The organism is Pseudomonas sp. Z2-11 (genome assembly GCF_054161305.1).
Genome location: NZ_CP096395.1, coordinates 1,815,001 through 1,872,671 on the forward strand (window position 1 = coordinate 1,815,001; position 57,671 = coordinate 1,872,671).

A 57,671-nucleotide genomic window follows, 5' to 3' on the forward strand; every position below is an offset into this window, starting at 1 on the left:
GCAACTCGACTGCGTGAAGTCGGAATCGCTAGTAATCGCGAATCAGAATGTCGCGGTGAATACGTTCCCGGGCCTTGTACACACCGCCCGTCACACCATGGGAGTGGGTTGCACCAGAAGTAGCTAGTCTAACCTTCGGGAGGACGGTTACCACGGTGTGATTCATGACTGGGGTGAAGTCGTAACAAGGTAGCCGTAGGGGAACCTGCGGCTGGATCACCTCCTTAATCGACGACCGCAGCGGCTCCATGAGCTCCCACACGAATTGCTTGATTCATTGAAGAAGACGATAGAAGCAGCTTTAAGCTCCAAGCTGATAGCTCACAGCTAACAGTTACAAGCTCGAAATTGGGTCTGTAGCTCAGTTGGTTAGAGCGCACCCCTGATAAGGGTGAGGTCGGCAGTTCGAATCTGCCCAGACCCACCAATTTTGTAATGGGGCCATAGCTCAGCTGGGAGAGCGCCTGCCTTGCACGCAGGAGGTCAGCGGTTCGATCCCGCTTGGCTCCACCATAAACTGCTTCTGAAAGCTTAGAAATGAGCGTTCCATCCGTTGGATGATGAATGTTGATTTCTAGTCTTTTGATTAGATCGTTCTTTAAAAATTTGGGTATGTGATAGAAAGATAGACTGAACGTTACTTTCACTGGTAACGGCTCAGGCTAAGGTAAAATTTGTGAGTTCTCTTAGTTGAGAAATTCGAATTTTCGGCGAATGTCGTCTTCACAGTATAACCAGATTGCTTGGGGTTATATGGTCAAGTGAAGAAGCGCATACGGTGGATGCCTTGGCAGTCAGAGGCGATGAAAGACGTGGTAGCCTGCGAAAAGCTTCGGGGAGTCGGCAAACAGACTTTGATCCGGAGATGTCTGAATGGGGGAACCCAGCCATCATAAGATGGTTATCTTGTACTGAATACATAGGTGCAAGAGGCGAACCAGGGGAACTGAAACATCTAAGTACCCTGAGGAAAAGAAATCAACCGAGATTCCCTTAGTAGTGGCGAGCGAACGGGGACTAGCCCTTAAGCTTCTTTGATTTTAGCGGAACGCTCTGGAAAGTGCGGCCATAGTGGGTGATAGCCCTGTACGCGAAAGGATCTTAGAAGTGAAATCGAGTAGGACGGAGCACGAGAAACTTTGTCTGAATATGGGGGGACCATCCTCCAAGGCTAAATACTACTGACTGACCGATAGTGAACTAGTACCGTGAGGGAAAGGCGAAAAGAACCCCGGAGAGGGGAGTGAAATAGATCCTGAAACCGTATGCGTACAAGCAGTGGGAGCCCACTTTGTTGGGTGACTGCGTACCTTTTGTATAATGGGTCAGCGACTTATTTTCAGTGGCGAGCTTAACCGAATAGGGGAGGCGTAGCGAAAGCGAGTCTTAATAGGGCGTCTAGTCGCTGGGAATAGACCCGAAACCGGGCGATCTATCCATGGGCAGGTTGAAGGTTAGGTAACACTGACTGGAGGACCGAACCGACTACCGTTGAAAAGTTAGCGGATGACCTGTGGATCGGAGTGAAAGGCTAATCAAGCTCGGAGATAGCTGGTTCTCCTCGAAAGCTATTTAGGTAGCGCCTCATGTATCACTGTAGGGGGTAGAGCACTGTTTCGGCTAGGGGGTCATCCCGACTTACCAAACCGATGCAAACTCCGAATACCTACAAGTGCCGAGCATGGGAGACACACGGCGGGTGCTAACGTCCGTCGTGAAAAGGGAAACAACCCAGACCGTCAGCTAAGGTCCCAAAGTTATGGTTAAGTGGGAAACGATGTGGGAAGGCTTAGACAGCTAGGAGGTTGGCTTAGAAGCAGCCACCCTTTAAAGAAAGCGTAATAGCTCACTAGTCGAGTCGGCCTGCGCGGAAGATGTAACGGGGCTCAAACCATACACCGAAGCTACGGGTATCACGTAAGTGATGCGGTAGAGGAGCGTTCTGTAAGCCTGTGAAGGTGAGTTGAGAAGCTTGCTGGAGGTATCAGAAGTGCGAATGCTGACATGAGTAACGACAATGGGTGTGAAAAACACCCACGCCGAAAGACCAAGGTTTCCTGCGCAACGTTAATCGACGCAGGGTTAGTCGGTCCCTAAGGCGAGGCTGAAAAGCGTAGTCGATGGAAAACAGGTTAATATTCCTGTACTTCTGGTTATTGCGATGGAGGGACGGAGAAGGCTAGGCCAGCTTGGCGTTGGTTGTCCAAGTTTAAGGTGGTAGGCTGGAATCTTAGGTAAATCCGGGATTCCAAGGCCGAGAGCTGATGACGAGTTACCCTTTGGGTGACGAAGTGGTTGATGCCATGCTTCCAAGAAAAGCTTCTAAGCTTCAGGTAACCAGGAACCGTACCCCAAACCGACACAGGTGGTTGGGTAGAGAATACCAAGGCGCTTGAGAGAACTCGGGTGAAGGAACTAGGCAAAATGGCACCGTAACTTCGGGAGAAGGTGCGCCGGTGAGGGTGAAGCACTTGCTGCGTAAGCCCACGCCGGTCGAAGATACCAGGCCGCTGCGACTGTTTATTAAAAACACAGCACTCTGCAAACACGAAAGTGGACGTATAGGGTGTGACGCCTGCCCGGTGCCGGAAGGTTAATTGATGGGGTTAGCTAACGCGAAGCTCTTGATCGAAGCCCCGGTAAACGGCGGCCGTAACTATAACGGTCCTAAGGTAGCGAAATTCCTTGTCGGGTAAGTTCCGACCTGCACGAATGGCGTAACGATGGCGGCGCTGTCTCCACCCGAGACTCAGTGAAATTGAAATCGCTGTGAAGATGCAGTGTATCCGCGGCTAGACGGAAAGACCCCGTGAACCTTTACTATAGCTTTGCACTGGACTTTGAATTTGCTTGTGTAGGATAGGTGGGAGGCTTTGAAGCGTGGACGCCAGTCTGCGTGGAGCCAACCTTGAAATACCACCCTGGCAACTTTGAGGTTCTAACTCAGGTCCGTTATCCGGATCGAGGACAGTGTATGGTGGGTAGTTTGACTGGGGCGGTCTCCTCCTAAAGAGTAACGGAGGAGTACGAAGGTGCGCTCAGACCGGTCGGAAATCGGTCGTAGAGTATAAAGGCAAAAGCGCGCTTGACTGCGAGACAGACACGTCGAGCAGGTACGAAAGTAGGTCTTAGTGATCCGGTGGTTCTGTATGGAAGGGCCATCGCTCAACGGATAAAAGGTACTCCGGGGATAACAGGCTGATACCGCCCAAGAGTTCATATCGACGGCGGTGTTTGGCACCTCGATGTCGGCTCATCACATCCTGGGGCTGAAGCCGGTCCCAAGGGTATGGCTGTTCGCCATTTAAAGTGGTACGCGAGCTGGGTTTAGAACGTCGTGAGACAGTTCGGTCCCTATCTGCCGTGGACGTTTGAGATTTGAGAGGGGCTGCTCCTAGTACGAGAGGACCGGAGTGGACGAACCTCTGGTGTTCCGGTTGTCACGCCAGTGGCATTGCCGGGTAGCTATGTTCGGAAAAGATAACCGCTGAAAGCATCTAAGCGGGAAACTTGCCTCAAGATGAGATCTCACTGGGACCTTGAGTCCCCTGAAGGGCCGTCGAAGACTACGACGTTGATAGGCAGGGTGTGTAAGCGCTGTGAGGCGTTGAGCTAACCTGTACTAATTGCCCGTGAGGCTTGACCATATAACACCCAAGCAATTTGCTGATCCTGCTCTGGAAACGGAGAAAGGCGCCAGATTGCGGTGTGTGAAGACGAAATGAACCGAAAGTTCGAGTCAAAACCCACAAACTATCACATACCCATTCGCTGGAACGTGACCGCAAGGCACGCGCTGGCTACCGAATTTCTTGACGACCATAGAGCATTGGAACCACCTGATCCCATCCCGAACTCAGAAGTGAAACGATGCATCGCCGATGGTAGTGTGGGGTTTCCCCATGTGAGAGTAGGTCATCGTCAAGATTAAATTCCGAAACCCCTATCTGCTGACGCAGGTAGGGGTTTTGTTTTGCCCGCAAGAAAATTGACCTGAGGACATCCTCTTCGACACCATCAATCAAGCCCCAGGTACCGGGCAGCTCAGGTCTCCTTCTTCGCAGTTGAGGTACGTCTTGAACGCCTCTACTCGCGCCTTCGTCAGGGCTGTAATGCAGTCATTCTGAATCATCGGATAGACGCTCCCCCCTTCGGCACCAGAAGCAGAAAAGCTGCATTCGGCGTCACGGAAGTCAATCCAGGCTCGCTGTGCCTTGACCAGCAATTGCTTGGCCTCGGCATTGTCTTTCAAACGCGCTGTGATCTGTTTGTACAGACTGTTCAGTTCCTTGTCGGCAGCCTTGGTCTCTTGGGCTGCACACTGGTTTATGTCGCCTTGGGTCGTGGCGTTGGTACAAACGTCAGCCTGGACAGCGCCAATGAACAACAGCGGAATCAGGGGCAGCAACAAACGGGTGTACATCATCAATCTCTCCATGAGGGGTAAAAACTGCTGGAGGAGTGTAACCAAACAAGGCGTTGATACAACTTTACGGTTGGCCTTGTGGTCTTACAGGCCTAATGTTGAACACAGGAGGTGACGACCCATGCATCTATCTGATCGTATCGAAAGAAAGATCTTGCTGAAGGCGCCGCGTTCGCAGGTCTGGCGAGCCATGGCCAATGCTGAAGCCTTCGGCCAATGGTTTGGCGTGGATCTCGCGGGCAAGCGGTTTGTTGCCGGTGAGCGCGCTTTATGAGCGCTATAATAGACACATATGGTTCTGTTTAGAGTAGCGAAAAATGACTGTACATATATACAGCTATAAGCGCATATCTTCACGTACACAGCGTGAAGGCACAGGCATTGATAGACAAGAAGCGCTGATTCAAGAGCACTTGGCACGTCATAAGCTTGAACTGACAAGAGAGTTTGTAGATTTAGGCATATCGGGGTTTCGTGGCAAGAACGCACGTATAGGAGCTTTGAAAGAGTTTTTAGATTTAATTTCGCAAGGCGTGATTAAAGCAAATGACATTCTATTGGTTGAGAATTTCGACCGTCTAACAAGAATGAACGGCATTGACGCAACAAAACTTGTCGTTGATATTCTTTCTTCAAAAATCATAATCATTACTCTGGGAGATAATCAAGTATATGATTATCGACAAGAAGACCATTCGAGTATTTTATTTAAAATAAACTTTGTATTAAGTCGAGCGAATGAAGAGAGTAGAATTAAAAAAAATAGGTCGCTGGGAGCGTGGAAAAAGAAGCACAACGAAGCAAAATCTTCAAATAAAGTAATGACAAAAAAACTTCCATACTGGGTGTCTTATGACGAAGAAAGTGAAAAACTTAATCTAATTAAGAATAGAGCAAATGAAGTTAAGCGAATTTTCGAACTGTTAGAGCTATTCGGGTGTGCAAGAACAGCCATAGAAATTAATAAAACTGAAACTGATAAAAAATGGACATTAATAGCAATTCGCCATTTGTCTCGCGCAAAATCCGTTTATGGGTGTCTAGAAATTTACAAAACAAAGACAGAAAATGGTGAAAGTGCGGATTATGAAGAGCTGGAAAATTACTATCCTGCGGTGATTTCAAAAGAAAAATTTTTTAATATCCAAACGAAACTAAACATCAGAGCAGAGACTCACGAAAAGAAAGGTCGAGAAGCGAAAGGGTTTAGGAATGTTTTTAAAGGTGTGATTTTTTGCGAGCATTGCGACACTGCTCTTCATCAGCACTTTACAAAGCGAAAAAACAAAGAGTATATGTATCTACTTTGCGCGAAAAGTTTGGTAAATGCATGCCCTGCGGCTCGTAAAATATTCATACCATATAACTATATTTATGAACCGTTTATGCTTTATTACAAGAATTTTGGTTTGGAGAAAATCATTAGAAAATCTGGCGACGCTCAAAGCCTTATCGAAAGTCGCAACGCATGTAATGCTGAACTTGAAGACAAGCAAAAAACTATTGAGAAAATATTAGAAAGTATTGAGTTGAGTGGCGGTGATATTCCAAAGGTTCTTTTGAGTAGAATTAGGAAAATTGAGACTGATATTAACGGACTGACGAGCAGGGTAGATAACATTGATTTAGAAATTTCAAGGATGAATTTATACGTTGAAGCTGAACAAGCGATTAGCCGTTCTGATATTGATTCGCTACTAGATAATGAAGAGGGAAGAATCAGATTTAATCTGCTTTTGAAAGAGAGTCAAGTACAAATCAGAGTGTTGAAGCGCTTTGAGGACAGTGAGCCCTTTGATGGTCAGGACTTTAAAGACGAACATAAAATGAGCGAGGTTGTAATTAACAATAAATCAAAAGGTTTCGGCGTGAGTTATTACTTTGATAGAAAACACGCTATGCTCGCAGGTGGTACTTACTACTTCTATACCAAAAAGTTGGTTGGAGGATGGAAGACGGATTTTGTACTTCCATTAGGTTCAAGAGCAGATTTTAATTAAGAAGACTCGCCCGAAACGCCGCATAGGCGCGGGCGCTATCTGGACGTGGGTAATTCACCTTGACCCAAAGGGTCAATGTTATGAATGAATCATTAAGAGAGAATAGCCAAATCGCTTTTAATGCTTTTCTGCTTTATTGCTTTCACAAAAAACAAAGTAAATAACGGCAGTTTATGCCGTGTATTTTTTAATTCTTTCTTACGGGTCTTATTAAACCTTAAAAGCCTTACCTCATTACCATCTTAAGCAACCCTCAAAGCCACGTTATACGTGGCTTACAGCCCTTCGATATTGACTAAAAAATCAATGTCCATGTACTTTTTCATCAATGCTCATATACTTTATCATCAATAGTCATTGATTTTTTAATCAATGCTTATGACTTTTTTATCAATACACTTTTACTTTTTAGTCAAGCTCGTTGACTTTTTCGTCAATGACTATTTCGACAATACAATTAACTTCATAATCAATAAATAAACCTCTTGTACTCATTCCAATAAAATAAAATTGCTCATATAGAAATTTTAATTTCAAAAAAGCTAATTATTTTGTCGTTTAAGTCTTTATTTCTAAAATCTAAATGCTACGCTATGGTTATAACTAGCAAAATGAGGAAATAAATGAATGAGTTTATAGATGTTAATAGTGCAAATACTGAACAAGATGATAATTTTAGACCGGCAAATTCTGACAATGCAAAATCTATTGCTGAGCAAGTTAATAGCGCTGTTGAATTAGCAATGTCTGTATTACATAGCAGATATGTAAATGACAAGAAAAACGCAAATGACGATGATAAACAAATCAATGCAAAAGTAACGACTAAAATAGAATTAGATAAAGAAAATTCGTTAAAGAAGGATGTTAAATATTTTTATGGCTTTTCAGAAAATTTATTAAAGCTAGAATTAACACCAACCGAATTTAAGATAATCGTGCACATTTTAGATACGTTAAAATGGGGCAATGTTGTGTCAATGACACAAGCGTCAATTGCAGCAAAAACAAAAATCAGTGCTTCTGTTATAAACAGAAATTGGAAAACACTCATAACTAAAAAAGTATTAATTATTGACGAAAACAATAGCATTTATCTCAATACGAATTTCTTTTTTATCGGACTTTATCAGAAAATGGATAAAGAGCGTCGAGCAGATTTTGAAAAAGCATCGGTTTTTGATGATGTTCAAATTAAGCATATGCATAATTCGAAAGGCATTAAACATGAATGATTTTTTTAAATTCTCGTTTGTGCTGCTTGCATTGTGTATCGCTGTAAATGCGGGATATTTTGAAACGACAAGCAATGTTCCTGCTGGGACTGTAATTGAAAACAAAGTTCCATCAAAGGACAGAATGACAGATAAAGAACGACAAGAGTCTGTAAGAGCTTATCAAGCGGCTGCTCGTGATTGTAAAAACAAAGACACTATTAATGAGCGAGGAAGTACGGCGCTGGAAATAAGCCACAGTTTTAACTTTAAAACAGGAAGTTGTGAAGAGTCAAAAACACTCTGGACAATGCAGGATGGAGATTTTTGGAGAAATCCCGAATATTTAAGTAAAGCCGTTGTTATTAAGACTTATACTTTGCCGACAAATCCATATTACTAAAGTTTTCTATGCCGCAGGTACTGCGGTATTTACTCCCTCCCCCCTTCCCCCCGCTGGGGGGTTAATAATTGTATAATGATAGAAAATACAATTATTATGAATGAGATGGAAATTAGAAAAAAAGCAGAAAATCTTGTTAGTTTGATAAGAGACTTGAAAGTCATCAGTGCATTTCAGATATTATTGAGTAATGCGAATAACATTCAGCAATTACTTTTGTTGATTGAACTTGTCGAGTTGTATCAATCAAGTTCAAAAAATAAAGAGCGAGAAATAATTAATAAAGTGATTTTTCTGGGGCAAGAACGTAGCAATATGACAGAACGTCTTGCGTTGATTTTTATTGTGAACGACCTTGTGCGTCTATTTTTTAAATCTCGTAAAGTGTGTCCAAAATCGACTGTTGATAAACAGCAGATTTTGAACACACGCAGAAATAAATCTTTTAGACGATTTTGATTCTTTGCCTTTGCCTTTGCTTTTGCTTTTGATGTTGGGTTCGAAGGGGTATCCCCTCGCAAATAGGAAGGCGAAGCCGTCAACTCGCAGAGTTGTCCTATCTTGAACACAACCTTTTCGGATGAACAACTATGAAATTTCGTTGTTACGATATGCTACTATAAAAGCATAACAACTTTAAATGCAATGAATAATTTATATTTACTATGCACGAACTGCAAGAAGAAAACACAACATGGTTTGCTTTGGCATACAAACACAGAGTTTGATTTACCAAGATTTTCAATAGTTTGTAAGACCTGTCGAACAAAGTTCGAGGGTTCGATATGAGCATAAAAAATTGGACTGTAACAACAGAGCGTGTCAAAAATAAAGATGTTGGGTTGTCTGAATATGTAAGTTATTTAGTAAGTGAAAAGCACAAAAATCATAAAAACACGACTATCTATACTCTGTTTAACTCTGATGCAAATACGTTTCTTAATAGTACTATTCAAGAAACGATTTCATTTGACGCAAAAAATAAAAAAGGGGGAAGAAAAGTTGAGTCTTTTGCTCAATCTTTTAACTTCATACTACCCCCGCCACATAAACCAACACCTGACGAGTGGAAAAAAATAGCAAGGGATTTGGTCAATACAGTTCACAAAGAGCTAGAGATAGAATCGGACATTAATCAATTTGGCCGGGCGTGTTTTCTGAACATACACGACCAAGCAAATCCGCATTTAAACCTTCTTGTTCCTAGGATTTTTTCAGGGCAGAGATTGGCTGATTTGGATAGAAAGAACGTTCTATCGAAATTGAAATTACAGTTCAATCAATCAGTGTTAAAGCACTGCAATATCGATCATACACATCACAAGCCGTTAAGAACAAACGTGGGCAGGCGCAAGACTGCACAGCGTTACGAGTATGACAAAGCAAAAGAAGAAGCTCAAAACGCTTCAGAACTCATTTTAGAAGCGCAGAACGTAACGACTGTGGCGGTTCTTGCACAGAAAGAAGCAGAGACAAAGCTGAAAGAATTAGAGGTTAAAGAAATTGAGTTAGACAATAAAAAGTCTGAAATAATGCTTGAAAGAGAGAAACTAAGCTTCATCGTAAAAGCATTTAATGATTTTAAGTCGAGTTTGATTCGCTGGGTGAACAGCATAAGAAACGATTCGACGCTTGATGCTTTGATTAACAGGCAAGACGTTGAAGCGAAAGCGAATGAAATTATTGAGAATGATAAGTTCGATGATGATGATGCAAGTCTTGTTGAAAATATGATTAAAGAACAATCAGACAAGTTAGAAAAAGATGAGTATGAGTTTTCTCGACCAACAATTTCATCGAGAAAACCCGAACTGAAAATGTAAGTCCTTTTGCTTGCTTGATTTTCAATCAAGCGAGAAAAAGGGCTCCATAAAGCTTTGTTTGTTAAACCGCTAGTAAAGCGCACCCAAGGGCAGATTACCTATCGGGGTTATGAGCATCTTGTGTGGGATGTCTTGGTGGAGCGTGTCGAACCCGAGCGAGTGTTCTCGTTTCGCTGGCATCCTTACGCTGTGGAGCCGCAGACCGACTATTCCCAAGAGTCCGAGACGCGTGTGCAATTCGAGCTTGAAGACATGGGCGGTGGCACTCTGCTGAAGGTAGTGGAGTCGGGGTTCAATGACATTCCCGAGGCGCGTCGACTCAAGGCTTTCCGAATGGACAGTCGTGGTTGGGATGAACAGATGGCCAATATTGAAGAGTATCTGAACAAGCCGTGATGGATCCCAAGGACCGAAAGCAGGCTTTGAAACGCCGGTTACCTGACCGGCTAAGGGTTTCCGGAAGGGGTGATATGGCGAATGTCTTACACGGCTTGGTAGCTATGTCCTCTGTTTCACTTTGGATCCGACGCGTAATCTAGCCTCATCCACTGAAGCACAGGAAGTGCTCAGGATCAGGGACGATCGACCTTGCAAGGATGGCTACCGACAGGGAGTCGTAATGGTCTTGGAAAAACCCGCTTCGGCGGGTTTTTTTTCGCCTGTAGAAAAGTAGCAGTGGCGCATAGCGAAACGCTTACGTTGCGACGCTGCTTTCTCGTCTTTTTCTGCCTATTGATCCCCTCTAATCTACATCCATCCACTGAGTACAGGGAGTGCTTGGGGTCATGGATGATGGGACCCGGCATGGAGTGCCTGACAGGAAGTCAATCTGGTCCTTGAAAAACCCGCCTAGGCGGGTTTTTTTTCGTCCAAAGAATAGCCCCATCATGCCAGGCGCCGTCCCATGGTGCGGTCAGCACCATCAGCAGCGAGAGTCTGGCCACCGGGAGTACGGTTAGCGCCATCAGCGGCGAGAGTCTGGCCACCAGGAGTGCGATCCGCGCCGTCTGCTGCCACTGACTGCGAAGGCTCTGGCGACTGGGTAAAGAATCGATCCTGTTGCTGGCTTGGCAATGCGAAAACGCTGGCGCTCAGGACAAGGCTGGTAACGGCGATCAAGGAATTGAAAGTTTTCATGGCAATGACTCCGGTCGTATCAAAGGGTTGAGTGCCGGGTCGTTCAGATGTCGAAATCTGCTGAACCCGTTGCAGCCCGGACGGTTGTCTTGCTGCATGGGTTCAGAGTAGGGGCGAGGTGGCTAGGGTCGTTAGTCGGATACTGCCCTCGGTTTGCCTGATCCTGTTTGTATGCAGAATCAGGCGCTGCTCGCTTGCAACGCCTGGGCGCGAAGGCGAGCGATGTCCTTGCTCGGTGAGGCACCGAATAGACGGCTGTATTCACGGCTGAACTGCGAGGGGCTCTCGTAGCCCATCTTGTAGCCGATTGACGAAACATCGCTGTTCTCCGCCAGCAGCAGTCGTCGGGCTTCCTGCAGGCGTAACTGCTTCTGGTATTGCAGCGGGCTCATGGCGGTCACGGCCTTGAAGCGATGATGCAGTGCCGAGGGACTCAGATTGATCATCTGCGCCAGGCTGTCGATGCTCAATGGTTCGGCGTAATGGGTGTTAAGCCACTCGATGGCGCGGCTGATGCGGTGGGTCTGGGTGTCAGGAATAGCGATTTCGTGCAGCCGCCTGCCCTGGGCGCCCCGCAACAGTCGATAGAAAATCTCTTTCTGGGCCAGTGGCGCGAGGGTGGCGATGTCGTCCGGGCTGTCGAGCAGTCGCAGCAAACGCAGCATTGCGTCGAGCAGCGGCTCGTCGATGCGGTCCAGGAACAATCCGCGATCGGCTCTTTCGCTCGGTACGCCAATTGGGCTGGCATCGGCGATCAACTGGCAGATCTGTGCCGGGTCGATGTCCAGGCGTATGCACAGGTACGGTTGCTCGGGGCTGGCCTCGATCACCTGGCCGGCCAGCGGCAGCGTCACAGAGACCACCAGGTAATTGAGCGGATCGTAAACGTAGCGCTCGTCAGACAGCGTGACTTCCTTGCGCCCCTGGACAATCACGCACAGCCCGGGCTTGTGCACAACGTGCAAGGCCTCGGTGGGTTGATCGCTGCGGATCAGGTGCAAGGCCTCGATGGCCGTTGCGTGGACACCATATTCCGGTGCGAAGCGCTTCATCAGGTTCGCCAGCTCGGCGCGACGCTGATCTACGCCGTTAATGGGCGTGATGGTGATGGACGTGGATACCGACATGCGGATCAATCTCCCTGGCCAATTTAATGGATCGCGCTAGTAAAGCTGATCGCAGCCGTAACGACCAGAGGCGTTATCGTTACAGGATCGTGCAAATGCGCAGGAGAATCCGGCTAACCGAAGCGCCTGACACCCTCCTAATCTGGACCTGTCAAAACGCTCCCACCGGGGGCCAACGCATCCAGACGAGGAAACCATCATGTCCGATATTCAAAACAAAGTAGTGGTCATCACTGGCGCCAGCAGCGGGATTGGTGAGGCGGCAGCACGGTTGTTGGCGGCCCGCGGGGCTTGCGTGGTGCTTGGCGCCCGGCGCGTGGAGCGCTTGCAAGCGCTGGTGCAGGAACTTGAAGCCGCCGGTCACCGGGCTGCCTGCAAAGTCGTGGACGTGACCCGTCGCGACGATGTCCAGGGCCTGATCGATTTCGCCGTCGAGAAATTCGGCGGGCTTGACGTGATCATCAATAACGCCGGCGTCATGCCGCTCTCCAAGCTTGAGGCGCTGAAGGTCGAGGAATGGGACCGCATGATCGACGTCAACATCCGTGGCGTGCTCCACGGCATCGCCGCCGGCCTGCCGTTGATGCAGCGCCAGCGCAGCGGACAGTTCATCAATATTGCCTCCATCGGTGCGTACACCGTCAGCCCGACTGCCGCTGTGTACTGCGCGACCAAATTTGCCGTACGGGCGATTTCCGAAGGCCTGCGCCAGGAGGTGGGTGGGGATGTCCGCGTGACGGTGATTTCCCCCGGCGTGACCGAGTCGGAACTGGCGGAAAGCATTTCCGACGAAGGCGGACGGGCCGAGATGCGTGAGTTCCGCAGGATCGCCATCCCCGCCGAGGCCATCGCTCGGGCAATTGCCTATGCGATCGAGCAACCGGCAGACGTGGACGTCAGCGAATTGGTGGTGCGGCCGACGGCCAGCCCATTTTAAAACCTGGCGACCACTAGGAGACGTCCCGTGAGAAAGGCATTTGGAGATCAGGACAAATTCGTCGGCCTGTGGGTGACGGCCGATGGCGTGATTCGCCATCGGTTGCTTCCGGGCGGGCGCTACGACGAAGCGCGGGGCACTCGGGAGAGTGCCTATGAGGGCGACTATTGGCTGCAGGACGACCATATCGAATACCACGACGATACGGGTTTCACCGCCGACGGGGATTTCCGCGATGGCGTGCTGTATCACGCCGGAATGGTCCTGTATCGCCAGGAAGAATAGGTCATCCAGCCAGGCACCGGATTGCTGTGCCTGGCTGAACCTGCCGCTACGCTGATTCCAAGCGTGCCGCAGCCCGCTGGGTGATCTGCGAGCGCACCCGGAACGATTCCGCCGAACGCCGGTTGGCCTCTTCGAGCACCAGCGTCGGCGCGGTGTCCGGGGAACCTGCGGCGAACGGCGGAGCCGGTGCGTATTCCAGCTGCAGTTGGACCAGCTCGGCGGTGTCCTGGTCGAACAGCTCGGCCGCCAGGGTCAAGGCAAAATCGATTCCCGCGGTGATGCCGCCACCGGTAAGCAGGTTGCCGTCGCGGACCACACGGTCCTTGACCGGCGTCGCCCCCAGCGGCTGCAACAAACTGTGGAAGGCCCAGTGGGTGGTGGCGCGCTTGCCGCGCAACAATCCCGCCGCGCCGAGTACCAGCGCACCGGTGCACACCGAGGTGATGTATTTGGCGTGAGTGGCCTGGCGTTTGATGAAGGCCAGGGTCTGCTCGTCTTCCATCAACGGACCGACGCCGCTACCACCGGGGACACAAATGACGTCGAGCTTCGGACAGTCCTCGAAGGTGGTGGTTGGCAGCAGGACCAAGCCCGTGCTGGAGGTAACCGGCGCCAGGTCTTTCCAGATCAGATGCACTTTCACATCTGGCAGCGAAGCCAGCACGTCAAAAGGCCCGGTGAGGTCCAACTGCTGAACCTGGGGGAATAACAGAAAACCGATCTGCAACGTCATGTCGCTTGCTCCTTTGGATGATTGCCCGAGGGGGTGGACGGTTTGACTTTAGACTCGTAGGATCTGGCGTATTCGCCAATAAGCCCTCGAATCACGCCAATATGCCAAACACAGCAAAAACCGTTCATGTGCTGGCCTTCGCCAACGTACAAGTGCTGGATGTCACCGGACCTTTGCAGGTATTCGCCTCGGCCAATGATCTGGCCCGCGGGCAGGGTTTGCCGGCGCCGTATGCGCCGACCGTTATTGCTGCGGGTGGCGGGGCGGTGATGTCGTCGGCGGGGTTGGCGCTGATGGCCGAACCGCTGCCCAGCGAGGGCAGCGATACCTTGTTGATCGCCGGCGGTTGGGGCGTGTACGAGGCCGCGAAAGATCCTGCGCTGGTGGCCTGGGTCAAGGACCAGGGAGCGCGTTCGCGAAGGGTCGCATCGGTGTGTACCGGGGCGTTTCTGCTGGCGGCCAGTGGCTGGCTGGACGGACGACGGGTGGCGACCCATTGGACCCGTTGTGAACAACTGGCCCGGCAACATCCAGAACTGCGGGTCGAACCCAATCCGATTTTCATCAAGGATGGTTCGGTCTGGACCTCGGCTGGCGTCACGGCCGGCATTGACCTGGCGTTGGCGCTGGTCGAAGAGGACCTGGGCCGGGCGATGGCGCTGGAAGTCGCGCGGCATCTGGTGGTGTTCCTCAAGCGCCCCGGGGGGCAGTCGCAGTTCAGCGCTACTTTGGCGTTACAGGAGCAGGGCGGTCGTTTCGATAAACTGCACGCCTGGATCGCCGAAAACCTCACTCGCGACCTGGGCTTGTCGAGCCTGGCCGTCGAGGCCGGTATGAGCGAGCGCAGCTTTGTCCGTCATTACCGCGCCGAGACCGGCCAGACCCCGGCCCGTGCGGTGGAACTGATCCGCGTGGAAACTGCCCGGCGGCTGCTCTGCGACAGTGCGGTGCCGATCAAGCGCGTCGCCCTGCAATGCGGCTTCGGCAGCGAAGAAACCTTGCGTCGCAGTTTTCTGCGGGGCATGGGCGTGACGCCCCAGGCTTATCGCGAGCGGTTTGCGCTCAGCCCTCAAGCAAATCCAGCAATGCCTTGAGCGTGGCTTCAGGTGCTTCCTGAGGAATGTTATGGCCGACGCCGGCCAGTACGCGGCGCTCGTAGCGTCCGGTGAAATGCGCGGCATCTTCGTCGTGCTCGGGCGCGGGTCCCACGCCGTCATCGGCACCGCACAGGGAAATACTCGGCACGCTGATGGCCGGTTGCGCCGCCAACTGTTCCTCCATCCATTCAAGCGTCGGATCTCCCGGCGCGTACATGAAGCGATGGCGATAGGAATGAATCACCACCTCGACAAAATCCGGGTTATCAAACGAAGGCGCGCTCAGCGGATACAGCTCCGCACCGCGCGCCCAGGTCGGCGACCACAGGCGCCAGAGCAATTGGCACAGCTCGCGTCGGTTCTGCTTCAGGCCTTCGACGCCTCGGTCGGTGTGGAAGTAATACTGATACCACAAGCGGTATTCGGTTTCCGGGGCCAGTGGCTGGGTTGATAAAGGAATATTCTGCAGGTTGTAGCCATCGCCGGTGACTAGGCAGCGAACGCGCTCGGGCCACAACGCGGCGACAATGCACGCGGCGCGGCCACCCCAGTCATAGCCGCACAGCGCTGCCTGGGGAATGTCGAGTGTGTGCATCAGGTCCAGCAGGTCCTGGGCCAGTGCCGCTTGCTGGCCGGAGCGGGCAATCGCGGGATTGTTGAAACGGGTCGGGCCGTAGCCGCGCAGGTACGGCACGATGACTCGATAACCGTGTTGAGCCAAGGGCGGCGCAACCTCGTCAAAGGCCCGCGGGTCGTAGGGAAAACCGTGCAGCAGGATAATCGGCTCGCCGCTGGCGGGGCCGTGTTCCTCATAGGCGATGCGCAGCAGCGGCGTTACCGCGAAATTGATCTTGGGCGCAGATGTCATGTCGGTCTCCGGCTTCACTCGGTTGGGGTCAGGCGGGTTCCTGGTTCACATATTTGGCCCGGTCTGGCGTGAATGTCACGATCATGTTCGTGTTGGAGCAGGTCAGGGTACGTTCCTGGGCCAGGTCGATGTCCAGGTCTTCGCCGCGCAGGCCCTGCCATTGGGCCAGGTACTTGAGACAGCCGAACTTGGCGGTCTTCTTCAGGCTGCGGCTGACCCCGCCTTTCCAGCCCAGCACCGGCAGCTCTCCGGCGAGACAACGTTGCGCCAGTTCAGGGAACCTCTGCGCCCGGTCGCGGCCGACTTCCCAACATTTGATCAAGCCCTTGTCCGGGCCGTCCCAGAGTTCTTCGCGGCTCAGCCCGGTGCGGGGTTCGGTGGTGATGGGACGTTGGATATGCGTCATGGTCGGGTCCTTGAGTCGGGTTCTTATCGGGCAGCTCCGCTGCACCCGTGAGTGCATCGATCTTAGGAGAGGGGGGCGGGGCTGGCAACAAGGAGTCACTCAAAGGCGTTTAGCTTTGGCGAAAAGCAGATCCCCCGTGGCGAGGGAGCTTGCTCCCGCTCGGCTGCGCAGCAGTCGTCGTTTTTCAATCCGGAATTTTTGGGGTCGCTGCGCAACCCAGCGGGAGCAAGCTCCCTCGCCACAGGGGTGGTGGTCCTTACAAAAAATTTGGCGAATCAGAATTTTCCGACGAGTCGTGGCGGTTGGTGGTTCGGAAGTTGTTGGGGATAGGCTTTGGTCGTCGCTGCAAAATCAGCGACCGGGCTTGGTCGTCCGGGTTTAGAATGGCGCATTGTCTGCTTTATGGCTGACTGTGCGTGGGAGGGCTGCGGGCCCTGCCGGGTATCCATTCCCTGGTCGACCAACCTGCGCATAGTTCGCCACCCTCTGCTTGGTCGCGGAAATGGCGAACTCCACCGCTGGGGCTCAGCAGTTGATCGAGTTGGGAATACTGCTGGCCAACCGAGCGCTGGATAACGTCGAACTGGCGGAGCCACCGCGCTAGCCCGAACACCGCAGGCCCACTGTGGCGAGGGAGCTTGCTCCCGCTCGGCTGCGCAGCAGTCGTCGTTTTTCAATCCGGAATTTCTGGGGTCGCTGCGCAACCCAGCGGGAGCAAGCTCCCTCGCCACGGGGGATAATCCAAATTTCCCCTCACGGCTGCCAATGATTTTTCTCCCCGCTCAACCTGCGGTCCAGGAAACTCGCCGCGCTGATCAGCGCCAGATGGCTCAGCGCCTGGGGCAGGTTGCCCAAGTGATAACCGTGGCTGTCGAATTCCTCGGCATACAGCCCAAGCGGATTGGCGTAGCGCAGCAATTGTTCGAATTCCAGTTGGGCTTTCTCCACGCGGCCGGCGCGGGCCAGGCACTCGACGTACCAGAACGAGCAGGCGACGAACGAACCTTCGGTGCCACTGAGGCCGTCAATGGAGCCGTCGTCGGTGCGGTAGCGATAGACCATGCCGTCGCGTACCAAATCTTTTTCGATGGCGTCCAGCGTTGACAGCCAGCGCGGGTCGCGGGCACTGACGAAGCGCACCAGCGGCATCAGCAGCATCGAGCCGTCAAGGGCGGTGCTGCCCAGGCGCTGGACGAAGTGCTGGTGTTCGTCATTCCAGAAATTCGTCCAGATGTCTTCATAGATGGCCTGTCGAGTCTCGTCCCAACGCGCGAACGGGGCGGGCAGCGAACGTTTGCTCGCCAGGCGGATGGCACGGTCCACCGCCACCCAGCACATCAGCCGCGAATGCAGGAAATGCTGCTCCTCGCCGCGCATTTCCCAGATGCCCACGTCCTTGTCCCGCCAGATTTCGCACACTTGGTCGACCACATCGACCGTGTGTTTCCAGCCTTGGTGGGAGATGGCTTCGCCGTATTTGTTGACCAGGTACACCGCATCCATCAACTCGCCGAAGATGTCCAACTGCACCTGCTGGTAGGCGAGGTTGCCGATGCGCACCGGTCGCGCGTTGTCGTAGCCGCTCAGGTGCGTCAGCTCGGTTTCCGGTAGTTCGAGCCGGCCGTCCAGGCCGTAAAGAATGTTGAGCTTGGTCGGTTGTTCGCGGCAGTCGCTCACCCGGCCGCGCAGCCAGCGCATATAGGCGTTGGCTTCGTCGACAAAGCCCAGGCGCATGAACGCGTAGACGGTGAACGAGGCGTCGCGGATCCAGGTGTAGCGGTAATCCCAGTTGCGTTCGCCGCCGCGTGTTTCCGGCAGGCCGAAGGTGGCGGCGGCGAGGATCGCGCCCTGTTTGCGCGAGGTCAGCAGCTTCAGCGCCAACGCCGAGCGGTTGACCATTTCCCGCCAGCGGCCACGGTAGTTGGATTGGCCGATCCAGCCGCGCCAGAACGCCAGGGTTCTCTCCAGGCACAGGGCACTGGTGTCGTCCACCAGGCGCGGGTCGTCGATGCCACCCAAGAGAAATTCAGCGGTCTGGCCTTGGCCCAGGGTGAACTCGGCCACCGCCGCCTGGCCATCCAGGGTCATGGGCTGGTCGGCGCACAGGCGCAGGCTCGGTTGCTGCGGGGCCTCGAAGATGACGTGGTCGCCGTCCTGGCGCGCGGTAGTCGCGGCGCGTGAATAATCATGGCGCACCGCGCAGCGCATGCGAAACGTCGCGCTGCCGACCGTCATGCGCACCCGGCGCATCAAGACCGGCAAATCATCCTCGCTGTCGCCAATGGGCAGCAGATCGGTGATCTCCACCACCACGCCATCGCTCAGCCAGCGGGTCTGCAGGACATTGGTGTCGGGCAGGTAGATTTGCTGGCGACGGGCATCCGGCAAATCCGGAGCAAGCTGGAAGATGCCCGCCTCAGGGGTGTCGAGCAGTGAGCAGAAGATCGACGGGCTGTCGAATTCCGGCCAGCAGAAAAAATCCATGCTGCCCCGATCGTTGACCAGCGCCGCCGTGCGCATGTCACCGATGATGCCGTGGTTCTCGATCGGGCTCTGCGGTTCGTCATGATCAGCCATTGCCGCGGAACCCCGGATAGAGGCTCATCCCGCCATCGATGAACAGCGTGGTGCCCACCACATAATCGGACAGGTCCGACGCCAGCCAGACCACCGCGTTGGCGACATCCTCCACATTGCCGACCCGGCCGTAGGGAATCAGCTGCAACAGCTCCTGTTCCTTGTCGCCCTCCATGGCTTCACGGTTGATGGCCGTGCGAATGGCGCCGGGGGCGATGCTATTAATGCGGATGCGCTGATGACTGGTTTCCTGGGCCAGGGTCTGCATGAGCTGATCGATGCCGCCCTTGGACGCCGCGTAATTGACGTGGCCCGCCCAGGGGATGCGCTGGTGCACCGAACTCATGTGGATAATCTTGCCGGCGGCCCGGGACACACCCTGGCGGATGCCCTGGCGGTTGAAAATGCGCAAGGCCGCGCGGGCGCAAAGGAACTGGCCGGTGAGGTTGACGCCGATGACGGTGTTCCAGTCGTCCAGACTCATGTCGACGGCGGCTGCGTCTTTTTGCAGGCCGGAGTTGGCGACCAGGATGTCCAGCGCGCCGAACGCGTCTACGGTCTGGGCGAACAGCCGCTCGACGTCCTGCTCCTTCGACACATCGGCACCGATGGCGATGGCTCGGCCGCCGCTGTCGTTGATCTCGCGGGCCAGGTCTTCGGCGGGGCCGGCGCTGGAATGGTAATTGAGCACCACGGCGGCACCGGCCGCCGCCAGTGCCCGGGCCGCACCGGCGCCAATGCCGGAGCTGGCGCCGGTGACCAGAGCAACTTGTCGGGCAAGAGAAATCTGCATGGGATAGCACCTTGAACTGAGGGCCTTACTTGCTGACTGACGACAGGCGCGCAGAGTTCATTAGCAGGCGCAAGTCTTCACATTTCACCCACAGTTTTGCGCTTTCCCCGGCACCGTCCTTTGTGGCAAGTTGCAGGCCCTTGTTGAGGCGGCATCCCATGGCAAATCCTTATCGTGAACTGTTCAGCGCACCTGGCAGCTGTGGCTTCGTGCTGGCGGGAATGATCGCGCGCATGCCGATATCGATGACCGGGATCGGCGTGATCACCATGCTTGCGCAGCTCAAGGGCGGCTATGGATTGGCCGGCGCGGTGGCGGCGACGTTTGCCCTGGCGACGGCGTTCTGCGCGCCGCAGGTGTCGCGGCTGGTCGACCGTTTTGGCCAGGGGCGGGTCTTGCCATTAGCGGCGCTGCTGGGTGGCGGGGCGTTGCTGATGCTGCTGTTGTGCACGCGCTTGCAGGCGCCCCAGTGGACGCTGTTCCTGTTCGCCGCCCTGGCCGGTTGCATGCCCAGCATGTCGGCCATGGTGCGGGCGCGCTGGACCGAGGTGTATCGCGGCCAGCCGCAGCTGCGCACTGCCTATGCGCTGGAGTCAGTGTTGGACGAGGTCTGCTTCATCGTCGGACCGCCGCTGTCGGTGGGGTTGTGCGTGGTGGCGTTCCCGGAGGCCGGGCCGCTGGCCTCGGTGTTACTGCTGGCGATCGGCGTGACGGCGTTTGTCCTGCAGCGCGGCACCGAGCCGCCGGTGCACCCGCATCAGGCGCATCACCAGGGTTCGATCATCAGCTCAAGCGACGTGCTTTTGCTGCTGCTGTTGATGGTCGCCATGGGCGTCATCGTCGGGGTGGTGGACGTAGTCAGCGTGGCGTTCGCCCAGCATCAGGGGCAACCGGCGGCGGCGAGCATCGTGCTGTCGGTCTATGCCATCGGCTCGTGCCTGGCCGGCCTGGCGTTCGGCGCGCTGCGTTCGAAGTTGCCATTGCCGCGATTGTTCCTGTACGGCGGGGTGGCGACGGCGCTAACCACGCTGCCGCTGTTGTTGGCGAGCAATATCCTCGGGCTGTCGCTGGCGGTATTTGTCGCGGGGTTGTTCTTCGCGCCGACGCTGATCGTCGCCATGGCCCTGGTGGAACGCATTGTGCCGCCGGCGCGGCTCACCGAAGGCCTGACCTGGCTGGTGACCGGGCTGAGCATCGGCGTGGCCATCGGCGCGGCCGGCTCGGGTTGGCTGGTGGATACGTATGGCGCGCGCAGTGGTTTCTGGTTGGCGATTGCGGCTGGGGCAGTGGTGCTGGGAGCGGCGGTGCAGAGTTATCGCCAGCAAAAATAAACGCACACCTTCTTGTGGCGAGGGAGCTTGCTCCCGCTGGGTTGCGTAGCGACCCCAAGGTTTGCGCCTGCTGCGCAGTCGAGCGGGAGCAAGCTCCCTCGCCACGAAAGCAAGCTTCGGACGCTACCAACCCCGCCCCGAATTCACCCAGAAATTCACTGACAGCGAAGTGGCCACCGATTCCACCTGATGAAACCAGCCCTCCGGCAAAAACAGCAAATCCCCGGCCTCCAGCGTCACGCGCATGAACGTGACGTCACGGGCGTGGGGGAAACGCTCATAGTCCGGCGCGTCCGGGTTGAAGTCGCAACCGTCCAGCCCGCCCTGGGGCGCGGTCGACCAGGTGCCCAGGGCCTCGCGGTGGTGGGGGGCGGCGAGGGTGAAGGTTTTCTGGCCCCAGACCTGGGCGAACAGGTTGTCGGTGTCGTCGCGGTGTAGCGGTGTGAGGGTGCCCTTGGGGCCGATCCAGATGCGCGGCGGAATGAACAGTGACGGATCGAAGTAGGGCGGGTACTTGATCAGCTCCATCAGCTGCGCCGGCAATATATTGTTGCCCATGTAGGCTGGCGGCTCGCCGTCCGCACCCTTGGCGGCCGGGTTGTCGAGGGACTCGATGAAGTCGGCCATGGATGTCGAGCGAAAATCGCGCTCGGTGGAAAAGGTTTTTTTCACGTAGTCGCCGTGGCGGGTGATGCCTTGCAGTTGGGCAAAATGCACCAGGGATTCTTCCCGGCTGAGCTTGAACAAGGGCCAGTCCTGCAGCGCATCGCTGATCACCAGCGGAATGCCATGGGGCAGGTAGCGTGCCTGGAAATCCCTCACCGACAGTTCGCTGCGCGGCCGCCGCTCGACGCTGCGTTGGGTCGGCAGGCTCGCGGTGAGGGTTTCGCTGAAGCGCGGCGGGGTCGGGTAGCGTTTGTTCATGTCGACCTTTTCCACCGGGCGATTGCCATGGCGGGCGTGATCGATGATCTGCGGCAGCAACGTCGCCAGGCCCATGTTGCCGCCGATCTTCAGGCGACCGCTGGCGAACAGTTCCTCGACATTGGCCAGGCCGGCCATGATCTCGAGAAAATCCTTTTCCGCGATTTCGATGGTCACGTCGGGGCTGCTGTGCCGACCAGCCTGGGTGTGGCTGCTGGCTTTGACCTCGGACCAGTACGCCTGATGCGGGCCGAACACGAATTGGAAAACGCCGTCGATACCAACGGCGCCGGCGTTGGCGAACAGTTTGCCCAGGATGGTTTGCAGGTCCACGGCGGTCACTCTTGTGGGTTTTGGTCTTAGCAGGTAACGAGGGCCCGGATCAGAAATTTAGCCCTCGCGCCTGACCATCGCCCTAGCGTGTCGCGACGATGAACACCCTCGGGAACGGCAGCAGGACCGACCCATCGTCCAGGGCCGGATAGGCCTGTTCGATGGCCTTGAGGTATTGCTTCAGATAGTCCTCGCGCTGCGCTTCGTCCAGCGGCTCGAGGAATGGCCGCAGGCCGCTGCCCTTGAACCACTCCACGACCCCTGATGCGCCGCCGGCCAGCGGGTGATGGTAGGTGGTGCGCCACACATCGACGCGGGTGCAGTGGGGTTTGAGGATCGAGTAATAAGTGCTGGCATCCTCCACCTCGGTCCGCGAATCCGCCGCGCCGGCCAGTTGACTGGCCCAGGGGCCGCTGGCGGCGATGTCACGCATCAAACGGTGGGACGGTTGGTGCAGGGTGTCAGGCATCTGGACCGCCAGGCTGCCGCCAGGGGCGAGTTTGTCCACCAGCGACGGCAGCAGGGTGGCGTGGTCGGGCAGCCATTGCAGCACGGCGTTGGCGAAGATCACGTCGAAGGGGCCGCTTTCGTTCCAGCGCCCGATATCGGCGGTGTCGAATGTCACGCCGGGCAAGCGCTTACGGGCCGCTTCGACCATGTCGGCGGAACTGTCCAGGCCACGCACCGTTGCGTCGGGAAAGTGATCGACCAGCAGTTCGGTGGAGTTGCCGGGGCCGCAGCCCAGGTCGATGACCTGACGCGCCTGTACCGGCGGGATGGCCGCCAGCAGATCGCGGGACGGGCGGGTGCGTTCCTGTTCGAACGCGACATATTGTTGGGCGGACCAGCTCATTGTGTTCTCCTTAAGGGCAGACCAGGCCATCGGGCGTGCAGTATAAGACGCATCCGGGCGAAGGGCCGGTGACTAATTCTCCATGGCCCGGCCTCGTTATTCCTTTAATACAAACGATCGGAGAAAACCGCAGTGACCCAACTGACCCTGCTGTGTCTGCCGTATTCCGGCGCCAGCGCGATGGTTTACAGCCGCTGGCGGCGCAAGGTGCCGCAGTGGCTGACGGTGCAGCCGGTGGAGTTGCCGGGGCGTGGGGCGCGTTTCGCCGAGCCGCTGCACACCGAGATGGGGCCCTTGGCCAAGCAATTGGCGCGTGAGCTGGCCCCGACCCTCCAGGCCCCTTACGCCCTGTTCGGCCACAGCCTGGGCGCGCTGCTGGCCTGTGAAATCGCCCACGCCTTGCGTGAGCTGGGCTGCCCGGAACCGGTGGCGCTGTTTGCCTCGGGCACCGCGGCGCCGACGATGCGCGCCGACTATGACCGAGGTTTCGCCGAGCCGAAAACCGATGCCGAACTGATTGACCAGCTGCGCACCCTCAACGGTACCAGCGAAGAGGTGCTGGCCAATGAAGAGCTGATGGCTTTGACCTTGCCGGTGCTGCGCGCGGACTTCCTGCTCTGTGGCCGCTACCAGTCAAGGCTTCGGTCACCGCTCAACTGCCCCGTGCACGTGCTCGGCGGCACCGCCGACAAGGCCACCACCGAACAGTTGATCGGCTGGAGCCGCGAAACCAGCGGCAGCTTCTCCGTGGATATGCTGGCGGGCGGGCACTTCTTCATCCACGAACACGAGGCCAGGGTGCTGCGGCTGATCAAGGATCAGCTGAGCGTGCATCACCGGCGACACGGGTTGGCGATCAGCGCATAACCGATTCAAGACCCGCTTTTGTGGCGAGGGAGCTTGCTCCCGCTGGGCGGCGAAGCCGCCCCAAAAGAGATGGCGCATTAAGCCAGGCAGACCGCATCAGCCGGTTTACGACTGCTGCGCAGCCGAGCGGGAGCAAGCTCCCTCGCCACGGTTTTTCTTCATTCCTGACACTTGTTCCCAATCGCTAATTTTTCCGGTTTGCATTCGTTTCATAGGGACGACTTGCCTTTGTGCCTCTGTGCCCACTGATTCCGGATACCCCAGAAATGAATGCTGAAGACGCCTTGAAACTTGCTCGCCGGTTTATCGGGTTGCCCCTGGACAAGCGCCAGATGTTCCTGGCAGCGCTGGACAAGGAGGGCGTGGATTTCAGTCGCTTCCCCATTCCCCAAGGCGTCGAAGCCGACGACCGCCAGGCCCTGTCCTATGCCCAGCGCCGCATGTGGTTTCTCTGGCAACTGGACCCCGACAGCGGTGCCTACAACCTGCCCGGCGCGGTGCGGCTCAAGGGCGCGCTGAGCCTGTCGGCGCTGGAGCAGGCCTTCGCCAGCCTGGTGGCCCGCCATCAAACCCTGCGCACAGTGTTCCAGCGCCATGCCGACGACAGCCTGGTGCAAGTACCTACCGATGCACCGCTGGTGATCGAGCAACAGGACCTCAGCGCATTGCCGGCAGGCGAGCGCGAGAACGCAGTACGTCAAGCCGCCGAAGCACAATCGATGCGCCCCTTCGACTTGTCGCGCGGCCCTTTGCTGCGGGTCGAACTGCTCAAGCTTGATCAGCAGGAGCACGTGTTGCTGCTGACCTTGCATCACATCGTCTCGGACGGCTGGTCGATGAACGTGCTGATCGACGAGTTCATCCGCTGCTACGACGCCCACGAGGCAGGCGTGGCCCCGCAACTGGCCGACCTGCCGATCCAGTACAGCGACTATGCCCTGTGGCAGCGTCGCTGGCTGGAGGCCGGCGAGCAGGCGCGGCAGCTGGCGTACTGGCAGGCACAACTGGGCGATGAACATCCGGTGCTGGAGTTGCCCACCGACCATTCGCGCCCGGCGATGCCCAGCTATCGCGGCAGCCGCTATGAATTCGCCATCGACGCCGCATTGGCGGAGCAACTGCGCAGCACAGCCCAGCAGCAGGGCGTCACGCTGTTCATGCTGCTGCTCGGCGCGTTCAATGTGCTGCTGCATCGCTACAGCGGCCAGTCCGATATCCGCGTCGGCGTACCGATCGCCAACCGTAACCGGGATGAGGTCGAAGGGCTGATCGGCTTCTTCGTCAACACCCAGGTACTGCGTACCGGACTGGACGGCCAGCTCCGTGTCGACGAGTTGCTGCGCCGGGTCAAAGAAACCGCGCTCGGCGCCCAGGCCCATCAGGACCTGCCGTTCGAACGCCTGGTCGAAGCGCTCAAGCTGGAGCGCAGCCTCAGTCATACGCCGTTGTTCCAGGTGATGTACAACCATCAGCCGCACGTGGCGGACGTCACCACGATCCGCACGGCGTCCGGGCTGGAACTGGGCATGATCGAATGGCAGGCGCGCACCACCCAGTTCGACCTGACCCTGGACACTTATGAAAAGGCCGGCACGCTGCACGCGGCGCTGACCTACGCCAACGACCTGTTCGAGGCGCCGAGCATCGCGCGCATGGCCCGGCATTGGCTGCGATTGCTCACGGCGATGATCGCTGATCCGTCCCGGCGCATCGGCGAACTGCCGCTGCTCGACGCTGACGAACACGCCACCCTGGTCCACGGTTGGAACGCCACGGCGCAACGCTACCCGACCGCGCAGTGCATGCATCAACTGATTGAAGCCCAGGTGGCGCGCACCCCGGACGCACCGGCGCTGGTGTTTGCTGAGCAAACCCTGAGCTACGCCGAGCTCGATGCCCGCGCCAACCGACTGGCTCACCTGCTGCGGGAGCGCGGCGTGCGGCCGGACAGCCTGGTGGGGATCTGCGTCGAGCGCTCGCTGGAAATGGTGGTGGGCCTGCTGGCGATTCACAAGGCCGGCGGCGCCTATGTGCCGCTGGATCCTGAGTACCCGCAGGAGCGCCTGGCCTACATGATCGAGGACAGCGCCATCGGCTTGCTGCTGACCCAGCGCTCGCTGTCGGCGGCGCTGCCAACCGACGGCGTCGAGGTGATCGAGCTCGACCAGGTGGCCGGCTGGCTCGACGGCTACAGCAAGCGTCGTCCCGACATCACGCTTGATCCGCTGAACCTGGCCTACGTGATCTACACCTCCGGCTCCACCGGAAAACCCAAGGGTGCCGGCAACAGTCATGCGGCGCTGGTCAATCGCTTGTGCTGGATGCAACAGGCCTATGCCTTGGATGGCAGCGACGCGGTGTTGCAGAAAACTCCGTTCAGCTTCGACGTGTCGGTGTGGGAATTCTTCTGGCCGCTGATGACCGGAGCCCGACTGGTGGTCGCCGCGCCAGGCGCGCACCGCGATCCGCTGCAACTGATCGAGACCATCAATCGCCATCGCATCAGCACGCTGCACTTCGTGCCGTCGATGCTGCAAGCGTTCATTCATGAGCCAGGCGTGGAAAGCTGCGAAGGTCTCAAGCGCATCGTTTGCAGCGGTGAAGCGCTGCCGTTGGACGCGCAACACCAGGTCTTCGCCAAGCTGCCGAACGCTACGCTCTACAACCTCTACGGCCCGACCGAAGCGGCCATCGACGTGACCCACTGGACCTGTGTCGATGAAGGCGTCGATTGCGTGCCGATCGGTGTCCCCATCGCCAACCTGCGCACCCATGTGCTCGACGCCGATCTGTCGCCGGTGCCGTGGGGCGTGGCGGGCGAGTTGTACCTCGGCGGGGCGGGGCTGGCGCGCAGTTATCACCAGCGTCCGGCGCTGACCGCCGAGCGTTTCGTGCCGTGCCCGTTCCATGCCGGCGCACGCCTGTATCGCACCGGTGATCGCGTGCGCCAGCGCGCCGACGGCGTGATCGAATACCTCGGCCGTCTCGATCATCAGGTCAAGTTGCGCGGCCTGCGCATCGAGCTCGGCGAAATCGAAACCCGCCTCTTGCAACACCCGCTGGTGCGCGAGGCCGTGGTGCTGGTCCAGGACGGCAAGCACCTGGTGGGCTACCTGGTGCTGGAAAACAGCGAGCCGCACGAGCAGTGGCAGCAGGACCTCAGGGCTTGGCTGCTGGCGAGCCTGCCGGAATACATGGTGCCGACCTATCTGATGCCGTTGGCCAGATTGCCCGTCACCGCCAACGGCAAGCTCGACCGCAAGGCCCTGCCACAACCGGACGCCGCGCCCCGGCAAACATTCGTCGCCCCGCAGGATGCGCTGCAAGTTGCCCTGGCCGAAATATGGCAGGACGTACTCGGCGTGGAGCGCGTCGGCCTCGAAGACAACTTCTTCGAGCTGGGCGGCGACTCGATCATTTCCATCCAAGTGGTGAGCCGCGCGCGGCAGGTCGGTATCCGCATTCATCCCCGCGATCTGTTCCAGTACCAGACCGTGCGCAGCCTGGCGCTGGTCGCCACTCGCGACAGCCACAGTGCTGTGGATCAGGCGCCAGTTACCGGCGATGCTGTGCTCGGGCCGATCCAGCGGCAGTTCTTCTCCCAGGCGATGCAGGCCCGTGACCACTGGAACCAGTCGCTGTTGCTGACCGCCCGCGAGCCGCTGGATGCACAGCGGCTCGACGCGGCGCTGACCTGCGTCATCAACCACCACGACGCCTTGCGTCTGCGCTTTGTCGAAGACGCCGACGGTTGGCGGCAGGGCCACGGGCCGCTTGTGCAAAACGCCGATCTTTGGCAACGCGAAGCCCGATCCATCGAAGACCTCGCTGCACTGTGCGACGAGGCGCAGCGCAGCCTGAAGCTGCAGGACGGTCCGCTGCTGCGCGCCATGCTGGTGGACCTGGCCGACGGGAGCCAGCGGCTGGCGCTGATCATTCATCACCTGGTAGTGGACGGTGTGTCGTGGCGCGTGTTGCTGGAAGACTTGCAGCAAGCCTACGAACAACTGGCGGCGGGCGGCGCGGCCACGTTGCCGGCCAAGACCAGCGCGTTCCAGAGCTGGACCGCGCGGCTCAGTGCCGAAGCGTCGCGCTTCGACGATCAGTTGGCCTACTGGCAAGCCCAGCACCAGGGCGCGGCGGACATTCCTTGTGATCGTCCGCAGGGCAGCCTGCAAAATATCCACGGCGCGAAGATCGAATGGCGCCTGGACGCCGAGCTGACCCGGCAGTTGCTGCAACAGGCCCCAGCGGCCTATCGCACCCAGGTCAACGACCTGTTGCTGACCGCGCTGGCCCGCACCATCAGCCACTGGAGCGGGCAGCCGGGCACGCTGGTGGAACTGGAAGGCCATGGCCGCGAAGAGCTGTTCGACGACATCGACCTGACCCGCACGGTCGGTTGGCTGACCACCCTGTTCCCGGTGAAGCTCACCGTTACCGACGACCTCGACGGTTCGATCAAGACCGTCAAGGAGCAACTGCGCGGCGTGCCGGACAAAGGCCTGGGGTATGGCGTGCTGCGGCATCTGGCGGCGCCTTCGGTACAAGCGACATTGGCCGGTCTGGCGCAACCGCGCATCACCTTCAATTACCTCGGCCAGTTCGACCGTCAGTTCGACGAAACGGCGCTGTTGCTGCCATCCGGTGAAGGCAGTGGAGTCGCCCAGGACCCGACCGCGCCGCTGGCCAACTGGCTGACCGTGGAAGGCCAGGTGCATGGCGGCGAGCTGGCGCTGAGCTGGGGGTTCAGCCGTGAAATGTTCGACAGCGCGACCGTGCAGCAACTGGCCGATCAATACGCCCTCGAGCTCAAGGCGCTGATTCGACATTGCGTCAGTCTGGCGACGCCGCAAGCGACGCCGTCGGACTTCCCGCTGGCGCAAATCAGCCAGGCGCAGCTCGACCATCTGCCGGTGGCGGCTGGCCAACTCGACGATATCTACCCGCTGTCACCGATGCAGCAGGGCCTGTTGTTCCACACGCTGTACGAGCAGGCGGCGGGCGAGTACGTCAACCAGCTGCGGGTGGACGTGCAAGGCCTGGATGCCGAGCGATTCCGTGCGGCGTGGCAGGCCACCGTCGCTGCGCAAGACATCCTGCGCAGCGGCTTCGTCTGGCAGGGCGAATTGCCGCAGCCGCTGCAGATTGTTCACAAGCAGGTGCGCCTGCCGTTCACGGTGCTCGACTGGCGCGAGCGTACCGAGCATAGCCAGGCTCAGGCCCGGGCCCTTGCCGCGCTGGCTGACGCAGAACGCGCGCAAGGTTTCGAGCTGAGCCAGGCACCGCTGTTGCGCCTGGTGCTGGTGCAGACCGGCGCTGAACAATGGCATCTGATCTACACCCATCACCACATCCTGATGGACGGCTGGAGCAATTCGCAATTGCTCGGCGAGGTCATGCAACGCTACAACGGCCACGCGCCGGGCCGCATCGCCGGACGTTATCGCGATTACATCGCCTGGCTGCAACGTCAGGACGGCCAGTTCAGCCAGGACTTCTGGAGCGAGCAACTGGCCGCGCTGCAAGAACCGACCCGGCTCGCCCGCGCGGCCTCGGGCGATGCAGGCCAGAGCGGCCATGGCGATCACTTCCTGACGCTGGATGCGCCACGCACCAAGGCACTGGAGACCTTCGCCCGCCGGCAGAAAGTCACCGTCAACACGCTGGTGCAAGCGGCGTGGCTGCTGTTGCTGCAACGCTATACCGGGCACCAGACCGTGGCATTTGGCGCGACCGTGGCCGGGCGGCCGGCGGATCTGCCCGGTATCGAACAGCAGGTCGGCCTGTTCATCAACACCTTGCCGGTGATCGGCACGCCGCGCCCCGACCAGACGGTCGGCCAGTGGCTGCAAGCGGTGCAGGCGCAGAACCTGAGCCTGCGGGATTTCGAGCACACGCCGTTAGCGGACATCCAGCGTTGGGCCGGGCAGGGCGGGGAGGCGCTGTTCGACAACCTCCTGGTGTTCGAGAATTACCCGATCGCCCAAGCCTTGCAGCAGGGCACCGACAGCGATGTCACCTTTGGCGACGTGGCCAATCTTGAGCAGACCCACTATGCCCTGAGCGTGGCGGTCACCCTCGGTGAACAACTGGCGTTGCATTACAGCTACGAGCGTCGACAGTTCGCCGACGAGGTCATCAACCAGATCAGCGCTCACCTGCTGCACTTGCTTGAGCAATTCAGCCAGGACGCCGAACGCAGCCTGGGCGAAATCGCCTTGGCCAGCGCCGCGGAGCACGCGCGGCAACAGGCCGACAATCACCCGCAGCCTTATCCGGTGGACATCGCCGTGCATCAGCGGATCGCCGCGTTGGCGACCGAGCGCCCGCAACGCACGGCGGTGATCTTCAATGGCCGGCACTTCAGTTACGGCGAGATCGACCGGCGCGCAAACCAACTGGCCCATGCCTTGATCGCCCGTGGCGTCGGCGTCGAAACCCGCGTCGGCGTGGCCCTGCCGCGCAGCGAAAGCGTGATCGTCGCGCTGCTGGCGGTGCTCAAGGCCGGCGGCGCCTACGTGCCGTTGGACATCAGCTATCCCCGGGAGCGCCTGGCGTACCTGATGGAAGACGCCGGCCTGGCCTTGTTGATCAGTGACACCTCGGTGGCGGCGCAAATGCCAGTGGCCGAATCGCTACCGCTGCTGGAGCTGGATCGGGTCGATCTGCGCGAGCTGCCTGTCGGTGCGCCGCAGGTGCGACTCGATCCGCAGAACCTCGCCTACGTCATCTACACCTCCGGCTCCACCGGCAACCCCAAGGGCGTCAGCGTGGCCCACGGTCCGCTGGCGATGCACTGCCAGGCGATCGGCGAGCGTTATGAAATGCGCGACAGCGATTGCGAATTCCATTTCATGTCGTTCGCTTTCGACGGGGCCCATGAGCGCTGGCTCACCAGCCTGACCCACGGCGCCTCGTTGCTGATTCGCGATGACAGCCTGTGGACCCCGGAGCAAACCTACAACGCCATGCGCGAGCACGGCGTGACGGTGGTCGCGTTCCCGCCGGTGTACCTGCAACAACTGGCCGAGCACGCCGAGCGCGAAGGCAACCCGCCGAAAGTGCGCATCTACTGCTTCGGCGGCGACGCGGTGGCCAATACCAGCTTCGAACGGGTCAAGCGCGCCTTGCAGCCTGAGTACATCATCAACGGCTACGGCCCGACCGAAACCGTGGTCACGCCGCTGATCTGGAAGGCCGGCCGCGAGGTGGCTTGTGGCGCGGCCTACGCGCCGATTGGCAGCCGCATCGGCGACCGCAGCGCCTACGTGCTCGATGCCGACCTGAACCTGCTGCCACAGGGCATGCCCGGTGAGCTGTACCTGGGCGGCAGCGGCCTGGCCCGGGGTTACCTGAACCGTCCGGGGCTGACCGCCGAGCGTTTTGTCGCCGACCCGTTCAGCGCCGGCGGCTTGCTGTACCGTACCGGCGACCTGGTGCGCCAGCGCGCCGACGGCACCTTCGATTACCTCGACCGTATCGACAACCAGGTGAAGATCCGTGGTTTCCGCATCGAACTGGGTGAAATCGAAGCCAGCCTGCAAGCCCTCGACGGCGTGCGCGAAGCGGTGGTCGCGGCCCAGGAGGGTGCTGCCGGCAGCGGCAAGCGCCTGGTGGCCTACGTCGTGGCTGATCAATGGGTGCCGGATGACTTCGCAGAGAATCTGCGCGAACAACTCAAGGCGACCTTGCCGGCGCACATGGTCCCGGCCTATCTGCTGTTGCTCGAACGGCTGCCGCTGACCCCCAACGGCAAGCTCGATCGCAAGAACCTGCCCAAGCCCGACGCCAGCCAATTGCAGCAAAGCTACAGGGCACCGCGCAGCGCGCTGGAGCAGCAACTCGCGGCGATCTGGCAGGACGTGCTCAAGCTTGAGCGGGTGGGCCTGCGCGATAACTTCTTTGAACTGGGCGGCGATTCCATCGTCTCGATCCAGGTGGTTAGCCGCGCCCGTCAGGCCGGGATTCACTTGACGCCCAAGGACCTGTTCCAGCACCAGACGCTTGAGATGCTGGCGACCGTGGCCCGCCAGGGCGAAGCTGCGCAAGTCATCGATCAGGGCCCGGTGACGGGTGAGCTGGCGCTGCTGCCAGTGCAACGCTTGTTCTTCGAGCAAGCGATACCGCAACGTCATCACTGGAACCAGGCGGTGCTGCTCAAGCCGACCGAGCCTCTGGAGGCGTCGACTCTGAATCAGGCGCTGAGCGCGCTGGTGCTGCATCACGATGGCCTGCGCTTGAGCTTCACGGAGCAGGGCGAAGGCTGGAAGGCGGCTTACCGTCCTGCGGACGTTCACTGCGAAGACCTGCTCTGGACCGTGGACGCACCTGATGCCTCGGCCTTGCACAGCATCGCCAACGAAGCCCAACGCAGCCTCGATCTGCAAGACGGGCCGCTGCTGCGGGCGGTACTGGCGACCTTGGGCGATGGCAGCCAACGCCTGTTGTTGGCGGTGCATCACCTGGTGGTCGATGGCGTGTCGTGGCGCATTCTGTTCGAGGATCTGCAACGCGCCTACCGACAGCTGTCCAGCGGCGCAGCGTTGCAGCTACCGGACAAAACCACCTCAGCGCAGGTCTGGGCCGAGCGCCTGCAAGACCATGCCCGCAGCCCGGCGCTGCAACAGCAATTGGCCTTCTGGCAGACCCAGCTCGAAGGCATCGATGCGCGCTTGCCGATGGATCATCCACAAGGCGGCCAGCAGAACCGCCTCGCGCTGACGGTGCGTACGCGACTGAACGCCGCACTGACCCGACAACTGCTGCAAGACGCGCCCAAGGCCTATCGCACCCAGGTCAACGACTTGCTGCTGACGGCTTTGGCGCGGGTCATGGTGCGCTGGACCGGCGCCGACAGTGCGCTGATCCAGCTCGAAGGCCACGGCCGCGAAGCGCTGTTCGACGATGTCGACCTGACCCGCACCGTCGGCTGGTTTACCAGCCTGTACCCGGCCCGACTCACGCCGCAGGCCGATCTTGGGGATAGCCTCAAGCAGATCAAGGAACAACTGCGGGCGATCCCGGACAAAGGCCTCGGTTTTGGTGCCTTGGCGCATCTGGCGGATGACGCTACGCGGGCAAGTCTGGCGCGGCTGCCGACGCCAGGCGTGACCTTCAACTACCTGGGCCAGTTCGACGCCAGCTTCGACGCAGCCGACGGCGCCTTGTTCGTGCCAGCCAACGAAGCGGCCGGCGATGAGCTGGACGCTGAAGCACCGTTGTCGAATGTGCTGGCGTTGAACGGCCAGGTGTTCAATGGCGAACTGAACCTGGGCTGGACCTTCAGCCGCGAGCAGTTCAACGAGGCGACCATCCAGGCCTTGGCCGACGAGTATGCGCTTGAGTTACAGCAGCTCATCGAGCATTGCTGCCAGGGCGGACATCACGGTGTGACGCCATCGGACTTCCCGCTGGCGAGCCTGAGCCAGCAGCAACTGGACGGGCTGGCGCTGCCGATGGCGCAGATCGTCGACCTGTATCCGTTGTCGCCGATGCAGCAAGGCATGCTGTTCCACGGCGTGTATGGCGACGCCACCGGCGACTACATCAACCAATTGCGCCTGGACGTGGAAGGGCTGGACCCGCAGCGTTTCCGCCAGGCCTGGCAAGCGGCGGTGGACGCCCACGACATCCTGCGCACGCGGTTTGTCTGGCAAGGGGATCTGCCGGCGCCGGTGCAGGTGGTCAGCAAATACCTGGAGCTGCCTTACAGCGTGCAGGATCTGCGCAGCGATCCGTTGCCTGACCAGGCCTTGCAGGCCCTGGCCGATGCCGAACGCGAGCAACTGGACCTGAGCGCGCCGGCGCTGATACGCCTGATGATCGTGCGCCTCGACGAACAGCGTTATCACCTGATCTACAGCCACCATCACATCCTCATGGACGGCTGGAGCAATTCGCAGTTGCTCGGCGAAGTGCTGCAACGCTACAGCGGTCAATCCGCCACTGTGTCCGGCAGCCGCTACCGCGACTACATCGCCTGGCTGCAACGCCAGGACGCGGCGGCCAGCGAAGCGTTCTGGAAACCGGCGCTGCAACAGCTGGAGGCGCCGACACGATTGGCCGATGCGGTGGCCAAACCGGCCGACATGGGCAGTGGTTACGGCGATCATATCCACGTGCTGGACGAAGCGTCGACCCGTCGCCTGGAAGCCTTCGCCCGCGCCTCGAAAGTCACCGTCAACACACTGGTGCAAGCGGCGTGGCTGCTGCTGTTGCAGCGCTACACCGGCAAAACCACCGTGGCTTTCGGCGCAACCGTGGCCGGGCGTCCGGCGGATTTGCCCGGCATCGAGCAGCAGATCGGTCTGTTCATCAACACCTTGCCAGTGATCGCCAGTTCTCGGGCCGAGCAGACGTTGGACAGCTGGCTGCAAGCGGTGCAGGCGCAGAACCTCGCCTTGCGCGAATTCGAGCACACCGCGTTGCTGGATATCCAGCGCTGGGCCGGGCAGGGCGGTGACGCGCTGTTCGACAGCCTGCTGGTGTTCGAGAACTACCCAATTGCCCAGGCGCTGGAGCAGGGCGCGCCGGACGGTTTGCGTTTTGGTTCGCCAGTGACTCAGGAGCAGACCAACTATCCGTTGACGCTGCTGGTGGGGTTGGAGCGGCAGTTGTCAGTGCACATGAGTTATCAACGGGCGAGCTTTGCTCCGGATATGGTTGAGCGGTTGGCGGCGCATCTGGGGCAGTTGCTCGGGCAGATGAGCGCCAATGGCGAGCGCTGCCTGGGTGAACTGTCGATGCTGGAATTCGATGAGCATCAACGTTTGACCCATGATTGGAACCCGGTCGATGCGCCGTTCGAACAGGACCTGTGCATTCATGAGGTCATTGCGCGCCAGGCCGACGCTTCGCCGGATGCCCTGGCAGTGACCTTCAATGATATTCGCCTGAGCTACAGCGAACTCGACGGCCGCGCCAATCGCCTGGCCCACAAACTCATCGAACTGGGCGTCGGCCCGGAAGTGCGGGTCGGCGTGGCGATGCCGCGTTCCGAGCAATTGCTGATCGCCTTGCTGGCGGTGCTCAAGGCCGGTGGCGCGTACGTGCCGCTGGACCCGGATTACCCGGCCGAGCGCGTGGCCTACATGCTTGAGGACAGCCGTGCGCGGGTGTTGCTGACCGAACAGGCGGTGGCGCAGACGCTGACGGTTCCGGCCGAGACGCAAATGCTGATGCTCGATCAGCTCGACCTTTCACGTTATCCGTTGAGCGCACCCGTTACCCAAGTCACCCCGGACAACCTCGCCTACGTCATCTACACCTCCGGCTCCACCGGCAAACCCAAGGGCGTGGCCATCGCCCACCGAAACGTCTTGGCGCTGATCGACTGGTCCAGAACCGTCTACAGTCGCGACGACATACAAGGCGTACTGGCTTCCACCTCGGTGTGTTTCGACCTGTCGGTGTGGGAGCTGTTCGTCACCCTCGCCAACGGCGGCTCGCTGATCATCGCCCGCAACGCCCTGGAACTGCCGCACCTGCCGGCCCGCGATCAGGTGCGCCTGATCAACACCGTGCCTTCGGCGATCGCCGCGTTGCAGCGCAGCGGCGAGATCCCGGACAGCGTGCGCATCATCAATCTGGCCGGAGAGCCGCTGAAGCAGAGTCTGGTGGATGCCCTCTACCCGACACCCAAAACCTGTGGGAGCGAGCCTGCTCGCGAAGGCGTCCCGTCAGTCACCCCATCATTGATTGACCCAGCGCTTTCGCGAGCAGGCTCGCTCCCACAGGTAAGTGTGGGGGTTGAGCATGTCTACGATCTGTATGGCCCCTCGGAAGACACGACTTATTCCACCTGGACCCGCCGCACCGCCGGCGGCACGGCGAACATCGGTCGCCCGCTCAAGCACACCGCCAGTTACCTGCTGGACGCCAACCTGCAACCGGTGCCGCAAGGCGTCTCGGCGGAGCTGTACCTGAGCGGCGCGGGCATCACCCGGGGTTACCTCGGGCGCGCGGCGATGACCGCCGAGAAATACGTGCCGAACCCGTTCTCGACCACCGGCGAACGCCTGTATCGCACCGGCGACCTGTGCCGCTATCGCGCCGATGGCGTGCTCGAATACCAGGGCCGACTCGACCATCAGGTGAAGATCCGCGGCTTCCGCATCGAGCTGGGCGAAATCGAGGCGCGGTTGCTGCAGCAAGCCGAGGTAAGCGACGTCGCCGTGCTGGCCCAGGAAGGGCCGGGCGGGCAGCAGTTGGTGGCTTACGTGGTTGCCCCGGCGCTGCAGCAGGAGGCTAAAACGCTGCGCGACCCGCTCAAGGCACACCTGCCGGACTACATGATCCCGGCGCACTGGCTGTTCCTCGACCACCTGCCACTGACCCCCAATGGCAAGCTCGACCGCAAGGCCTTGCCGAGCATCGAGGCCGGGCGCTCACAAAACGCTTACGAAGCACCGGTCAGCGACCTTGAACAGCAAGTCGCAGCGATCTGGGCCCAGGTGCTCACCGTCGAGCGCGTGGGCCTGCACGATCACTTCTTCGAGCTGGGCGGCCACTCGTTGCTGGCGGTCACCGCCGTTTCGCGCATGGCTCTCGAACTGGGGTTGAGCCTGACCCCGCAGCTGTTATTCCAGCACCCCGTCCTGAAGGATTTTATCGCCCGACTCGACAGCGGCGGCGGGCCGATCAACGAACAGAAACTGAACAAGCTGGACGCCCTGCTTGATGAAATGGAGGAAGTCTGATGGACAAGAGTGTTGCTTTGAGGGTTGCCAAGCGCTTTATCACTCTGCCGCTGGACAAACGCCGGCTGTACCTGGAAAAGATGCTCGAAGAGGGCGTCTCGCCGGCCAACCTGCCGATCCCCGAGGTGCGTTCCGGGTTTGAACAGGTCCCGCTGTCCTACGCCCAGGAGCGCCAGTGGTTCCTCTGGCAGATGGACCGCCACAGCTCGGCTTACCACATCCCCAGCGCCTTGCGCCTCAAAGGGCAACTGGACGTGCCGGCGCTGGAGCGCAGCTTCAATGCCGTGGTCGAGCGCCACGAAAGCTTGCGCACCACGTTCGCCGAGCACGGCGAGCAAACCCTGCAGATCATTCATCAACATATGCCCTTGAGCATCGCGGTCGAGGCGCTGCCCGCCGGTTCTACGGTCAGCCAGGACGAACGCATCAAGGCCTGCGTCGAAGGTCAAACCGCGCGTCCGTTCGATCTGCGCCGAGGGCCGTTGCTGCGGGTTTCGCTGTTGAAAATCGCCGAGGACGACCATGTCCTGGTGCTCATCCAGCACCACATCATTGCCGATGGCTGGTCGATGCAGGTGCTGGTGGATGAACTGGTCCGGCACTACGCCGCCGACATTGGCGGCCAGCCGCTGGCCTTGCCGGACCTGCCGGTGCAATACGCTGATTATGCGATCTGGCAACGGCACTGGCTGGAGGCGGGGGAGCGTGAGCGGCAACTGGCCTATTGGGTCCAGACCCTCGGTGACGAGCAACCGGTGCTGGAACTGCCGTTCGATCATCCGCGCCCACCGGTGCAGAGCTTTCGTGGCGCGCGCCTGGATTTGAACCTGAGCGCGGAACTGGCCACCGCGCTAAAGCAGCTGGCCCAGCGTGAAGGCGCCAGCCTGTTCATGGTCTTGCTGGCCTCGTTCCAGGCGCTCCTGCACCGCTACAGCGGGCAACCGCAGATCCGCGTGGGCGTGCCGACGGCCAACCGCAACCGGGTCGAGACCGAAGGGCTGATCGGTTTTTTCGTCAACACCCAGGTACTCAGTGCCGACGTTTATGGGCAACTGCCGTTTGATCAGTTGCTCGCCCAGGTCAAGCAATCGGCGATGGCGGCCCAGGCCCATCAGGACTTGCCATTCGAGCAATTGATCGAGGCCCTGCAACCGGAGCGCAGCCTGAGCCACAGCCCGATTTTCCAGGTCATGTTCAACCACCAGAACGCCGACGCCACTCGAAGCCGGCAGATGCACCTGCCGCAGCTGCGGGTCGAGGATCTGGTATGGGAAGGGCGCACCGCCCAGTTCGACTTGACCCTGGGCACCTATGAAACCGAGCAGGGCATCGCTGCGGAACTGACCTACGCCACCGACCTGTTCGATGCGCAGACCATCGAGCGCCTGGCCGGGCACTGGCAGAACCTGCTGCACGGCATCGTCGATGCGCCACGCCAGCGTATCGGCGAACTGCCGCTGCTCGACCCGGCGCAACAGCAACTCACGCAGCAGCAATGGCTGCGGGTGGCCGATCACACTGACGAAGCCGTTTGCGTGCACCAGCGCATCGCCGAACAGGTGCGCCGCAACCCCGAGGCGCTCGCGCTGACCATCGACGACCAGGCCCTGAGCTACGCACAACTGGACGCGCGCGCCAACCAACTGGCCCATCGCCTGATCGACCTGGGCGTGATGCCCGGCCACTTGGTGGGCATCGCGGTCGAGCGCAGCGTCGAGATGATTGTCGGCCTGCTGGCGATCCTCAAGGCCGGCGCCGCCTATGTGCCGCTGGATCCGGCGTACCCCGAGGATCGGCTGGCCTACATGATCGAGGACAGCGGCATCGGACTGCTGCTGACCCAGGCCCGTTTGCAGGCGCGCTTGCCGATCCCGGCGACGCTCCGGACGTTGCTGCTGGACCAGCCGGGCGCCGCACTGCAAGCAGCCCCGCAAATTTGCCCGGTGGTGCCGCTGACTGGCGAACACCTGGCCTACGTCATCTACACCTCCGGTTCTACCGGCAAGCCCAAGGGCGTGATGGTGCGCCATGGCGCCCTGAGCAATTTCATCCACAGCATGATCGCCGAGCCGGGCCTCGCGCCCGGCGACCGCATGCTGTCATTGACGACGTTCTCTTTCGATATTTTCGGCCTGGAAATCTACGGACCTCTGTCAGCCGGGGCCAGCGTGGTGCTGACCGGCCAGAACGTGCACCAGGACCCGCAAGCGGTGCTGGCGCTGATCGAACAACACGCTGTCAGCGTGCTGCAAGCGACGCCGTCGAGCTGGCGCATGTTGCTCGATCACGAGCAGGCTTCGCTGCTGGCCGGGCGGACCTTCCTCTGCGGCGGCGAAGCGTTGCCGCTGGAACTGGCGCAGCGCTTGCTTGCGCTCTCGCCGAACGTCTGGAACCTCTACGGCCCGACCGAAACCACCATCTGGTCGGCGCTGCATCCGCTGAGCCTGGAGCGCGACCGTCCGTTCCTCGGTAAACCGCTGGACAACACCGCGCTGTACATCGTCGGCAGCGACCTGAGCCTCAATCCGCCCGGTGCGCCGGGGGAGCTGCTGATCGGTGGCGCCGGCCTGGCCCGTGGTTATTTCCAGCGTCCGGCGCTGACCGCCGAACGCTTCGTGCCGGATCCGTTTTCCGCCACGGGCGAGCGCCTGTACCGCACCGGCGACCTGTGCCGTTATCGCGCCGAAGGCGTGGTCGAGTACCTCGGTCGGATCGACCATCAGGTGAAGATCCGCGGCCTGCGTATCGAGCTGGGGGAAATCGAAGCCGCGCTGCTGGCCCAGGACCGCGTGCGCGAAACCGTGGTGGTGGCCCACCAAGGCCCGACCGGCGCGCAATTGGTTGCCTACGTGGTGCCCGCCAGCGGCGCAGTGCCGGAGCCGGACGCGCCGTTGCGCACCGCACTCAAGGCGGCCCTCAAGGCGCAGTTGCCGGAATACATGGTGCCGGCGCACCTGTTGTTCCTGGCGCAACTGCCGCTGACGCCCAACGGCAAGATCGATCGCAAGGCCTTGCCGGCGCCCGAGGCCAGCGATTTGCAGCAGGCCTACGTGGCGCCGCGCAGCGAGGTCGAGCAACAGGTCGCGGCAATCTGGCAGGACGTGCTCAAGCTTGAACGCGTGGGGCTGGAAGACAATTTCTTCGAACTGGGCGGGCATTCGCTGCTGGTGACCCAGGTGGTCTCGCGGGTCCGTCGGGTGCTTGGCATCGAAGTGCCGCTGCGCAGCCTGTTTGAACACAGCACGTTGCAGGCGTTCGTCGCCGCCTTCGATACCACGACAGGCGAACAGGCCCCGGCCATGACGCCGGTGCCTCGCGACGCGCCGCTGCCGTTGTCCTTTGCCCAGGAGCGCCAGTGGTTCCTCTGGAAAATGGACCCCGACGGCGCCGCCTACAACATACCGACCGCGTTGCGGATGCGCGGCGCATTGGACAAGGACGCGCTGCGCAAGAGCTTTGCCGCACTGGTCCAGCGACACGAAAGCTTGCGCACCGCATTCGTGGAAGAGGATGGACGCACTGGCCAGGTGATTTGTGAGCAGGGCGAAGTCGACTATATCGAGCAGCGTCTGGAAGGGCGTGATATCCAGGCCTTCCTCGAACAGCAGACGCAACGCCCGTTCGATCTGCTGAATGACGCGCTGCTGCGCGTGGCGCTGTTGGAAGTGGCCGAGGAGGATCATCTGCTGGTGCTGACGCTGCATCACATCGTCTCCGACGGCTGGTCGTTACAGGTGATGGTCGATGACCTGATGAGCCTGTACTCGGCTTTCGTCCAGGGTCAATCGGCACAACTGCCGCCATTGGCGGTGCAATACGCCGACTACGCGGTCTGGCAGCGGCAATGGATGGCGGCCGGCGAGCGCGACCGCCAACTCGCCTACTGGTCGGCGCAACTGGGCGGCGAACAGCCGCTGCTGGAACTGCCCACCGACCACCCGCGCCCAGCGCAACAAAGCCTGCGCGGGGCACGCCTGCCGATCGTGCTGGATCGCGCCTTGAGCGATGACCTCAAGGCCCTGGCCCGGCAAGAAAACGTCACGCTGTTCGTGCTGTTGCTCGGCTCGTTCCAGGCATTGCTGCATCGCTACAGCGGCCAGGCCGACATCCGCGTCGGCGTGCCGATCGCCAACCGCCAGCGACTGGAAACCGAGCGCTTGATCGGGTTCTTCGTCAACACCCAGGTCCTGCGCAGCGAGTTCTCCGGCGACCTGACCGGCGCCGCTTTGCTGCAACAGCTCAAGCAGACGGCCATGGCCGCGCAGATGCACCAGGACCTGCCCTTCGAGCAACTGGTGGATGCCCTGCAGCCGCAGCGCAACCTGAGCCACAGCCCGCTGTTCCAGGCGATGTTCAACCACCGCAACGAAACCGCCGCGGTGTTTGCCAAGGCCTTGCCGGGGCTCGACGTCGAACCCGTAGGCTGGACGCAGCGCACCGCGCAATTCGACCTGAGCCTGGACACCGTCGAAAGTCCCCAGGGCCTGCACGCTGCCCTGACCTACGCCACCGACCTGTTCGAGCCGGCGACCATCGAGCGCATGGCCGGGCATTGGCTCAACCTGTTGCGCAGCCTGGTGCAGGACCTGCACCGCCCGGTGGCGCAATGGTCGCTGCTGGACGAGGACGAGCGTCGGCACATGCTCATCGGCTGGAACGCGACTGCGCGGCAATACCCGCTCGACCGCAGCGTCCAGGCGCTGATCGAGGAGCAGGTGCGCCGGACCCCGGATGCGCCTGCGCTGGTCTTCGGCGAGCAGCGCCTGAGCTATCGCGAACTCAACGCCCGGGCCAACCGCTTGGCCCATCGCTTGATCGACCTGGGCGTCGGCCCCGATGTGCTGGTGGGCATCGCCGTGGAACGTTCGGTGGAGATGGTGCTCGGGCTGTTGGCGATCCTCAAGGCCGGTGGCGCCTACGTGCCGTTGGACCCTGAGTACCCGCAGGATCGCCTGGCCTATATGTTCGAAGACAGCGGCATCGGTCTGCTGCTGACCCAGCAACACCTGCTTGATGCTTTGCCGATTCCGCAAGGACTGCGCAGTCTGCTACTGGACCTGCCCGCTGAGGAGTCGCATGCCGGTTGTGAGGAGAATCCCGACGTCAAGGTGCACGGCGAAAACCTGGCCTATGTCATCTATACCTCCGGTTCCACCGGCAAGCCCAAGGGTGCGGGCAATCGCCATTGCGCCCTGGTCAACCGGCTGTGCTGGATGCAGCAGGCCTATGGCCTCGATGCGACTGACAGTGTGTTGCAGAAAACGCCGTTCAGTTTCGACGTGTCGGTGTGGGAATTCTTCTGGCCGCTGCTGACCGGCTCGACGCTGGTGGTGGCCGCGCCGGGGGCCCATCGCGACCCGGCGCAACTGATCGAGCTGATCACGGCGCAGCGCATCACCACGCTGCACTTCGTACCGTCGATGCTCCAGGCGTTCGTGCAGGACCCGCGCGTGGCCGAATGTACCAGCCTCAAACGAATCGTCTGCAGCGGGGAAGCGCTGCCGGTGGATGCCCAGCAGCAGGTGTTCGCCAAGCTGCCGGATGCCAGCCTGTACAACCTCTACGGCCCGACCGAGGCGGCCATCGACGTGACCCACTGGACCTGCGTCGAGGAGGGCCGCGACAGCGTGCCGATCGGACAGCCGATCGCCAACCTCGGCACCTACATTCTCGACGATGAGCTGTCGCCGGTGCCGGTCGGGGTGATCGGCGAGCTGTACCTGGCGGGCGAAGGGCTGGCGCGCGGTTACCATCGGCGCGCGGCGTTGACCGCCGAACGGTTCGTCACCGCGCCGTTCGGCGCTGGCCAGCGCTTGTATCGCACCGGCGACCTGGCGCGTTATCGGGCCGATGGCGTGATCGAATACGCCGGCCGGATGGACCATCAAGTGAAAATCCGTGGCTTGCGCATCGAGTTGGGCGAAATCGAAGCGCGTCTGGCCGAACACGAGGCGGTACGCGAAACCGTGGTCCTGGCCCAGGACGGCACGTTGCTGGTGGCCTACGTGGTGCCGGCGCGCGCCGAGCTGCTGGTCGCCGATGACGCCGTTCGCCAGGCGCTGCAAGTGCGCCTCAGGGAACATCTGAGTCAGTCCTTGCCCGACTACATGGTGCCGCAACACTGGGTATGGCTGGAGAAAATGCCGGTCAGCCCCAACGGCAAGCTTGAGCGCAAGGCTCTGCCGAAGGCCGATCCGAGCGCCAGCCCGAAGAGCTACAGTGCCCCGGTCAGCGCCGTGGAAAACACTTTGGCCGCGATCTGGCAAAGCGTGCTCGGGCGCGAACGCGTAGGGCGGACCGACAATTTCTTCGAGCTGGGCGGCGATTCGATCATTTCCATCCAGGTGGTGAGTCGCGCCCGTCAGGCCGGGATTCATTTCAGTCCCAAGGACCTGTTCCTGCACCAGACCATCCAGGGCCTCGCCGGGGTGGCAACGACCGGTGACAACGGGCCGGTCATCGATCAGGGCCCGGTGATCGGGCAGACGGTATTGCTGCCGTTCCAGCAGTTGTTTTTCGAACAGGCCATGGCCGAGCCTCATCATTGGAACCAGTCGGTGTTGCTCAAGAGCTTGCGCGCCGTGGATGCCGCGCATCTGGAGCAGGCGTTGCAGGCCCTGGTCGAGCATCACGATGCGTTGCGCCTGGCCTTCGTCTGCGAGGCAGGCACCTGGACCGCTCGCCACAATACCTTGGCCGAACAGCGCACGCTCTGGCAGCGCTCGCCGCTGTTGTGGACCGCCGAGGTGGCCGATGCGCCGGCCCTTGAACGCTTGGCCGAACAAGCCCAACGCAGCCTCGACCTGCACGATGGCGCGCTGCTGCGCGGGGTGCTGGCGAGCCTGGCCGACGGCAGCCAGCGACTGTTGCTGATGATCCATCACCTGGTGGTGGACGGCGTGTCCTGGCGTGTACTACTGGAGGACCTGCAACAGGCGTACGAGCAGTTGCAGGCCGGTCAGGCGCCAACGTTGCCGGCCAAGACCACGGCTGCGCAGACCTGGGCGCAACGGTTGCAGGCCCATGCCGGCAGCACGACGTTGCAGTCCCAGCTGAAGTATTGGCAAGAGCAACTGCAAGGCGCCGGTCAGGACTTGCCTTGCGACCGCCCAGGGGGCGATTTGCGCAGGTGCCACGCGACCCAGGTCCAGACGCGGCTGGACAAGGACCAGACGCGACGTCTGTTGCAGCAAGCGCCGGCGGCTTATCGCACCCAGGTCAACGACCTGCTGCTGACCGCGCTGGCCCAGGTGATCGGCCGCTGGACTTCCCAGGCCTCGACCTTGATTCAGCTGGAGGGCCATGGCCGCGAGGCGCTGTTCGAAGATGTCGACCTGAGCCGCAGCGTCGGTTGGTTCACCAGCCTGTTCCCGGTGCGCCTGAGCCCGACGGCCACCACCGAAGGCTCGATCAAGGTCATCAAGGAGCAACTGCGGGCGATCCCAGACAAAGGGCTCGGCTTCGGCGTGTTGCGTTACCTGGGCGATGAACCGACGCGGCTCACCCTCGCGGCGCTGCCGGTGCCGCGCATCACATTCAACTACCTGGGCCAGTTCGACAGCGGCTTTGCCGACGACGCCGACGGCCTGTTTGTCCCGGCCAGCGAATCGGCGGGCGCGGCGCAGAGTCCGTTGGCGCCGCTGGACAACTGGCTGACGCTCAATGGCAGCGTCTATGCCGGCGAGTTGAGCATCGACTGGACGTTTAGCTCGCAAATGTTCGATGAAGCGACGATCCAGGCGCTGGCCGAGGATTACGCTGGGGAATTGCAGGCATTGATCGACCACTGTTGCGAGCCGCGGCACCACGGGTTCACGCCGTCGGACTTCCCCCTGGCCGGATTGCAACAGCAACAGTTGGACGCCTTGCCGCTGGTGGCGCGCGACGTGGAGGACATCTATCCGCTGTCGCCGATGCAGCAGGGCATGCTGTTCCACACGTTGTACGAGCAGCAGGCCGGCCACTACATCAACCAGATGCGCGTGGATGTCGAAGGGCTGGACGTCGAGCGCTTCCGCCAGGCCTGGCAAGCGGCGACCGACGCCCACGACGTGCTGCGCAGCGGTTTTGTCTGGGAGGGTGATTTCAAGCGTGCAGTGCAGGTGGTGCACAAGCGCGTAGCGGTCGCGTTACAGCTGCATGACGCACGTACGCAGGCTGACCTGCCTGAGCACCTGAGCACCCTCGCAACGGCCCAGCGCGAGCAAGGTTTTGCCCTCGATGCGGCGCCGTTGTTGCGGTTGGTGGTGGTGCGCGTGGCGCAGGAGCGTTATCACTTGATCTATACCAGCCATCACATCCTGATGGACGGCTGGAGCAACTCGCAGTTGCTCGGCGAAGTGCTGCAACGCTACAGCGGTCAACCCGTTGCCGTGTCCGGCAGCCGCTACCGCGACTACATCGCCTGGCTGCAACGCCAGGACGCGGCGGCCAGCGAAGCGTTCTGGAAACCGGCGCTGCAACAGCTGGAGGCGCCGACACGATTGGCCGATGCGGTGGCCAAACCGGCCGACATGGGCAGTGGTTACGGCGATCACGTCCACGTGCTGGACGAAGCGTCGACCCGTCGCCTGGAAGCCTTCGCCCGCGCCTCGAAAATCACCGTCAACACCCTGGTGCAAGCGGCGTGGCTGCTGCTGTTGCAGCGCTACACCGGTCGAGAAACGGTGGCCTTCGGGGCGACCGTGGCCGGGCGTCCGGCGGACTTGCCCGGCATCGAGCAGCAGATCGGCCTGTTCATCAACACCTTGCCAGTGATCGCCAGCCCTCGGGCCGAGCAGACCTTGGCCAGCTGGCTGCAAGCGGTGCAGGCGCAGAACCTGGCCTTGCGCGAGTTCGAGCACACCGCGTTGCTCGACATCCAGCGCTGGGCCGGGCAGGGCGGCGACGCGCTGTTCGACAGCCTGCTGGTGTTCGAGAACTACCCGATTGCCCAGGCATTGGAACAGGGCGCGCCGGACGGTTTGCGCTTTGGTTCGCCAGTGACCCAGGAGCAGACCAACTATCCGTTGACGCTGCTGGTGGGGTTGGAGCGGCAGTTGTCAGTGCACATGAGTTATCAACGGGCGAGCTTTGCTCCGGATATGGTTGAGCGGTTGGCGGCGCATCTGGGGCAGTTGCTCGGGCAGATGACTGTTCAAGGCGAGCGCTGCCTCGGTGAACTGTCGATGCTGGAATTCGATGAGCATCAGCGTTTGACCCATGACTGGAATCCGGTCGATGCGCCGTTCGAACAAGGCGTTTGTGTTCACCAACTGATCGCCCGCCAGGCGCAATCCACTCCTGACGCATTGGCGGTCACCTTTGCCAACACGCGCCTGAGCTACAGCGAACTCGACGGCCGCGCCAATCGCCTGGCCCACAAACTCATCGAACTGGGCGTCGGCCCGGAAGTGCGGGTCGGCGTGGCGATGCCGCGTTCCGAGCAGTTGCTGATCGCCTTGCTGGCGGTGCTCAAGGCCGGCGGCGCGTACGTGCCGCTGGACCCGGATTATCCGGCCGAACGCGTGGCCTACATGCTTGAGGACAGCCGTGCGCGGGTGTTGCTGACCGAGCAGGCGGTGGCGCAGACGCTGACGGTTCCGGCTGGCACCGAAGTGCTGATGCTGGACCGGATTGAGTTGAGCTCATATCCCTTTAACGCACCGGGCACAACGGTCACCCCAGACAACCTCGCCTACGTCATCTACACCTCCGGCTCCACCGGCAAACCCAAGGGCGTGGCCATCGCCCACCGCAATGTGCTGGCGCTAATCGACTGGTCCAGAACCGTCTACAGCCGCGACGATATCCAGGGCGTCCTGGCATCGACCTCGGTGTGCTTCGACCTGTCGGTGTGGGAGCTGTTTGTCACCCTCGCCAACGGCGGCTCGCTGATCATCGCCCGCAACGCCCTGGAACTGCCGCACCTGCCGGCCCGCGATCAGGTGCGCCTGATCAACACCGTGCCTTCGGCGATCGCCGCGTTGCAGCGCAGCGGCGAGATCCCGGACAGCGTGCGCATCATCAATCTGGCCGGTGAGCCGCTGAAGCAGAGCCTGGTGGATGCCCTCTACCCGACACCCAAAATCTGTGGGAGCGAGCTTGCTCGCGATAGCGGTGGGTCAGTCGATGAGGGGCTAACTGCCAGGACGCCATCGCGAGCAAGCTCGCTCCCACAGGTGGTGGGTGAACAGGTCGGTGGGGTTGAGCATGTCTACGATCTTTACGGCCCCTCGGAAGACACGACTTATTCCACCTGGACCCGCCGCACCGCCGGCGGTACGGCAAACATCGGTCGCCCGCTCAAGCACACCGCCAGTTACCTGCTCGACGCCAACCTGCAACCGGTGCCGCAAGGTGTCTCGGCGGAGCTGTACCTGAGCGGCGCGGGCATCACCCGGGGTTATCTCGGGCGCGCCGCGATGACCGCCGAGAAATACGTGCCGAACCCGTTCTCGACCACCGGCGAACGCCTGTATCGTACCGGCGACCTGTGCCGCTATCGCGCCGATGGCGTGCTCGAATACCAGGGCCGACTCGACCATCAGGTGAAGATCCGCGGCTTCCGCATCGAGCTGGGGGAAATCGAGGCGCGGCTGCTGCAACAAGCCGAGGTAAACGACGTCGCCGTGCTGGCCCAGGAAGGTCCCGGCGGGCAGCAGTTGGTGGCTTACGTGGCGGCCTCGACCGACGCGAATACTCTGCGCGATCAACTCAAGGCCAATCTCAAGGCGCACCTGCCCGACTACATGATCCCGGCCCACTGGCTGTTCCTCGATCACCTGCCACTGACCCCCAACGGCAAGCTCGACCGCAAGGCCTTGCCGAGCATCGAAACCGGGTCTTTGCAGGGCGGTTACGAGGCGCCGGCCAGCGAGCTGGAGCACCGGATCGCCGGCATCTGGCAAGAAGTGCTGGAAGTGGAACAGGTCGGGCGCAACGACCATTTCTTCGAGCGCGGCGGTCACTCCTTGCTGGCGACGCAGGCCATCTCCCGGTTGCGCAAGCTCACGCGTCATCCGCTGAGCCTGCGCGACTTGTTCGACCATCCGCAACTCAAGGCACTGGCGGCGCTGATGAGCGAGACCGGCGACGGCGCGGCGCGGGCCGGCGATTCCAGCCAGGTCCGACTCAAGGCCCATGGGCCACGGCAATCGGCACCGCTGTCGCTGGTGCAGCGACGGTTGTGGATCGCCGAGCAGCTGGCTGGCGGCACCTCGGCCTATGGCATGCCCATGGCGCTGCGGTTGTGCGGCGAGTTGTCGGTCGAGCGGCTGATGAGCAGCTTTGCCGAAGTGACACGCCGTCACGCCGTGCTGCGCACTGCGTATGTCCAGGATGACGAAGGCGATCCGCTGGCGCTGATTGCCGATGAGGTCCGGCTGGATTTCCCGTTGGTCGATCTGTCCGACCTGTCCCCCGGCACCCGGCAAGAGCAAGTGGCCCAGGCGATCCTGGACAACGCCAGTACCCCGATTGACCTGGAACAGGCGCCATTGCTGCGCGGGCGGATCCTGCGCCTGGGGCCGACCGAGCACGTGTTGTTGTACGCCATGCACCACATCATTTCCGATGGTTGGTCGATGGGGCTGTTGATCAATGAACTGGTGCAGATCTACGAAGCGTCCCTGCGCGGCGAGCCCATGCCGCTGGCGCCGCTGGAGGTCCAGTACCATGACTTCGCCTTGTGGCAGCAGGCGCTGGAAGACCAAGGCGTGCTGGCGCGCCAGGGCGATTATTGGAAGCAGCGGCTCGACGGTTACCACGGGCGTCTTGATTTGCCTTTGGACAATCCACGCGGCCAGACGGCCTCCTTTGCGGGCGATGCGCTGCAGTTCGAGCTGCCTGCCGGGCTGAGCGCGGCGTTGCGCCGGGTGTCGAGCGCGGCCGGCGTCACGCTGTACAGCACGTTGCTGGCGTCGTTCCAGGTGTTGTTGCATCGCCTCTGCGACGCGCAGGATCTTGTCGTCGGCGCTGACGTGGCCGGGCGCGAACAACCCGAGCTGGAGCGCCTGATCGGTTTCTTCGTCAACGTCCTGCCGTTGCGTTCGCGCTTTGCCGCCGATGTCGCCTTCAACCGGTTCCTGGCGCAGACCCAGGACCATCTGCTCGGCGCGCTGGAGCATCAGGACCTGCCGTTCGACCAGATCGTCGAGGCCGCGGGCGTGCCGCGACACAAGGGCATGAACCCGTTGCTGCAGGTGCTGTTCGTGATGAACAACGTGCCGGTGCGCACGCGTTCCATGGCCGGCTTGAGCGTCGAGTTCATGCCGGCGCTGCAGAACCATTCTAAATTCGACATGGCATTGTTCGTTGACGAAGAAGAAGGGCAGTTGCGCGGTAATTGGCAATTCGCCACAAGCTTGTTCGGACATGAGCGCATCCAGTACCTGATCCGGGCCTGGACGGCCCTGTTGGAACAGATCGTCGCTGATCAGGACATTCAATTGGGAGCTATCAGCATGCCAGTCGACAACGTGGCGACAGCCGCCACGCCTGCCAACGTCCCGGGGCCCAAGGCCGACAAACTGGGCAAGTTTCTCAAGCGTTCGGCGACCCCGGCCGCGCGGCCGCGTCCGGCGTTGGTGCGCGAATCGCTGGTGGCGGCGCCCCAGCGTTTCCCGCTGATGCTGGAGCCTGGCGAGCCGCACCTGGACGTCATCGAGTGGATCCGGCAGAACCGGCCGTTGATCGAGCAGAAGCTGGCCGAGCACGCCGGCATCCTCTTCCGTGGCTTCGAACTGGACGGTATCCAGGGCTTCGAAGCGTTCGCCGAAGCGATCCAGCCGGGGCTGTACGGCCAGTACGGCGACCTGCCGAAGAAGGAAGGCGGCAAGAACACCTACCGGTCCACGCCGTACCCGGAACGCAAGATGATCCTGTTTCACAACGAGAGCTCCCACCAGGACCGCTGGCCGCGCAAGCAGATGTTCTATTGCGAGCAGGCCGCACCCGTGGGCGGCGCGACCCCGGTGGTGGATTGCCGCCTGATGTACGAAAAGCTGCCGACGGACCTTCGCGAGAAGTTCGAAGACAAGGGTTTGCTGTACGTGCGCACCTTCACCGACAAACTCGACGTGTCGTGGCAGCACTTCTTCAAGACCGAGGATCGCCTTGAAGTGGAGGCCCGCTGCCGGGCTGGCGGCATCCAGTGGCGCTGGCTCGATAACGATGAACTGCAGACCCGCACGCCGGGGCCGGCGATCATCACGCACCCGATCACCGGGGAAAAATCCTTCTTCAACCAGGTGCAGCTGCATCACATCCATTGGCTGGAGCCGGACGTGCGCCAGGACCTGTTGTCGATGTACGGCCTGGAGCGCATGCCCCGGCACGTGTACTACGGCGACGGCACACCGATCGAAGACGAGGTGATGGCGCGTATCGGTGAGTTGTACGAAGCCTGCGCGGTGCGTTTCGACTGGCAGAAAGGTGACGTGATCCTGTTGGACAACATGCTCGTGGCCCACGCCCGCGACCCGTACGAGGGGCCGCGCAAGATCGTCGTCGCCATGGGCGATATGTACGACCACGCCAGCCTGGAGCGTCCAGCGGGCGCCGGGCGATCGGTCCGTGGCGCATTCAATACCGAGGAAAGCGGAGCATGAACGAGGTGACGATGGACACGCAGGAAGCGGGTTTCGCCCTGACGCCCGAGCAGCAACGGGCACTTGAGCAACTGTCGGGCACGGTGACCTGCGGCGAGGCCTTGCGTTGGCTGAACGTGGTTATCGACGGTGATCTCGACCCGCAGCGATTGCAGGTCGCCTTCGACACGCTGGTGGCGCAGCAGCCGATGTTGCTGGCGCGACTGACCAAGGTCGGCGGTTTCCACGGTTTGCGTCAGGTGGCCCATGCGGGACGCTTCCCACTGACGATACAAGCCAGCGAACAACCGGCCGAGGAAGTCCGGGCGCAGATCAGCGAGACGCTCGGCCGGGCTTTTGTGCTCGGCGAATCGGCCAGTGTCCAGGCGGTGCTTTATCGTCTGGCGTCTCGGCAATGGCAACTGCTGCTGGGCGTCGCCCGCCACAGCGCGGATGCGCCGTCGATGAACCTGCTGCTTGAACAGCTACGGCAGGCTTACGCCGGCGATGTGGCGGAGGAAGAGGCGCCCGGCGAGTTTGCCCAGTACCTGGAGTGGCGCAGCGAAGTGGTGCTGGATGAAGATGCCGGCACTGCAAGAAATTACTGGCAGCAGCATTTGCACGGCCTGCAGACGGCGATCGACACGCCGTGGCTGGCTGCGCGTCGTGCTGGCGGTGGAACAGCCGATGCGCAGATTTCGCTGATCTTCGAGCCGGCCCGACGCGACGCCTTGCAACGGTTGGCCGAGCAGCTCGGCCAACCGCTGGCGACGTTGCTGCAAGGCGCATGGTGGGTGCTGCTGGGACGCCTGGGTGGCCTTGAGCAAGCGCTGGTCGGCGTGCGCCACGACAGCCGTGGCGACTATGACTACTTCGCCAATGCCTTCGGCGTGTTCGAAAAGAACCTGCCGCTTTACGTTCCATTGCCCGCCGACGCGCCGTTCGGCGAGTGGTTGGTGGAGCTGGCGACGCGTCTCGAAACCCATCGCACCTGGCAGGAATACTGGACGCCGGAACTGGCGTCGGAGGCGGCGTATCCGGCCTATGGCTTCGCGATTGCCCCGGCGAATTCTGTTCGCAGCGGCGCTGGCCTGACGTGGGCGACTGAGCCCTTGCCTGGGCGGGATGCGTTCGAATTGCTGCTGCAGATTCAACTGGACGACACCCAACAGCTGGTTGCGGTCGACCTCTGCTATGCCCGCTCGGGTTATTCGCAGTCCGCGGTCCGCAGCGTGCTCGAACAATACGAGGTGCTGCTGGCCTCGATCCTCGTGGCTGGGCACACGCCACTGGCGCAGCTCAACTTGCTCGGCGACGCCGAGGAGCAGCGTTTGCGGGCGATCAACCCGGCGATGCAGGCATTGGTGGATAACCGTTACCTGCCGCAGCGCATCGCCGAGCTGGCGCTGCAGACGCCGGACGCCATCGCCCTGAGCGAGGCTGGTCAATCGCTGAGCTACGGTCAGTTGAAAGATCAGGTCGAGCGCGTCGCACAGGGCCTCATGGACCAAGGCCTGGGCGAAGGGTCGATTGTTGCCCTGGCCTTGCCGCGCTCGGCGGAACTGGTGATCGCGATGCTGGCAAGCTGGCGCATCGGCGCGGCTTATCTGCCGTTGGATATCCAGTGGCCCCAGGCCCGTCAGGCGTTGATGCTGGAGCAGGCCGGTGCCGCTGTGTTGCTCACCGATGCAACACATTTGCCTGCCTGGCAGGCGCAGCCGTTCAAGGCGCTGGCAATCGCCGAGCTTGATCGTTCTTCAAACACGCCGTTGCCGGCCCTCACGACCAAGGGCAATGACATTGCCTATGTGTTGTTCACCTCAGGTTCCACCGGCGTGCCCAAGGGCGTGGTGATCGAGCATCGGCAATTGCTCAACTACACCGCCCAGGCCAGCCAGGCGTTGGGGCTGAGCCAGTGCAAACACGTCGCTTTGAGCTCTACCGTGGCGGCGGACCTGGGCAATACGGCGCTGTTTGGCGCGTTGTTCAATGGCGCGACCTTGCATGTGGCCAGTGATGAACAGATGCAGGACGGCGCGCTCTTTGCCGGGTTCCTGCGAGAACAACAGATCGACTGCCTGAAAATCGTGCCGTCGCACCTCGCGGCGTTGCTCGACAGTGAGCAGGCGACGCTGCCGCACGTCCTGGTACTTGGCGGCGAGCCGATTGCGCCAACGCTGGTCGAGCGTATCGCCCGGTTGCGCAGCGATTGCCGGGTGTTCAACCACTATGGGCCGACCGAAGCCACGGTCGGAGTGATGATCCATAGGTTGGCGCTGGATGGCGCTGCCGATGATTGTTCGGCACTGACCCAGGTGCTGGGCAATAACCAGGTCTACGTGCTGGACGCTGACAGGCGCCTGGCGCCGGTGGGTGTGCTGGGCGAGGTGTACCTGGGCGGTGCGCAGTTGTGCCGGGGTTACGTAAATGCCAAGGCGGACGAGCAGACGTTCATCCCGAGCCCATTCGACCCGGCGCAGCGCCTGTACCGCACCGGCGACCTGGCGCGTTATCGCCCGGACGGCGGGATCCAGTTGCACGGTCGCCGCGATCAACAGGTCAAGGTGCGCGGGTTCCGCATCGAACTGGCGGAAATCGAGGCCGAGCTACTACGTGTACCGCAGGTGACCGAAGCGCTGGTATTGCCCGGCGAGCAGGGCTTGTTGGCATTTGTCGTGCCCCGGCAAGGCCTGTCTTCGGGCGTGCTCGACGCCGCGCGCGTCGAACTGAGCGCGCGCCTGCCCGGCGTTATGGTGCCGCAGCAGCTGCAGCTGATCGAACGTTTCCCACGGCTGGCCAACGGCAAGATCGATCGCAAGGCGTTGCAGCAGTTGGCGGTCGTGATCAGCGATGAGGAGGATGCCGCGCCGCGCGATGCGCTGGAGCAACTGCTGGCCGCGCGCATGGCGCAATTGCTTGGGCTTGAACGATTGGGCATCGAGCGCGACTTCTTCGCCGCCGGCGGCCATTCACTGCTGGTGATCAAGCTGGTGGCCGGCATTCGCAAGTTGTTGCAGTGCGACATCCATCCTGGGCTGGTCTTCGATCATCCGACCGTGGCGTCCCTGGCCATGGCCTTGCGAGCGGTGGAGGGCAGTCCGGGGCAACTGGAAAAAATCGCTCAGGTACGTTTGCGCATGGAAGCGCTGAGTCCCGAGGAAAAGGCCCGGCTAACCGAGCAGGCTCGGCAACTGCAAGCTGCCAAGTGAGGTTTTGATCGTTCCCACGCGGGAGCGTAGGAACGATCGCTTCAATCAACAAGAGGCCGGTGCCCGTTCGCATCGGCTTTTTTTTTGAGCTTTTGCGCGAATGATAAATAAACTCATTCCGGTTTTTCCCAGGTGCTGCGTCTTACTAAGGTATGCGGGCAAATCGGCTCGGGCAGGGCTGCCCAGGCGCCGGTCGTGTCCAGGAAAAATTTAGCTGTCGTCCAGTCGGATGACCGTACCCGGGGAGGGGTCGGTCAGCGGTACACCGTGCTGGCGAGCGGCAGGCCCTTCGGCCCCCATGGACTTTTCACTTCTACCAATAATAGAGAGCACGATGTCGGCAATTCATGAGTTGAAACCGCTGTTTAAGGCATTGGTCATGTCCCGCGGCCTGCGTTCGCGCCGGGTGTTGACGGGCCTGGGTCTGGTCTGCGTGTTGCCATTGAGCGCCCAGGTGATGGCTGAAAACGTCAGCATCAACATCCCTGCGCAACCGCTGCCGCAGGCATTAAAAGCGTTCGGCGAGCAGACCAACCAACAAGTGATCTATAACGCCGACGAACTGGCCGGCCTGAAAAGCAATCGCGTCAGCGGCAAGATGAGCCCGCAAGCGGCCATCACCGAATTGCTCAAGGGCACCGGCGTGCGCCACAGCCTCGAGGGCAATACCCTGATGCTGGTAAAGGGCTCCGGCGCAGGCCTGGAACTGGGCGCGACCACCATCAACGCGCAGCAGCCGGAGGCCACCACCGAAGGCAGCAACTCGTACACCAGTAATGCCGTGACCATCGGCAAGGGCACTCATACCCTGAAGGAGATTCCGCAGTCGATCACGGTGATGACGCGCAAGCAGATGGATGACCAGAACCTGGTCAGCCTCAAGGACGCCGTCAACCAGACCACTGGCGTCGTCGGCCTGCAGGGCGTCGGTCAGGGCATGATCCTGTCGTCGCGCGGTTTCCAGATCGATGACTGGCAGTACGACGGTGTGCCGATCCCGCGTAACACCTACTCGCTGGGCAACTGGGCAACCCAGGACCTGATCTTCTTCGACCGCCTGGAAATTCTCCGTGGTGCGTCCGGCCTGCTGCAAGGCACCGGCAGCCCCGGCGGCGCCGTCAACCTGGTGCGCAAGCGTGGCCAGAGCGCCCCGACCGTTACCCTGACCGGCAAGGCCGGCTCCTGGGATCACTACGGCCTGCAACTGGACGCCGGCGGCCCGCTGAACGAAGCCGGCAACATCCGCGGTCGTATCGTCGCCGACGAAGACCAGAGCCATTCCTTCGTCGATCATGCCTGGAACAAGACCCACTCGCTCTACGGCTCGCTGGACATCGACCTGAGCGAAGACACCACCCTGGGCTTCGCGGCCAGCCAATCCAATGGCGAGTCGCGTGGCAACATCCGCGGCCTGCCACGCTACGCCGATGGCTCGATGCCGGACGTGTCGCGCTCGACCTACACCGGCGCGCGCTGGAACCGTTCCGATATCGACGTCACCACGCTGTACGCCGACCTGGAGCATCGCTTCAACGAGGATTGGGCGTTCAAGGTCGGTGCCGTGCAGATGACCGAAGACAACCAGGCGAAAAACCAGCGCACGCAAAGTCCTGGCGGCCTGCTGCCGGATGGCAGCCGCGTGCAATATGCCGACTTCGTGACTGACTTCCAGTCCACCAAAGTGGGTCTGGACATGAACCTGGTCGGCAAGTTCGAAGCCCTGTCGATGGAGCAGGAGGTCATGCTCGGCGGCAACTACTCCCAGCTGGAGACGGACGACAAATACGCCCGGACCTTCAACAGCAGCACCGACAATATCTTCGACCTCGACAACAACCGTCCGGACATCAGCTATGAGGGCCTGATCAACAGCCCGGGTGGCATGGGCACACTGAGCAAGTACGACATCCGCCAGAAAGGCATATACGGTACCTGGCGCGTCAAGCCGGTGGACGACCTGACGCTGATCCTCGGCTCCCGGGTCAGCTGGTATGACTTCAGCTACAAGTCGAAAACGGAACGGGCAACCGGTATTACCCCCAACGCGCCGAGCACTGGAAGTGAGACGGGGGAGGTCACGCCATACGCCGGTATCGTCTACGATTTGAGTCGTGAGTGGGCGGTGTACGCCAGTTACACCGACGTGTTCCAGCCGCAGACCAACGTTGATGCCAACGGTTCCGTGCTCAAGCCCGTCATCGGCACCAACTATGAAGTGGGTCTTAAAGGTGAATTGATGGACGGTCGGGTCAATACTTCCCTGGCTGTCTTCCGCTACGACCATGAAAACCGTGCGGTCAATGACGGCGGTTCGGGATGTGGTGGCTTCGGTTGCTCGACAGCCTCGGGCAAGGTGCGTAGCCAGGGCATCGAGGCCGAAATCAGCGGTGAGGTGGTCGACAATCTGCAGCTGTTCGCGGGCTATACCTACAACACCACCAAATACCTGAAAGATCCGGATAACGAAGGCAGTGTCTTCAGTACCTGGACGCCGAAACACATGCTCCGGGTGTGGGGCAACTACCAGTTCACCGGTGACTGGAACCGGTTCAACGCGGGCCTGGGCTTCACTACCCAAAGCCATACGCAGGTCTTCGACCTCAACTATGACGTACCGGGTTACACCGTGTGGAATGCCCGTGTCGGCTATCAGTTGACGCCGGAGATCGGGTTGGCGGTCAATGCCAACAACCTGTTTGACAAGACGTACATCACGCCGGCTTACAACCAGATCAACGGTAACAACAACTTCGGCGATCCTAGGAATTTGATGTTTACCGTGAAATATACACCGCAGTTTTGATCTGATCTAAGGCGGAAGGCCGATCCGCTGTGGTTTTGCGGGTCGGTTTTTTTTGTGCATATCCATTTCTTTGGTTATGGCCGCTGGCGGTTTCGCTTTTACAGCGACTCACTTTTATGAAGCGTAAAAGTAAGCAAAACGCTTTTGCCCCACCACTCGGCACCTCGCTCAGGCTCGGTGTGCCCTCACTCCGGCATTGCTCCGTGGGCCGCCGCGAAGGGCCATCCCTGGCCCAGCGCGGCTATCCCGGCATCCTTGCCGGGATGCCCACTCCACAATGCCTGCGTTCGGCCAGCGTGGTTAATGGGGCGCCCGAGATCAACGTCCACCGCGAGGCGGCCTTAAAGCCGACCTGGTTCTTGCTGGGGTCCGCGTTCCTTCTGTGGGAGCGAGCCTGCTCGCGAAGGGGCCAGCACACTCAACATCTTCATTGACTGGCACTCCGCCTTCGCGAGCAAGCTCGCTCCCACATTGGATTTTCAACAGAACAGATTTCACGGCCCACAGGGAGTCACTGTGGGAGCGAGCTTGCTCGCGAAGGGGCCGGCACATCCAACATCTTCATCGACTGACACTCCGCCTTCGCGAGCAAGCTCGCTCCCACACTGGATTTTCGACAGAACAGATTTCACGGCCCACAGGGAATCACTGTGGGAGCGAGCCTGCTCGCGAAGGGGCCGGCACATCCAACATCTTCATCGACTGACACTCCGCCTTCGCGAGCAGGCTCGCTCCCACAGAAGGAACGCGGACCCCAGCAAGAACCAGGTCGGCTCTAAGGCCGCCTCGCCGTGGACGTTGATTGCGGCGCCCCATTAACCACGCTGGCCGAACGCAGGCATTGTGGAGTGGGCATCCCGGCAAGGATGCCGGGATAGCCGCGCTGGGCCAGGGATGGCCCTTCGCGGCGGCCCACGGAGCAATGCCGGAGTGAGGGCATGCCGAGCCTAGGCGAGGCACCAAGTGGTGGGGCAAAAGCGTTTTGCTTACTTTTGCGCTTCTCAAAAGTGAGCCGCCGTAAGGGCGGAACCCTAAGCAGCCGTTACCGAAAAACCGGATATACACACCGATCAACTAATCAAGCGCTACCCCGCCAAGCCCCCCAAAAACACCTCAACCAACGAATCAAGCAACCCCTCATCAAAGATCATGCCCCGATGGCGCAACGGAGAATGCACCGAGCACTGCAACTCGCCAGTCAAGCTATGTTCCCTGACCAACGCCTCGCAAAACGCCAGCTCTTGCGGTGTTTTCTC

At 60.3% G+C, this 57,671-nt stretch carries 25 protein-coding genes, 2 tRNA genes, 3 rRNA genes and 3 pseudogenes (2 of these 33 only partly in view); 22 read left to right on the forward strand and 11 right to left on the reverse strand.

The features are described 5' to 3' along the window. From M1E16_RS08265 to rrf, 5 genes are all read left to right on the forward strand, one after another. A 16S ribosomal RNA gene (locus M1E16_RS08265) occupies nucleotides 1-227 on the forward strand (it extends 1,312 nt beyond the left edge of the window). Between the two features lie 123 nt (nucleotides 228-350). Further along, nucleotides 351-427: transfer RNA gene (locus M1E16_RS08270), tRNA-Ile, on the forward strand. Nucleotides 428-437: 10 nt separating this feature from the next. Then, nucleotides 438-513 (forward strand) — tRNA-Ala (locus M1E16_RS08275). A gap of 242 nt (nucleotides 514-755) precedes the next feature. After that, nucleotides 756-3,647, forward strand: a 23S ribosomal RNA gene (locus M1E16_RS08280). Between the two features lie 164 nt (nucleotides 3,648-3,811). Continuing rightward, a 5S ribosomal RNA gene (rrf, locus tag M1E16_RS08285) occupies nucleotides 3,812-3,927 on the forward strand. The 16S, 23S and 5S rRNA genes sit together here with 2 tRNA genes alongside, the layout of an rRNA operon. A gap of 94 nt (nucleotides 3,928-4,021) precedes the next feature. Here rrf and M1E16_RS08290 read toward each other — a convergent pair. Then, nucleotides 4,022-4,423, reverse strand: a complete 402-nt coding sequence (locus M1E16_RS08290) for a lysozyme inhibitor LprI family protein (protein WP_434574251.1) — start codon at nucleotides 4,421-4,423, stop codon at nucleotides 4,022-4,024. Nucleotides 4,424-4,547: 124 nt separating this feature from the next. On the opposite strand from M1E16_RS08290, the pseudogene M1E16_RS08295 reads away from it, so the two are divergent. From M1E16_RS08295 to M1E16_RS08325, 7 genes and pseudogenes are all read left to right on the forward strand, one after another. Beyond that, nucleotides 4,548-4,688: pseudogene (locus M1E16_RS08295) on the forward strand (vanillate O-demethylase oxidoreductase VanB); the annotation flags it as partial. Nucleotides 4,689-4,743: 55 nt separating this feature from the next. Continuing rightward, on the forward strand, nucleotides 4,744-6,426 hold the full coding sequence (locus M1E16_RS08300; RefSeq protein WP_458128785.1) for a recombinase family protein: 1,683 nt from the start codon (nucleotides 4,744-4,746) through the stop codon (nucleotides 6,424-6,426). 623 nt (nucleotides 6,427-7,049) lie between these two features. Beyond that, nucleotides 7,050-7,661, forward strand: a complete 612-nt coding sequence (locus tag M1E16_RS08305) for a replication/maintenance protein RepL (RefSeq protein ID WP_458128786.1) — start codon at nucleotides 7,050-7,052, stop codon at nucleotides 7,659-7,661. Further along, nucleotides 7,654-8,043 (forward strand): hypothetical protein, encoded by a 390-nt coding sequence (locus tag M1E16_RS08310; RefSeq protein ID WP_458128787.1) that lies wholly within the window; start codon nucleotides 7,654-7,656, stop codon nucleotides 8,041-8,043. The genes M1E16_RS08305 and M1E16_RS08310 overlap by 8 nt, the downstream gene beginning before the upstream one ends. A gap of 96 nt (nucleotides 8,044-8,139) precedes the next feature. Next, entirely contained in the window at nucleotides 8,140-8,502 is a 363-nt protein-coding gene (locus M1E16_RS08315) for a hypothetical protein (RefSeq protein ID WP_458128788.1), read from the forward strand. A 326-nt stretch (nucleotides 8,503-8,828) separates the two neighbouring features. Continuing rightward, nucleotides 8,829-9,866 (forward strand): hypothetical protein, encoded by a 1,038-nt coding sequence (locus M1E16_RS08320; RefSeq protein WP_458128789.1) that lies wholly within the window; start codon nucleotides 8,829-8,831, stop codon nucleotides 9,864-9,866. Between the two features lie 75 nt (nucleotides 9,867-9,941). Further along, nucleotides 9,942-10,262: pseudogene (locus tag M1E16_RS08325) on the forward strand (SRPBCC family protein); the annotation flags it as partial. Between the two features lie 489 nt (nucleotides 10,263-10,751). Here the strand turns inward: M1E16_RS08325 and M1E16_RS08330 are convergent. Both M1E16_RS08330 and M1E16_RS08335 read right to left on the reverse strand, forming a co-directional pair. Then, a complete protein-coding gene (locus tag M1E16_RS08330) occupies nucleotides 10,752-11,003 on the reverse strand; it encodes a hypothetical protein (protein ID WP_458129617.1) in 252 nt (83 codons plus the stop codon). Between the two features lie 179 nt (nucleotides 11,004-11,182). Further along, nucleotides 11,183-12,130: an AraC family transcriptional regulator gene (locus M1E16_RS08335; protein ID WP_434695439.1), complete on the reverse strand. Its 948-nt coding sequence runs from the start codon at nucleotides 12,128-12,130 to the stop codon at nucleotides 11,183-11,185. A gap of 199 nt (nucleotides 12,131-12,329) precedes the next feature. Here M1E16_RS08335 and M1E16_RS08340 point away from each other — a divergent pair, with 199 nt between their 5' ends. Both M1E16_RS08340 and M1E16_RS08345 read left to right on the forward strand, forming a co-directional pair. Further along, the gene (locus M1E16_RS08340) at nucleotides 12,330-13,067 is read left to right on the forward strand and encodes an SDR family oxidoreductase (RefSeq protein WP_458129618.1); all 738 of its coding nucleotides are present in this window, start codon (nucleotides 12,330-12,332) and stop codon (nucleotides 13,065-13,067) included. A 27-nt stretch (nucleotides 13,068-13,094) separates the two neighbouring features. Then, nucleotides 13,095-13,352, forward strand: coding sequence for an Atu4866 domain-containing protein (locus M1E16_RS08345; RefSeq protein ID WP_434569274.1), 258 nt, complete (start codon nucleotides 13,095-13,097; stop codon nucleotides 13,350-13,352). A 46-nt stretch (nucleotides 13,353-13,398) separates the two neighbouring features. Here M1E16_RS08345 and inhA read toward each other — a convergent pair whose 3' ends face one another. After that, complete coding sequence (gene inhA / locus M1E16_RS08350; protein WP_305495952.1) at nucleotides 13,399-14,085, reverse strand: isonitrile hydratase; 687 nt, start codon at nucleotides 14,083-14,085, stop codon at nucleotides 13,399-13,401. A 101-nt stretch (nucleotides 14,086-14,186) separates the two neighbouring features. Between inhA and M1E16_RS08355 the strand changes: the two genes are divergently transcribed. Then, the gene (locus M1E16_RS08355) at nucleotides 14,187-15,179 is read left to right on the forward strand and encodes a GlxA family transcriptional regulator (protein WP_458129619.1); all 993 of its coding nucleotides are present in this window, start codon (nucleotides 14,187-14,189) and stop codon (nucleotides 15,177-15,179) included. Here M1E16_RS08355 and M1E16_RS08360 read toward each other — a convergent pair. From M1E16_RS08360 to M1E16_RS08375, 4 genes are all read right to left on the reverse strand, one after another. Next, entirely contained in the window at nucleotides 15,148-16,050 is a 903-nt protein-coding gene (locus M1E16_RS08360) for an alpha/beta fold hydrolase (RefSeq protein WP_458129620.1), read from the reverse strand. The genes M1E16_RS08355 and M1E16_RS08360 overlap by 32 nt on opposite strands. Before the next feature lie 28 nt (nucleotides 16,051-16,078). Continuing rightward, nucleotides 16,079-16,456, reverse strand: coding sequence for a hypothetical protein (locus M1E16_RS08365; protein WP_458129621.1), 378 nt, complete (start codon nucleotides 16,454-16,456; stop codon nucleotides 16,079-16,081). Nucleotides 16,457-17,209: 753 nt separating this feature from the next. After that, a complete protein-coding gene (locus M1E16_RS08370) occupies nucleotides 17,210-19,033 on the reverse strand; it encodes a glycoside hydrolase family 15 protein (RefSeq protein ID WP_458129622.1) in 1,824 nt (607 codons plus the stop codon). Continuing rightward, nucleotides 19,026-19,826, reverse strand: coding sequence for an SDR family oxidoreductase (locus M1E16_RS08375; RefSeq protein ID WP_458129623.1), 801 nt, complete (start codon nucleotides 19,824-19,826; stop codon nucleotides 19,026-19,028). The genes M1E16_RS08370 and M1E16_RS08375 overlap by 8 nt, the downstream gene beginning before the upstream one ends. A gap of 158 nt (nucleotides 19,827-19,984) precedes the next feature. On the opposite strand from M1E16_RS08375, the gene M1E16_RS08380 reads away from it, so the two are divergent. Next, a complete protein-coding gene (locus M1E16_RS08380; protein WP_458129624.1) occupies nucleotides 19,985-21,157 on the forward strand; it encodes an MFS transporter in 1,173 nt (390 codons plus the stop codon). A 123-nt stretch (nucleotides 21,158-21,280) separates the two neighbouring features. On the opposite strand, the gene M1E16_RS08385 is transcribed toward M1E16_RS08380, so the two are convergent. After that, nucleotides 21,281-22,414 carry a cupin-like domain-containing protein gene (locus M1E16_RS08385; RefSeq protein WP_458129625.1) on the reverse strand — a complete coding sequence of 378 codons (1,134 nt, stop codon included), beginning with the start codon at nucleotides 22,412-22,414 and terminating at the stop codon, nucleotides 21,281-21,283. An 82-nt stretch (nucleotides 22,415-22,496) separates the two neighbouring features. Then, complete coding sequence (gene tam / locus M1E16_RS08390) at nucleotides 22,497-23,267, reverse strand: trans-aconitate 2-methyltransferase (RefSeq protein ID WP_458129626.1); 771 nt, start codon at nucleotides 23,265-23,267, stop codon at nucleotides 22,497-22,499. 132 nt (nucleotides 23,268-23,399) lie between these two features. Between tam and M1E16_RS08395 the strand changes: the two genes are divergently transcribed. The 6 genes and pseudogenes from M1E16_RS08395 to M1E16_RS08420 all read left to right on the forward strand — a co-directional run. Then, the gene (locus tag M1E16_RS08395; protein ID WP_458129627.1) at nucleotides 23,400-24,134 is read left to right on the forward strand and encodes a thioesterase II family protein; all 735 of its coding nucleotides are present in this window, start codon (nucleotides 23,400-23,402) and stop codon (nucleotides 24,132-24,134) included. 266 nt (nucleotides 24,135-24,400) lie between these two features. After that, nucleotides 24,401-36,835 carry a non-ribosomal peptide synthase/polyketide synthase gene (locus tag M1E16_RS08400; RefSeq protein ID WP_458129628.1) on the forward strand — a complete coding sequence of 4,145 codons (12,435 nt, stop codon included), beginning with the start codon at nucleotides 24,401-24,403 and terminating at the stop codon, nucleotides 36,833-36,835. Next, a complete protein-coding gene (locus tag M1E16_RS08405; protein WP_458129629.1) occupies nucleotides 36,835-50,424 on the forward strand; it encodes a non-ribosomal peptide synthase/polyketide synthase in 13,590 nt (4,529 codons plus the stop codon). The genes M1E16_RS08400 and M1E16_RS08405 overlap by 1 nt, the downstream gene beginning before the upstream one ends. Next, entirely contained in the window at nucleotides 50,421-53,612 is a 3,192-nt protein-coding gene (locus M1E16_RS08410; protein ID WP_458129630.1) for a non-ribosomal peptide synthetase, read from the forward strand. The genes M1E16_RS08405 and M1E16_RS08410 overlap by 4 nt, the downstream gene beginning before the upstream one ends. Nucleotides 53,613-53,946: 334 nt before the next feature. Further along, nucleotides 53,947-56,415 (forward strand): TonB-dependent siderophore receptor, encoded by a 2,469-nt coding sequence (locus M1E16_RS08415; protein ID WP_458129631.1) that lies wholly within the window; start codon nucleotides 53,947-53,949, stop codon nucleotides 56,413-56,415. A gap of 227 nt (nucleotides 56,416-56,642) precedes the next feature. Beyond that, nucleotides 56,643-56,756, forward strand: a pseudogene (locus M1E16_RS08420) (nucleoid-structuring protein H-NS); the annotation flags it as partial. 744 nt (nucleotides 56,757-57,500) lie between these two features. Here M1E16_RS08420 and M1E16_RS08425 read toward each other — a convergent pair. Beyond that, a protein-coding gene (locus M1E16_RS08425; RefSeq protein WP_458129632.1) for an amino acid adenylation domain-containing protein crosses the window boundary here: on the reverse strand, nucleotides 57,501-57,671 show its end. 3,951 nt of this gene lie beyond the right edge of the window; only the last 171 of its 4,122 coding nucleotides appear in the window; its start codon lies beyond the right edge, outside the window; its stop codon occupies nucleotides 57,501-57,503.

What these genes read in the sequence shown, in the direction of transcription:
- M1E16_RS08300 (WP_458128785.1), top strand. Translation starts at nt 4,744, where the DNA reads ATGACTGTACATATATACAGCTATAAGCGCATATCTTCACGTACACAG.
- M1E16_RS08320 (WP_458128789.1), top strand. Translation starts at nt 8,829, where the DNA reads ATGAGCATAAAAAATTGGACTGTAACAACAGAGCGTGTCAAAAATAAA.
- M1E16_RS08335 (WP_434695439.1), bottom strand. Translation starts at nt 12,130, where the DNA reads ATGTCGGTATCCACGTCCATCACCATCACGCCCATTAACGGCGTAGAT.
- M1E16_RS08305 (WP_458128786.1), top strand. Translation starts at nt 7,050, where the DNA reads ATGAATGAGTTTATAGATGTTAATAGTGCAAATACTGAACAAGATGAT.
- M1E16_RS08360 (WP_458129620.1), bottom strand. Translation starts at nt 16,050, where the DNA reads ATGACATCTGCGCCCAAGATCAATTTCGCGGTAACGCCGCTGCTGCGC.
- M1E16_RS08330 (WP_458129617.1), bottom strand. Translation starts at nt 11,003, where the DNA reads ATGAAAACTTTCAATTCCTTGATCGCCGTTACCAGCCTTGTCCTGAGC.
- inhA (WP_305495952.1), bottom strand. Translation starts at nt 14,085, where the DNA reads ATGACGTTGCAGATCGGTTTTCTGTTATTCCCCCAGGTTCAGCAGTTG.
- M1E16_RS08415 (WP_458129631.1), top strand. Translation starts at nt 53,947, where the DNA reads ATGTCGGCAATTCATGAGTTGAAACCGCTGTTTAAGGCATTGGTCATG.
- M1E16_RS08355 (WP_458129619.1), top strand. Translation starts at nt 14,187, where the DNA reads ATGCCAAACACAGCAAAAACCGTTCATGTGCTGGCCTTCGCCAACGTA.
- M1E16_RS08380 (WP_458129624.1), top strand. Translation starts at nt 19,985, where the DNA reads ATGGCAAATCCTTATCGTGAACTGTTCAGCGCACCTGGCAGCTGTGGC.
- M1E16_RS08340 (WP_458129618.1), top strand. Translation starts at nt 12,330, where the DNA reads ATGTCCGATATTCAAAACAAAGTAGTGGTCATCACTGGCGCCAGCAGC.
- M1E16_RS08290 (WP_434574251.1), bottom strand. Translation starts at nt 4,423, where the DNA reads ATGTACACCCGTTTGTTGCTGCCCCTGATTCCGCTGTTGTTCATTGGC.
- M1E16_RS08405 (WP_458129629.1), top strand. Translation starts at nt 36,835, where the DNA reads ATGGACAAGAGTGTTGCTTTGAGGGTTGCCAAGCGCTTTATCACTCTG.
- M1E16_RS08375 (WP_458129623.1), bottom strand. Translation starts at nt 19,826, where the DNA reads ATGCAGATTTCTCTTGCCCGACAAGTTGCTCTGGTCACCGGCGCCAGC.
- M1E16_RS08315 (WP_458128788.1), top strand. Translation starts at nt 8,140, where the DNA reads ATGAATGAGATGGAAATTAGAAAAAAAGCAGAAAATCTTGTTAGTTTG.
- M1E16_RS08365 (WP_458129621.1), bottom strand. Translation starts at nt 16,456, where the DNA reads ATGACGCATATCCAACGTCCCATCACCACCGAACCCCGCACCGGGCTG.
- M1E16_RS08400 (WP_458129628.1), top strand. Translation starts at nt 24,401, where the DNA reads ATGAATGCTGAAGACGCCTTGAAACTTGCTCGCCGGTTTATCGGGTTG.
- M1E16_RS08370 (WP_458129622.1), bottom strand. Translation starts at nt 19,033, where the DNA reads ATGGCTGATCATGACGAACCGCAGAGCCCGATCGAGAACCACGGCATC.
- M1E16_RS08410 (WP_458129630.1), top strand. Translation starts at nt 50,421, where the DNA reads ATGAACGAGGTGACGATGGACACGCAGGAAGCGGGTTTCGCCCTGACG.
- M1E16_RS08310 (WP_458128787.1), top strand. Translation starts at nt 7,654, where the DNA reads ATGAATGATTTTTTTAAATTCTCGTTTGTGCTGCTTGCATTGTGTATC.
- tam (WP_458129626.1), bottom strand. Translation starts at nt 23,267, where the DNA reads ATGAGCTGGTCCGCCCAACAATATGTCGCGTTCGAACAGGAACGCACC.